The 57,671-nt window shown below is 48.4% G+C and carries 44 protein-coding genes and 4 pseudogenes (1 of these 48 running past the window's edge); 30 read left to right on the plus strand and 18 right to left on the minus strand.

The window, feature by feature from the left end; all coding sequences use genetic code 11:
* Positions 1–300 precede the first annotated feature (300 nt).
* Positions 301–1,341 (minus strand): annotated as a pseudogene (locus QZ323_RS04875) (phage integrase SAM-like domain-containing protein); the annotation flags it as partial.
* 380 nt (positions 1,342–1,721) lie between these two features.
* Here QZ323_RS04875 and QZ323_RS04880 point away from each other — a divergent pair.
* On the plus strand, positions 1,722–1,898 hold the full coding sequence (locus tag QZ323_RS04880) for a DUF4250 domain-containing protein (RefSeq protein ID WP_294633284.1): 177 nt from the start codon (positions 1,722–1,724) through the stop codon (positions 1,896–1,898).
* A gap of 36 nt (positions 1,899–1,934) precedes the next feature.
* Here the strand turns inward: QZ323_RS04880 and QZ323_RS04885 are convergent, their stop codons facing one another.
* A complete protein-coding gene (locus QZ323_RS04885) occupies positions 1,935–3,032 on the minus strand; it encodes a DUF4421 domain-containing protein (RefSeq protein WP_294633285.1) in 1,098 nt (365 codons plus the stop codon).
* Between the two features lie 641 nt (positions 3,033–3,673).
* Between QZ323_RS04885 and QZ323_RS04890 the strand changes: the two genes are divergently transcribed.
* The 4 genes and pseudogenes from QZ323_RS04890 to QZ323_RS04905 form a co-directional block, all read left to right on the plus strand.
* Positions 3,674–4,213 carry a sigma-70 family RNA polymerase sigma factor gene (locus QZ323_RS04890; RefSeq protein ID WP_294633286.1) on the plus strand — a complete coding sequence of 180 codons (540 nt, stop codon included), beginning with the start codon at positions 3,674–3,676 and terminating at the stop codon, positions 4,211–4,213.
* Positions 4,214–4,275: 62 nt separating this feature from the next.
* Entirely contained in the window at positions 4,276–4,653 is a 378-nt protein-coding gene (locus QZ323_RS04895) for a hypothetical protein (protein ID WP_294633287.1), read from the plus strand.
* Positions 4,654–4,720: 67 nt separating this feature from the next.
* Positions 4,721–5,269 carry a hypothetical protein gene (locus tag QZ323_RS04900; RefSeq protein ID WP_294633289.1) on the plus strand — a complete coding sequence of 183 codons (549 nt, stop codon included), beginning with the start codon at positions 4,721–4,723 and terminating at the stop codon, positions 5,267–5,269.
* A gap of 126 nt (positions 5,270–5,395) precedes the next feature.
* Positions 5,396–5,749, plus strand: a pseudogene (locus QZ323_RS04905) (TonB-dependent receptor); the annotation flags it as partial.
* A 17-nt stretch (positions 5,750–5,766) separates the two neighbouring features.
* On the opposite strand, the gene QZ323_RS04910 reads toward QZ323_RS04905, so the two are convergent.
* On the minus strand, positions 5,767–7,134 hold the full coding sequence (locus QZ323_RS04910; protein WP_294633291.1) for a TrpB-like pyridoxal phosphate-dependent enzyme: 1,368 nt from the start codon (positions 7,132–7,134) through the stop codon (positions 5,767–5,769).
* 158 nt (positions 7,135–7,292) lie between these two features.
* Between QZ323_RS04910 and QZ323_RS04915 the strand changes: the two genes are divergently transcribed.
* From QZ323_RS04915 to QZ323_RS04925, 3 genes and pseudogenes are all read left to right on the plus strand, one after another.
* A complete protein-coding gene (locus QZ323_RS04915) occupies positions 7,293–9,119 on the plus strand; it encodes a potassium transporter TrkG (RefSeq protein WP_294633293.1) in 1,827 nt (608 codons plus the stop codon).
* A gap of 87 nt (positions 9,120–9,206) precedes the next feature.
* Positions 9,207–9,893 carry a TrkA family potassium uptake protein gene (locus tag QZ323_RS04920; RefSeq protein WP_294633295.1) on the plus strand — a complete coding sequence of 229 codons (687 nt, stop codon included), beginning with the start codon at positions 9,207–9,209 and terminating at the stop codon, positions 9,891–9,893.
* 59 nt (positions 9,894–9,952) lie between these two features.
* A pseudogene (locus tag QZ323_RS04925) lies at positions 9,953–10,380 on the plus strand (hypothetical protein); the annotation flags it as partial.
* A gap of 44 nt (positions 10,381–10,424) precedes the next feature.
* Here the strand turns inward: QZ323_RS04925 and QZ323_RS04930 are convergent.
* From QZ323_RS04930 to QZ323_RS04975, 10 genes are all read right to left on the minus strand, one after another.
* A complete protein-coding gene (locus QZ323_RS04930; protein WP_294633298.1) occupies positions 10,425–13,553 on the minus strand; it encodes a type I restriction endonuclease subunit R in 3,129 nt (1,042 codons plus the stop codon).
* Positions 13,546–14,103, minus strand: a complete 558-nt coding sequence (locus tag QZ323_RS04935) for a restriction endonuclease subunit S (RefSeq protein ID WP_294633299.1) — start codon at positions 14,101–14,103, stop codon at positions 13,546–13,548. The genes QZ323_RS04930 and QZ323_RS04935 overlap by 8 nt, the downstream gene beginning before the upstream one ends.
* 10 nt (positions 14,104–14,113) lie before the next feature.
* Complete coding sequence (locus tag QZ323_RS04940; RefSeq protein ID WP_294633301.1) at positions 14,114–15,202, minus strand: Fic family protein; 1,089 nt, start codon at positions 15,200–15,202, stop codon at positions 14,114–14,116.
* Between the two features lie 308 nt (positions 15,203–15,510).
* Positions 15,511–16,773, minus strand: coding sequence for a restriction endonuclease subunit S (locus QZ323_RS04945; protein ID WP_294633302.1), 1,263 nt, complete (start codon positions 16,771–16,773; stop codon positions 15,511–15,513).
* A 10-nt stretch (positions 16,774–16,783) separates the two neighbouring features.
* The gene (locus tag QZ323_RS04950; protein WP_294633301.1) at positions 16,784–17,872 is read right to left on the minus strand and encodes a Fic family protein; all 1,089 of its coding nucleotides are present in this window, start codon (positions 17,870–17,872) and stop codon (positions 16,784–16,786) included.
* 308 nt (positions 17,873–18,180) lie between these two features.
* Positions 18,181–19,473: a restriction endonuclease subunit S gene (locus tag QZ323_RS04955; RefSeq protein WP_294633303.1), complete on the minus strand. Its 1,293-nt coding sequence runs from the start codon at positions 19,471–19,473 to the stop codon at positions 18,181–18,183.
* Positions 19,454–20,554 carry a PDDEXK nuclease domain-containing protein gene (locus QZ323_RS04960; protein WP_118404474.1) on the minus strand — a complete coding sequence of 367 codons (1,101 nt, stop codon included), beginning with the start codon at positions 20,552–20,554 and terminating at the stop codon, positions 19,454–19,456. The genes QZ323_RS04955 and QZ323_RS04960 overlap by 20 nt, the downstream gene beginning before the upstream one ends.
* A 15-nt stretch (positions 20,555–20,569) precedes the next feature.
* Complete coding sequence (locus tag QZ323_RS04965) at positions 20,570–21,352, minus strand: restriction endonuclease subunit S (protein ID WP_118404475.1); 783 nt, start codon at positions 21,350–21,352, stop codon at positions 20,570–20,572.
* 1 nt (position 21,353) lies between these two features.
* Positions 21,354–22,346, minus strand: coding sequence for a site-specific tyrosine recombinase/integron integrase (gene xerA, locus QZ323_RS04970; RefSeq protein WP_294633304.1), 993 nt, complete (start codon positions 22,344–22,346; stop codon positions 21,354–21,356).
* Between the two features lie 46 nt (positions 22,347–22,392).
* On the minus strand, positions 22,393–23,934 hold the full coding sequence (locus QZ323_RS04975) for a class I SAM-dependent DNA methyltransferase (RefSeq protein WP_294633306.1): 1,542 nt from the start codon (positions 23,932–23,934) through the stop codon (positions 22,393–22,395).
* A 608-nt stretch (positions 23,935–24,542) separates the two neighbouring features.
* Here QZ323_RS04975 and QZ323_RS04980 point away from each other — a divergent pair.
* The 3 genes from QZ323_RS04980 to QZ323_RS04990 all read left to right on the plus strand — a co-directional run bounded on the left by QZ323_RS04980 (position 24,543) and on the right by QZ323_RS04990 (position 29,619).
* Positions 24,543–26,447 (plus strand): TonB-dependent receptor, encoded by a 1,905-nt coding sequence (locus QZ323_RS04980; RefSeq protein ID WP_294633307.1) that lies wholly within the window; start codon positions 24,543–24,545, stop codon positions 26,445–26,447.
* A 218-nt stretch (positions 26,448–26,665) separates the two neighbouring features.
* A complete protein-coding gene (locus QZ323_RS04985) occupies positions 26,666–28,177 on the plus strand; it encodes a 4Fe-4S binding protein (protein ID WP_294633309.1) in 1,512 nt (503 codons plus the stop codon).
* A 32-nt stretch (positions 28,178–28,209) separates the two neighbouring features.
* Positions 28,210–29,619 carry an aldo/keto reductase gene (locus QZ323_RS04990; protein WP_294633311.1) on the plus strand — a complete coding sequence of 470 codons (1,410 nt, stop codon included), beginning with the start codon at positions 28,210–28,212 and terminating at the stop codon, positions 29,617–29,619.
* Positions 29,620–29,791: 172 nt separating this feature from the next.
* Here the strand turns inward: QZ323_RS04990 and rlmH are convergent, their stop codons facing one another.
* Positions 29,792–30,265, minus strand: coding sequence for a 23S rRNA (pseudouridine(1915)-N(3))-methyltransferase RlmH (gene rlmH, locus QZ323_RS04995; protein WP_294633312.1), 474 nt, complete (start codon positions 30,263–30,265; stop codon positions 29,792–29,794).
* Positions 30,266–30,515: 250 nt separating this feature from the next.
* On the opposite strand from rlmH, the gene QZ323_RS05000 reads away from it, so the two are divergent.
* The 9 genes from QZ323_RS05000 (at position 30,516) to QZ323_RS05040 (ending at position 41,067) form a co-directional block, all read left to right on the plus strand.
* Positions 30,516–30,908, plus strand: coding sequence for a DUF4783 domain-containing protein (locus tag QZ323_RS05000; protein ID WP_294633314.1), 393 nt, complete (start codon positions 30,516–30,518; stop codon positions 30,906–30,908).
* Complete coding sequence (nadC, locus tag QZ323_RS05005; RefSeq protein ID WP_294633316.1) at positions 30,901–31,749, plus strand: carboxylating nicotinate-nucleotide diphosphorylase; 849 nt, start codon at positions 30,901–30,903, stop codon at positions 31,747–31,749. The genes QZ323_RS05000 and nadC overlap by 8 nt, the downstream gene beginning before the upstream one ends.
* A gap of 487 nt (positions 31,750–32,236) precedes the next feature.
* Positions 32,237–32,788 carry a sigma-70 family RNA polymerase sigma factor gene (locus QZ323_RS05010; protein ID WP_294633318.1) on the plus strand — a complete coding sequence of 184 codons (552 nt, stop codon included), beginning with the start codon at positions 32,237–32,239 and terminating at the stop codon, positions 32,786–32,788.
* The gene (locus QZ323_RS05015; RefSeq protein WP_294633320.1) at positions 32,775–34,046 is read left to right on the plus strand and encodes a porin family protein; all 1,272 of its coding nucleotides are present in this window, start codon (positions 32,775–32,777) and stop codon (positions 34,044–34,046) included. The genes QZ323_RS05010 and QZ323_RS05015 overlap by 14 nt, the downstream gene beginning before the upstream one ends.
* Before the next feature lie 241 nt (positions 34,047–34,287).
* Positions 34,288–34,755 carry a DUF4943 family protein gene (locus QZ323_RS05020; RefSeq protein ID WP_294633382.1) on the plus strand — a complete coding sequence of 156 codons (468 nt, stop codon included), beginning with the start codon at positions 34,288–34,290 and terminating at the stop codon, positions 34,753–34,755.
* 132 nt (positions 34,756–34,887) lie between these two features.
* Positions 34,888–35,568 (plus strand): DUF4858 domain-containing protein, encoded by a 681-nt coding sequence (locus QZ323_RS05025; RefSeq protein ID WP_294633321.1) that lies wholly within the window; start codon positions 34,888–34,890, stop codon positions 35,566–35,568.
* Between the two features lie 188 nt (positions 35,569–35,756).
* Positions 35,757–37,367, plus strand: coding sequence for a M23 family metallopeptidase (locus tag QZ323_RS05030; RefSeq protein ID WP_294633383.1), 1,611 nt, complete (start codon positions 35,757–35,759; stop codon positions 37,365–37,367).
* A gap of 108 nt (positions 37,368–37,475) precedes the next feature.
* On the plus strand, positions 37,476–39,119 hold the full coding sequence (locus QZ323_RS05035; RefSeq protein ID WP_294633322.1) for a C69 family dipeptidase: 1,644 nt from the start codon (positions 37,476–37,478) through the stop codon (positions 39,117–39,119).
* A 205-nt stretch (positions 39,120–39,324) separates the two neighbouring features.
* Positions 39,325–41,067, plus strand: coding sequence for a phospho-sugar mutase (locus tag QZ323_RS05040; protein ID WP_294633324.1), 1,743 nt, complete (start codon positions 39,325–39,327; stop codon positions 41,065–41,067).
* A 99-nt stretch (positions 41,068–41,166) separates the two neighbouring features.
* On the opposite strand, the gene nudC is transcribed toward QZ323_RS05040, so the two are convergent.
* Both nudC and QZ323_RS05050 read right to left on the minus strand, forming a co-directional pair.
* Positions 41,167–42,018, minus strand: a complete 852-nt coding sequence (nudC, locus tag QZ323_RS05045; protein ID WP_294633326.1) for an NAD(+) diphosphatase — start codon at positions 42,016–42,018, stop codon at positions 41,167–41,169.
* A gap of 271 nt (positions 42,019–42,289) precedes the next feature.
* On the minus strand, positions 42,290–44,083 hold the full coding sequence (locus tag QZ323_RS05050) for an ABC-F family ATP-binding cassette domain-containing protein (protein WP_294633327.1): 1,794 nt from the start codon (positions 44,081–44,083) through the stop codon (positions 42,290–42,292).
* A gap of 395 nt (positions 44,084–44,478) precedes the next feature.
* Between QZ323_RS05050 and QZ323_RS05055 the strand changes: the two are divergent.
* Positions 44,479–45,851 (plus strand): annotated as a pseudogene (locus tag QZ323_RS05055) (AAA family ATPase).
* Positions 45,852–45,885: 34 nt separating this feature from the next.
* Here the strand turns inward: QZ323_RS05055 and QZ323_RS05060 are convergent.
* A complete protein-coding gene (locus QZ323_RS05060) occupies positions 45,886–46,380 on the minus strand; it encodes a GNAT family N-acetyltransferase (RefSeq protein ID WP_294633329.1) in 495 nt (164 codons plus the stop codon).
* A gap of 25 nt (positions 46,381–46,405) precedes the next feature.
* The gene (locus tag QZ323_RS05065) at positions 46,406–46,885 is read right to left on the minus strand and encodes a cytidine deaminase (RefSeq protein WP_294633330.1); all 480 of its coding nucleotides are present in this window, start codon (positions 46,883–46,885) and stop codon (positions 46,406–46,408) included.
* 102 nt (positions 46,886–46,987) lie between these two features.
* Here QZ323_RS05065 and QZ323_RS05070 point away from each other — a divergent pair, with 102 nt between their 5' ends.
* From QZ323_RS05070 to QZ323_RS05110, 9 genes are all read left to right on the plus strand, one after another.
* The gene (locus QZ323_RS05070) at positions 46,988–47,917 is read left to right on the plus strand and encodes a glucosaminidase domain-containing protein (RefSeq protein WP_294633332.1); all 930 of its coding nucleotides are present in this window, start codon (positions 46,988–46,990) and stop codon (positions 47,915–47,917) included.
* Between the two features lie 343 nt (positions 47,918–48,260).
* Positions 48,261–49,508, plus strand: coding sequence for an HlyD family efflux transporter periplasmic adaptor subunit (locus QZ323_RS05075; protein ID WP_294633334.1), 1,248 nt, complete (start codon positions 48,261–48,263; stop codon positions 49,506–49,508).
* Positions 49,509–49,579: 71 nt separating this feature from the next.
* Positions 49,580–50,902, plus strand: a complete 1,323-nt coding sequence (locus QZ323_RS05080; RefSeq protein ID WP_294633336.1) for an ABC transporter permease — start codon at positions 49,580–49,582, stop codon at positions 50,900–50,902.
* Positions 50,903–50,963: 61 nt separating this feature from the next.
* Positions 50,964–52,268: an ABC transporter permease gene (locus QZ323_RS05085; RefSeq protein ID WP_294633338.1), complete on the plus strand. Its 1,305-nt coding sequence runs from the start codon at positions 50,964–50,966 to the stop codon at positions 52,266–52,268.
* Positions 52,269–52,460: 192 nt separating this feature from the next.
* Positions 52,461–53,126 carry an ABC transporter ATP-binding protein gene (locus QZ323_RS05090; RefSeq protein WP_294633340.1) on the plus strand — a complete coding sequence of 222 codons (666 nt, stop codon included), beginning with the start codon at positions 52,461–52,463 and terminating at the stop codon, positions 53,124–53,126.
* A 107-nt stretch (positions 53,127–53,233) separates the two neighbouring features.
* A complete protein-coding gene (locus QZ323_RS05095) occupies positions 53,234–54,490 on the plus strand; it encodes an ABC transporter permease (RefSeq protein WP_294633341.1) in 1,257 nt (418 codons plus the stop codon).
* Between the two features lie 13 nt (positions 54,491–54,503).
* Positions 54,504–55,766 carry an FtsX-like permease family protein gene (locus tag QZ323_RS05100; protein ID WP_294633343.1) on the plus strand — a complete coding sequence of 421 codons (1,263 nt, stop codon included), beginning with the start codon at positions 54,504–54,506 and terminating at the stop codon, positions 55,764–55,766.
* 25 nt (positions 55,767–55,791) lie between these two features.
* Complete coding sequence (locus QZ323_RS05105) at positions 55,792–57,084, plus strand: ABC transporter permease (protein ID WP_294633345.1); 1,293 nt, start codon at positions 55,792–55,794, stop codon at positions 57,082–57,084.
* 81 nt (positions 57,085–57,165) lie between these two features.
* A protein-coding gene (locus tag QZ323_RS05110; RefSeq protein ID WP_294633347.1) for an FtsX-like permease family protein crosses the window boundary here: on the plus strand, positions 57,166–57,671 show its 5' end (the start). Its footprint extends 736 nt past the window's final position; the window shows 506 of its 1,242 coding nt (coding positions 1–506); the start codon lies at positions 57,166–57,168; its stop codon lies off the right edge, out of view.

Raw genomic sequence — 57,671 nt, forward strand, 5'->3', positions numbered from 1 at the left:
GTCCGACTTATACCCCAAAATTCGATGTTTTCAAATTTTTGTCATGTACTTAAAGCAAATTTTAAAAGTACGGACTTGGATATAGATTTTTACAACCATAGCCAATGATTTATTGATTTTCACTATTTGCAAAGGTTTGTTATTCAAAAAAATGATATTACCTTTGCAGATAAGAAAAGCGTTCTTTTGATTTAATGCAAGATGAGGCGGAATATAGAACTACGCTCGTTTCCAAATCGTTACCTAGCAAGAAATAAATCTTTGCAAACTATTCAATTTCAGCGATAAAGACAATTTAATATGTCTTGAGCAGTGAAAGCTGATTTTCTTGGTGATGCCGCATTCCTTTATCATCTTTCCCATACGCTTGCATATTGACCAATAGTTGAGATTGGGAAATACAAGATTGTTTTCCTGAAAAGCCTTGTAACGCTCGATTATCTGCAAGGGAATATCCAGCAGCTTTACCTGAAACGGTACACCCGTCTTGTGTCGTTTGGAAATAATCCATTTCTCACCGTTTACTTCCACAATCTGGTCGTTGCTTAATTCCTTTATATCCACGAATGAGAGGGCGGTAAAACTGGCGAAAACAAAAATATCACGGAGATAGAAGTTCTTGGGGTCTTTGAACTGAAATTCCATCAATGTTTTCAGCTCATTCTCCGTCAGATATTCACGCTCTTTCGTGTTCGGGCTTATATGGAACTGGGCAAACGGATTTCTCGGTATATGTCCATTGAAGTGTGCCCGCATCACCACACCTTTCAGCCACATGCAGTTTTCCCATATCGAACCGTTGTGCAGTCCGGCTTCGTTGGAAAGGAACACGGCGAACTCCTTGATGAAGTCGGGCGTAAGTTCAGGCATGGAGATGTCGTTCCGCTTGTAATGTGACCTGATGAATGCCGCCACATGGTTTCTTGCCCGTACCCTTGCCATATAGGTAGCCCTGACCCTGTCTTTTCCGACACGCTTCTTGAACACTTCATTTTCCTTGTCGAAAGCACCGAGCAACGTTTCATACTCACCGCCCAATCCCTGATAGGCATTGCGTACCATTTCTGCCGTTACATAGGCTTCACGGTCGGATATACGCTGGTAATGCTTGATGATTTGAGCCTTGATGTTGTCAAGCGCAAGATTGGTTTCCCTCGCTTCCAGACTCTTGCCCTTTGCCTTGTTCCCTTTGGCATCCCAAAGCTCTTTCGGGATAGTCCGCTTGCAGCTGAACTGTGCTACCGTACCATTGATTGTAACCCGTCCCATGATGGGGACAATTCCGTTCTTTTCCTTACTGCCGTTCACGTAGAACAGCACCTTGAATGTGCTTCTTGCCATACTCGTTTCTTTTTGGTTGCAAAACTATAAATCAACGAGTTACCTATTGATAAGCAAAGCTGCGCAGAACGCCGCAAAATGAAACAAGGACTGTCAAATCTGCACTTTCATCGGGTAATGATTAGGAAACCGTTCTTTTGCTTTAATCTGCTTTAAGACGGTTTTCAATTGTCTGCCCAACTTCTGTGTTTTTCTTCTAACTCCCTAATTATCAAATCCTGTTGCGTTAATCTGCTGCAATTCGGCGGATATTCCAGAGATTTTACGTAAGTTTGCGCCCGAAACCAATTTAAGGGCCTGTTTGAATTTTCTTCAAATAGAACTCTCAAACAGCAGACTGAACAGAATTGAAACAGGCTCTAAGTAATTTAGATATAGAAATGGAATTGCCAGAAGATCCGATGATGCTTTTCAGCTTCATCAATATGAAATTGCGCGATTGTTATTCTTCGCTGGACGAGCTTTGTGAGGACATGGATGTCAGTAAGGAAAAGATTGTAGACGTGTTGCGGTCTGCCGGATTTGAGTATAGTGCCGAGCATAATAAGTTCTGGTAGAAGAAAACTTAAAAACAGGCTCTAAATGCCTGGTGGTCATTTCTTTTTCCGGTATTCTTTTTTCAGGCAGAAGTTCAGTCCGGCATATATTTGCAGCGTTCCGAAGCCATTGTTCAGCGAGAAGTTGCTCCGATAGTAGTCGTAGGTTCTGCCCAAGAAAGAGGCTCCTGCGAAGTACTTGCTGTTGTTGTACACCACGCCGACACGCAAAATGAAGTCTATATTGAAGTTTCTGTACCAGTTGTTTTGCTCCTTTTCCGTCTTTTCTATGTGTGAGGTCTTGTAGGCGACCGCCGGATTGAGCGATAGGGAAGCAAGGAAATTCCGTGCGAATACCCAGTTGTAGGCATAACCGAAGTTGAGGCTGATATTCGTGTATTTGATGTGTTCCACCTTCATGTCGGCACTCATCGTTTCTCGAATGACTTCGGGCAGTTTGTTGTAGTCAAAGTTCAGGTTATGGGTAGATACGGAGTAGCCGGCTATCAGTGAGCCTGCGCTGCGGCGCTGATTGGTGGACTGGCTGAAAGCGGCAGGATAGGAGAAACAACGGTGGTTGAAGATATAGTACAGGTTCATACCTTTCATATTCACTTTCAGGCCGTTGAAATCTTCCGAGTAATTGGACTGGATAAGGTCGGAGAAGCCGGTCACATTGTGTATCTTATAATCATTTCCTGTGCGGCGGTAGAATATGTCTACCCCTAATTTGGAGCTATAAAGGCTGAGGTCGAATTCCGTTCCTCTGTTTTCCTTGCTCTTCTTTCCCGCCAGTGCGTCCGTATCGACCGACCATCCCAAGAATATCCACCGCCATCCGAAGTAGGCCCCTATCTTGTTGTGAGGGTTGGGGGTGAAGCGTAGTTGCTGGGGTTCGGGCATGTTGGTTCCCACGGAGTAATACTCGTAGTTCGTGAAGTGGTCCAGCATGAAGGCGTAGTTGTAACGGTTGGGACTTATGTAGGTCGTGTCGAAGTCGCTGAAGTTCAAGAACTTCTTTATGGCTTTTGTGAAGCCTCGCTTTTGTTTGCCGGTCGTGAGAGTGTCGTGCACGATGGAGTCATTCCTCTCATTTTGCGCAAGCAAACTGGGAGATAGCATGATACATAGCAAGAAGATAGCTCCTTTCAACATCAACCTTGTTTTTTGTTAGTTAATACTTTGCCTTTTTTTCTGTTATAAACAAAGCAAAAGGAAAAAGTAATCAATCTCTTTGCGAATTTAACGGTTCTTTTGTATAAATCCAATAATCTTTCAGTTTAGTTTTACCAGAATTTTATCCCGTGTTAATTTTTAACACAACGCCTTTGAATCGTTAACAAGTTTATTAGGTCTATTAAACCATGTTATAAAAACGCTTATTAGAGGCTGAAAATTTGGAGATATGTCCAAAGTCCGTATCTTTGCAACGTGTTTTTCATAGTATTAGATTTAAGGTTAACAAAAAGATTGGCTGTCTGGGATAGATAGCCTTTTTTTTTGCCCTATTGCCTTTTCTTTCCAAGTACTCCTCCCCATAGCCGATAACTTTCATCACGAAGCAACTGTTTTCATCCCGTGGGACAAAAAAATCCGTCCCGCGAGACAAAAGAATTCATCCCGCGAGGCAAGAGAAACCGTCTCGCGAGACAAATAAATTCATCTCGTGAGACGAAATCATTCATCTCATGGAGCAATTGCACAGCTCTTAATAAATGCAAAAAATGAACTCCCCAGATTTAACTTCGTCCTCTTTCCCGTTTCTAACCTAACAAAGCTAAGAAACAAAAGAACTGATGATAAACGAAGATAAGATTCGGCAGGTATATGCTTCCGACCCCAAGAAGGGTTTTAAGATGCTGATGGACAAATTCCAAGAGCCTATATATTACTATATACGGCGTCTGGTCGTGTCGCATGAGGATGCGGAAGATGTGCTTCAGGAAGTTTTCATCCGGGTGTATCGGGGTTGGGAACAGTTTCGTGGCGAAAGCTCATTGAGTACTTGGATCTATAGGATTGCAACCAACGAAAGCTTGCGCTTGCTGAATGCACGGAAGAACGAAGAAGCAATCGCGGCAGAAGAAGTACAGGAGGAACTGATGAATAAACTGAAAGCATCCGATTACATCGATTATGAAAACGAACTGGCGGTCAAGTTTCAGGAAGCCATCCTGAGCCTGCCCGAGAAGCAAAGGCTGGTGTTTAACTTGCGCTATTACGACGAACTTGAGTACGAAGAGATCAGCCGCATCTTGGACAGTAAGGTCGACGCCCTCAAGGTGAATTATCACTATGCGAAAGAAAAAATAAAAGAATATATCCTAAACAGATAAGAACGATCTAAATAGATAAGAACAATCTAAACGGATAAGAACGATCTAAATAGATAAGAACGATGGATAAAGAATTTGATTTTGACAGGATCGGCAAAAAGGTGCCTTATCGCACGCCTGAGCATTTCTTCGAGGAGATGCAGCAGGAAGTTATGCAACGCACGTATGGCGCACAGCCCGTGCAACATCGGCCGAAGATGCACGGTCGGCATCGATTGAAGGTGTTGTTTTCCGCTACGGTTGCGGCAGCGGCGATGCTGGCAGGCATCGTGTTTGCGTTGTCTTATTTCCGCACGGACAATGCGGTAGAAAGCACTTCGGACATGCTGGCAGCGGAAATGGGCGGTAGCGAGGCGATGGATAAATGGATTTATGAATTGTCGGATGAGGAGTTGGAAGAGCTCGTCAACTTCTCTGAAAACGATATATTTCTGAACTAAGAGCCTTTTGAAGAAAGTTTAAACAGGCTCCAAGTATTATGAGTATTAATTAAAAATCAAGAAGCTTATGAAAACAAGATTGATGTATTTGGTATTGGCCGTTTTTCTGATGGGCGGACAAGTTGTTTCTGCACAGAACAAGGATAACAAGGATAATAGGGATAACAAGCAGCGTCCTACTCCCGAACAGGTGATGAAGCGACAGACGAACATGATGGTGAAGACACTGATGCTGGATGACGCTACGGCAGCCAAGTTCGTTCCGGTCTACGAGAATTATCTGAAGGAATTGCGTGAATGCAGAACGATGAACCGCAAAAGTAGAGCAGAGAACGGTGGCAATGCAAAGGGCGGTCAGGCACAGAATGCAGTGCAGACGGATGCGGAGATAGAGAAGCAGATCAAGGACAGGTTTGTGCAGAGCCGCAAGATCCTCGACGTGCGTGAGAAGTATTACAATGAGTTCCGCAAGGTCCTTACCCCCAAGCAGATCCAGAAGATCTACCAGGCGGAGATGAACAATGCGAACAAGTTCAAAAGGGAGTTTGACAGAAGGAACACCCAAAAGTCCGGAGCGGAGAAGAGACCGGCAGGAAAGAACACTCCCAAGAAGTAAAACGATATCTTCGGAAAGGATCTTTTTGACTGGCGCGTATGGACTGTGGCAAATACACATATCTGGCTCTGCGAAGCATACTGTTGTACATGTTTTTATTGTGCATGGATATCTATCACACACAGCACCGGCGACAACCGTACGAAGACCCACAACCTGATAGCCAACGCCTATCTGGAGTGGAAGATGGACTCTGTGACCAATCTGGTGTTTCGTCCGCAATACCGTTACAACGCGAACGCCAGAAGAGGGAGCGGCTATCAGGAGAGTTGGTCGGACGAGACGCTGCTGAACGAGAGAAATTCCTCCAGCCTGTACGACAATGACCTCTATAACCTCACGTTCATGCTGCAAGTGAACCGTAAGTTCAGCCGTAAGGGAAGGAACCTGGCGCTCAAACTGGATTATGGCACCAATGCTTCTTCTTCCGACCGGGAGAGCTTTTCGAACACGCACTATTTCAAGAACGATACCGAGAAGAGCGTCCCATTTTCCACTTATTCTAAGTTTCCAATCTCATCCAGATTCTTCTGAATATCCTGATCGGTCAGTTCGTAGTTCACGAGGTCGCCGGAGAGATACTTGTCGTAGGAAGCCATGTCAATCAGGCCGTGACCGGAGAGGTTGAACAGGATGACTTTCTCTTCGCCGGTCTCTTTGCAGCGGTTGGCTTCGCGGATGGTGGCGGCGATGGCGTGGCACGATTCGGGTGCGGGGATGATACCTTCGGCTTGGGCGAAGAGTATACCGGCATCGAACGATTCCAACTGGTTGATATCAACAGCTTCCATCATCTTGTCCTTCAGCAGTTGGGAGACGATGACGCCTGCACCGTGGTAGCGCAATCCGCCTGCATGGATGTTGGCAGGGGCGAAGTTATGTCCTAAGGTAAACATCGGAAGCAACGGAGTATATCCTGCCTCGTCGCCGAAGTCATACTGGAACTTGCCGCGTGTCAGTTTGGGACAAGAGGTGGGTTCGGCAGCCACGAAACGCGTCAGCTTGCCTTCGAGGATGTTGTGGCGCATGAAGGGGAAGGAGATACCTCCGAAGTTGGAGCCGCCTCCGAAGCAACCGATCACTACATCGGGATATTCGCCTGCCATTGCCATTTGCTTTTCGGCTTCCAGTCCGATGACAGTCTGGTGCAGGGTGACGTGGCTCAGCACAGAACCGAGAGTGTACTTACAGTTGGGCGTGCTACGCGCCAGTTCGATGGCTTCGGATATGGCTGTTCCCAAAGAACCTTGATGGTTGGGATGCGCTGTCAGGATGTCTTTTCCGGCACGGGTGGACATGGAGGGCGACGGAGTGACTTGTGCGCCGAACGTCTGCATGACGCTGCGGCGGTAAGGCTTCTGCTCGTAGCTGATTTTCACCTGATATACTGCGGCTTCCAGCCCGAACAGTCGTGCGGCGTATGCCAAGGATGCACCCCATTGTCCGGCACCGGTTTCGGTCGTGACGTTGGTTACGCCCTCCTGCTTGCAGTAGTATGCCTGCGGGATGGCCGAGTTTAGTTTGTGCGACCCCATCGGGCTGACACTCTCGTTCTTGAAGTAGATGTGCGCCGGGGTGCCGAGTGCTTTCTCCAGTCCGTAGGCGCGTACCAGCGGTGTGCTACGGTAGTACTTGTACATTTCGCGTACTTCCTCAGGTATCTCGATCCAGGCGTCCGTCTGGTTCAGCTCTTGTCGGCACAGCTCTTCGGCGAAGATCGGGAACATGTCTTCCGGTTTCAACGGTTGCTTGGTGGCGGGGTTGAGAGGTGGCATGGGTTTGTTCACCATATCTGCTTGTATGTTGTACCAGTAGTGCGGAATTTCCTCTTCCGGGAGGATGAATCTTTTAGTCTTATTGCTCATAGTGATTATTCGATTTTAGAATTTCGACGTCAAATGTAACCATTATTTTCAAAACATTTTCTTTTTTCTTTTGTTTTTTATCTGTAAGTGTTGTTTTGCTTATGTTGATTTGTTCTTATTTGTTTGTTTGATTTGTTCTTGTTTGTTTGATTTTTCCCATGAAGATCTATCATAAAATATTGCTGTATCAGAACAAGTGGCTCTATCCGTACATCCGGGTACTCCTGACGGGGATGGTTTATGTGGCCTACCTGGCTTCTCTCCTGCTGATTCTGGGCGTGGTGTATGAGCACGGGGTTACGGTTTCTGAGCAGAGCGTCGGGCGATTGCAACATTTGTACGACATCGTTAGGGGTATATTCCTGCTGGAAGTCACGTTATACATACTGCTGGATTATCAGCATACGAAACGTAGATTCAACCGGTTGACGTGGGTACTGGTTGCATTGCTTTATCTCACTTTGGTTCCTCTCTTTTTCCATCCACCGGAAGAAGAAGCTCTCTGGTTGCTTTGGGAATTTTTGGACGGGAAGTTCTATCGGACTTCGCTGCTACTTATATTTTCATTTCTCAACCTATCCAACGGACTGGTCCGGTTGCTGGGGCGGCGGACGAATCCTTCGCTTATTCTGGCAGTCAGTTTCCTGGTCATCATCCTTGTCGGGGCGGGTTTGTTGATGCTTCCCCGATGTACCACGAGCGGTATTTCGTGGGTAGATGCGCTGTTCATTTCGACCAGTGCGGTGTGTGTCACGGGGCTGACTTCGGTGGATGTGGCGTCCACATTCACGGCTTCCGGTTTTGTGGTGATTGTCCTGCTGATACAGATCGGAGGTTTGGGGGTGATGACACTGACCAGTTTCTTTGCCATGTTCTTCATGGGGAACACATCGGTCTACAATCAGTTGGTGGTCCGTGATATGGTCAGTTCCGATTCGTTGAGTTCGTTGCTCCCTACGTTGCTGCATATATTGGGCTTTACGTTGGCCATCGAAGGGGTGGGGATGCTTGCTATCTGGAGCGATATTCATGCCACGATGGGGATGACATTTCAGGAGGAGGCGGCTTTTGCGGCTTTCCATGCCATTTCGGCATTCTGCAATGCGGGATTCTCTACCTTGCCGGGCAATCTGGGGAATCCGTCGGTGATGGCGGGGCATAATCCTTTTTTCATCTACATATCGTTGCTGATCATTCTGGGGGGTATCGGTTTTCCGATATTGGTGAATCTGAAGGGGATTGTGCTCCATCACCTGCGCAAGGCGTGGACGTTTCTGCATACGTGGAAGTGGGACAAGCATCGCTTCTACCATCTGTATAACCTGAATACGAGCATCGTGCTGATTATGACGTTCCTGCTGTTGGTGCTGGGCACGGTGTCTATAGCCTTCTTCGAGTGGAACGGTGCTTTTGCCGGAATGTCCGTGGCTGATAAGTGGACGCAGGCTTTCTTTAATGCGGTTTGCCCGCGTACGGCAGGGTTCAACAGTGTGGACTTGACAACGTTTGGGGTACAGACCGTGCTGATTTACATCTTCCTGATGTGGGTTGGCGGTGCGGCACAGTCCACGGCGGGCGGTATCAAGGTGAATGCGTTTGCGGTGGTGGTGCTGAACTTGGTTGCCGTGTTGCGTGGCACGGAGAGGGTGGAGGTCTTCGGACGTGAATTGTCTTACGATTCAATCCGGCGTTCCAATGCTACGGTGGTGATGTATGCCGGTGTCTTGTCTGCCTGTGTGTTTGTGCTGACGTTGTGGGAGCCTCAGGTGCCTGTCATGGCGCTGTTGTTTGAGTGCGTGTCGGCACTGAGTACGGTAGGAGCTAGTCTGAACCTTACTCCTACGCTGGGCGATGACAGTAAATTACTAGTCATCGTCCAGATGTTTATCGGTCGTGTGGGGATGATCACGCTGATGTTAGGCATTGTCAGGCAGAAGAAACATACGAAGTATCGTTATCCGAGCGGTCAGATCATTATCAATTAACGGATTTCAGGTGTTCCTTTGTAAACTTGTCAACTGAATCCTTGTCAACTAAGAGGTTGAGCTTGTGAAACTTAAAATTATATAGATATGAAGTACATCATTATAGGTTTGGGAAATTACGGTCACATGCTTGCCGAAGAACTTTCGGCGTTGGGGCATGAGGTGATCGGTGCGGATGTCAGTGTGAGCCGCGTAGACAGCATCAAGGAGAAAATAGCCACGGCGTTTGTATTGGATGCCACGGACGACCAGTCGTTGTCCGTCCTTCCGCTGAATGGGGTGGACGTGGTGATAGTGGCTATTGGCGAAAACTTCGGGGCTTCCATCCGTGTGGTGGCTATCCTGAAGCAGATGAAGGTGAAGCATATTTTCGCAAGGGCGATAGACAGTGTCCACCGTTCCGTGCTGGAGGCTTTCGAACTGGAACGGATATTGACGCCTGAGGAAGATGCTGCCCGAGGGCTGGTGCATCTTTTGGAATTCGGTTCCGATATGGAGACGTTCAGGGTGGGATTGGATTACTATGTGGTGAAGTTTGCCGTACCGGAGAAGATGGTGGGCTATTACACCAACGAATTGAACCTCTACGACGAATTTGGCTTGCGGTTGTTGGCGTTGAAGCGTGCCAGGCAGGCGAAGAATTGCTTGGGCATCTCGTTCACAGAACATCTTATGATGGACAAACCGGAGGAGAAGGACCAGATTCAGGCTGGCGATGAATTGATTTGCTATGGACGTTATAAAGACTTTCAGAAATTCTGGAGGGCGATGTAAATAAATCGTTGTCCAACAAGTTGAATGGAGTCACGACACTCGTATTGCATTTGCCGATGAATGACAGGCAGGCTTCGGAAAAGATGTAGCAAAGGCACGGCTTTATATCTGGAGTATGGCAAGCAATCCGTCCGAACAAGGTGATAAACACAACAAGATGATTATGGAGCAAAGTCCCCGATGGCTGGCACAAGACCCCTTACGCATGGGCTGGTATCGGTTGTACACTCGTTTCTTTTTTCTGTTTACCGTCAGTTGGGCACAATGGCATGAATACCGGGAAGAAAACAGGCAGTTAAGAACAGTTGCAGACAAACATCAGGTGACTACGGTCATGCTTAACGAATTGTGCCCGGAACTGGCCGTGACCGTAGGGGCTTACGAAAAACAGGTGGATGTTGTCGACGTGGATTCCACACTGGTCATATTCAACCGACAGGCCAGGTCTGTAACAGAAGACAGGTGTAATAGTCAAGACTTGTTATGACTGTCATTTTTCAATCAAAGCAAATCTTGACCATGATTATTTGGCTAATCCTCATTATCCGAATCTGCATATAGCTCGCATTGACGGATAACAGTTTCGAGGGCTGCTTCTTGTTCTTCGGGTGGGTACTTGTATTTTTTGAGCAATCGTTTTACCATAGAGCGCATTTTGGCACGAGCTGACTCTTTCTGTCGCCAGTCAATCGTTTTGCTGCTGCGTAAGGCTTCGGTCAGTTCCTTTGCCATAGCAACAAGTTGGTCGTTTTCGTAGAAATCTTTTACGGCTTGCGGCTTTGTCAAGGCATCGTAAAATGCTTGCTCTTCCTCTGTCAGCCCCAATTCTGACGCTTGCTCAGCATTCGCTTTCAGCTCCTGCGCCATTTTCAGCAACTCTTTTATCACTTCTTCATTGGAAATCAAGCCACGCAAGTATTCGGCAAGCCGAGCATCAAGCATTTCGCTGAATTTCTCAGCTTCTACCATTCTCTTTTTAGCATGTTTCCTTATATGTTCTTCAAGCAAGCGTTTGAGCAATTCGAGTGCAAAGTTTTTCTCTTTCATTTCGGCAATCTCTTTCAAGAAATTCTCGTCAAAAAGAGAAAATTCAGTCCCCTTGGTGCTGAGTATTTCCACCACGCCGTCAGCCTTGATAGCCACTTTGAGCAACTGCGTAATGCGCTCGTCTATGATTTTTCGGGTAATCTTCTTGTTTCCCGTTAGGCGTAAAAGCAACGTCCTCACTGCTTCAAAGTATGCTTCTTCATAACGTTCCGCAGGGGTTAGTAAACTTCGACAAAGCGATGCGGATTGCGCCAGACGTTTGCTTTCTTCCATAAAAACCTTTTGCGCTTCAGCAGGAACAGCATCCACTAAAGTAATGATGCCGTTTTCATCTGTCTGGGTGGTAGGTTGAGAAGAAACAAGATTGTTTTTGTCAAGCAATACGTTCACCCCGCCTCTTATAAGATTGGCTCGTTGCAAGTTGGAACAGTCGGCAAAAGCGGAATAGTCGTAGTCATCCATACATTCACGGCAACGCTTTAGTGCAACGACAAATTGCTGATATGCAGTAGTCTTGATATTCGGGTCACCAAAGCGTTTCTTGTCACGTCCTGTATAGTCGTGCATGGCTTTTTTAAGAGCTTTGGCTATGCCTATATAATCCACCACCAAACCACCGCTCTTTTCCGGGAAAACACGGTTTACCCGGGCAATAGCCTGCATCAGGTTATGCCCCTTCATAGGTTTATAAACGTACATCGTGGCAAGCGAGGGTACATCAAAACCTGTGAGCCACATATCCACGACAATAGCGATTTTCAGCGGTGAATTGTTATCCTTGAACTGACGAGCCAGTTCCTCTTTTCGTGCGCCAGACCCAATAATATCATTCCATTCTACTGGATCTTGGTTTCCTTGTGTCATGACTACACAAATAATGTCTTTCCACTGAGGACGAAGTTCTATCAGCTTTTTGTAAATATCAATTCCTGTAGCACGGTCAATCACCACAATCATAGCCTTGCCCGTAAGCAAGTCGGCACGGTTGTTCTCGTAATGGTCTATGATGTCCTTACATAGAGAGTCTATGGTTTGCGGAGCTGAGAGCAAGGCGTGAAGACGTGCATTTTCATCCTTTGAGCGTTTGATGTCCTGTTCTTCCGCTCCTTCTTCCGCAAGTTTCTCATACTCGTTATCCAGCAATTTAAGCGTGTCGGCATCCAAATCCAATTTCAACAAGCGGCTTTCGTAATATACAGGGACTGTAGCACCGTCTTCCACGGCTTGGGTCATGTCGTAGATGTCGATATAGTTGCCGAAGACCTCTCTTGTATCGTTGTCGTCTTGCTCAATAGGTGTACCAGTGAAGCCGATGAACGCAGCATGAGGCAATAGTTTACGTACAATAGCCGCAAAGCCGAGTTTTAACTCACCTGTTTCTGTATCTACCTTTGTTCTGGTGTTTGACTGTGTGCGGTGGGCTTCATCGCTAATCACAATCACATCGGCACGGTTGGTGATTAGTTTGTCACGGTCTTTGAATTTTTGGATATTGGCAAAAATAATACCATGACTTTTACGCTTTTCCAGCAGTTCATACAAGTGTTCGCCGTCAGTAGCCTTTATAGGCGTTTGGCGCAAGTAATCGCTACAAGCCGCAAAAGTGTTATGAAGTTGGTCGTTCAAATCGAGGCGGTCTGTCAGAACAAGCAAGGTCGCACTCAACAGATTCTTCAAAAGCTGATGGGCATAGAATACCATTGAAAGACTTTTACCAGAACCTTGCGTGTGCCAGAATACACCAATTTTACCGTCATTGCGTTGTAAGGCTTGCTTTGTGCAGTCAAGAGCTTTCTTTACGGCAAAATACTGATGATAACCAGCAAGGATGCGGAGTTTTTTATCCACACCCATAGTGAGGGTGAAGTCTGCAATAATATCAATGAAGCGATGTTTGGTGAAGATACCATTAAAGAAAGTCTCAAAGTCGGCAAATACTGTACTTTCATAACTCCCGTCTGTGGTTTTCCACTCCATATACCGGTCAAGCGGTGCCGTAATCGTACCTACACGAGTGTCTGCCATGTCGCTTATCACAAGCATTTGGCAAGCGGTAAAGAGTTGCGGAACAATACGCATATAGTTCTGCAACTGCTGATGGGCTTCCTCCGAATTGGTAACTTCACGGGAAGGAGACTTCAACTCAATGACAGAGACAGGCAGGCCATTAACAAACACCACAATATCGGCACGTTTGGTGGAATTACCGTTTACGATCGTCCATTGATTGGCAACAACAAATGAGTTGTTGTCTATATTAACGGGGTCTATTATTTTAATATGGTCACTGCGCAGTGTTCCTTGGTCAGTTTTGAACGTAACGTCCAAGCCATTTTGTAGCCAATCGGTAAGGGTCACGTTTGCACTAACCAAAGGCTGGCTGAATAATTCACGTATTTGTCGGATAGCTTCGTCAACGGCTCCAACTTTGTCTGTTCCATTGATAAGCAACATCGCCTTACGCAATGCTCCCGGTATGGTGGCATCAGTGAGTTCTCGGCAGGTGTCGGTTTCAAGTTCCGGGCCATAATGATATTCATAGCCCATTTCCTTGAACAAAGAGATTATCGACTGCTCGTATGAATCTTCTGTAAAATGGAACGTATTAGGCATAATAGGTTGGAATTAAATTATCATTTATCCGGCGGTTTAGTTCGATTTTGGAGTCGAGGGATGAAAGAACAGATACAATATCACTCATTGTATTTTCATTAGGAACAGGTATGTCTAAATTCCTTAATGCTCCCAATGAAATATATGGTTGTGATGAGCCACTTCGTAATTTAGAAAGCTGCTGCTTTCCATGCGGTGAGGTTAAATAATAATATAACCATTTACATTTAAGTTCATTGCCTACTTTAAGAAGTCCTACATTTTTAATAGCATAATCTGTTTGTTTGGAAGACTCAATACAACAAAAACCACAATAAGCACCAATCATACTTATAATAATATCCCATTGATCAACTTTACTCCGAGTAATAATCTTATTATAATCATCTTCTGATATTTTATAAGCACTTTCAAAATCAATGCGATTATCCTTAATATGTTTTGATGTAATAAGATATTTTCCAAACTCTGTTTGCTTGGGGCTATCATGCGTACCATCTGTCACATTATAGCAATAATCATATGCTTTTATAATATTCCACTGTTCCATAAATGAGAATTTAGCTGTTTAAATTATTCGTTTTAATCTCCCAAAAACCGTTTCTTTTGCCGTTTTTGCGCTCGATGATGCCTTTTTCGGTCAAATTTACGGTAATGGTCTTGACTGTTCTCTCAGATTTGCCTATATGCGCAGCGATTTCTTTTTGCGTAGCTTTAGGCTGTTCTCGCAAGAAGTTGAGCACGGCAACTTCTTCCAAAGTGCAACTCAAAGTGCAAATATTACACTTTGAAGCAACGTCATTGGATGTACTTGCACTTTGAATGTTTTGCGAAGAAGATTCCTGCACAAGCATTGTCCGATTCTTTAGCTCGTTATGCTCATGTAGAATCAAGTTCCGGAAGAATGCTTCAATATATTCGGTAGTAGCATAAATGCCTTTGCTCAAATTGTTGTAGTTGGCACGAACCAAGGCATTACGGAAATACCATGAATGATTGGCAAACGCTTCGTTGCTGATGTCGAAACCAAATGTGCGCAGGTATTTGATTGTGAACACTGCCGTGGTACGGGTGTTCCCCTCACCAAAAGCGTGAATTTGCCAAACTCCGGATATAAACTTGGCGATATGCGTGATAGCGTCGCTAATGTTCAAATCCTTATAGCTGAAATTCTTCTCCTGCATAAAATCATAATCAAGAGTTTCTCGTATGCTGTCGGCACTGGCATAAAGTACGGTCTCACCTTTCAGCACCCACTCCTTTTTGGTGATATTGTAATCCCTGACCTTTCCTGCGAATTTATAGATACCTTGGAAAAGTCGGCGATGAATGGTGATATATTCAACAGGCGAGAATGTGAACGTCTTCTCCGACAATATCTCTGCGATACGTGCCGACACCTTATCGGCTTCTTCCGTTCTGTCTTCTATGTCAGCTCGGACAGTCTTAGACTGATAGTAACTATCAATAAGTTGTTTGGCTTCTTCGATAGTTATATCTCCCTCGATATGTTGACGAGCCGTTTGTATCAGATATTCAGACGGTTTCAAATCGTCCACCGCCTGCAATCCGATAGCAGTCTGCCAAGCATAGCCTTTTTCTCTTTTCTGAGGCTCACCCTGTCTTATATATTCTTCAAAGTCATTCATAATATAAATATAGCAATTTGACCACAAATAATCGTAGCCTATTGTACTTCGTTTACGTAGTTTTCAATTTCACGATTCCACTTTATTGTAACTACACCGTTCCTTATCTCTGGATAGAAATAGATTGAATCTTTCTGAGAAGAAAGGTGTTGTGCATCTATTGAATAAATGCGTGTCCTTTTACCATCATTGACATTCATAATCAAAACATCAAAATCAGAACTACTTCCGTATTTTATCCTACATTTCTGACTTTTCCCTATATTTCTATTTATAATCTTTTCAATCATATTGCATTGTGTAAATGATTAATAATCAAAACTCATATTCCCAGACATTAGCTTAGGCAGGAGTGTATCACGGAGAGAAGCCAAACGAGAAATTTCTATTCCATTAGCTTGCTTTTTTGAAAGTAAGAGCGAAACAACAAGATTAAACCTTGATATTATTTCTTTGGGTGGAATAACAAATAATTCTCTCTCTAGCAAACTATTGATATTTAAATTCTTTAGTCCATTAGAACCATTTTCATATATAAACATCACTTTTTTGTCGTAAAGATATTGCCACAAAAGGTAAAAGAATAAAGAAAAACTTTCTTTAATCTCCAACGATTTGCAGAAGTTTGTACATATCAGCGCATTATCGCAATCTGCAATAAAAGTTTTATCAATTAGTACAATACGACCTGTCGATTGAGTTGGCGAACCACCGGAAATTTCTACAACAACATTTCCATCACAAAGAGTTTTCTCCCTAAAATTCTTTTCCAAGATATAGCGAATAGGCATTTTGCCTTTGCTTCCTTCTTTAATATCAGGAAAATCTGCACCTCTCATACAAAATGTCCTCATCGTGTGGTTTCCCATCTGTTCATCCTTACCCCAATCCCCGGATTTAACTTTTTCAACGAGGTATTTCAATGGCTTTACATTCCATCCATATGGTCTTCTCCCAAAGTCATCATCCACAAATTCGCCATCCTTAAACGGCTCGAAATCCACGAACCAAGCCTTGAACAACGCCTGCGCCTGCTGCTCTAAATTATCATTTATACGGCGGTTCAACTCGATTTTGTCATCAAAAGATGACAGAATAGACGAAATGCGTTTTTGTTCATTTATACTTGGTGCCATAAATGAATAATTCCTCATTGTTTCCAATGATACATTCTTAATTGTTGTGCCTGTAGCTAAATGTGTTATTGTATCTTTAAATTGTTGCGAGGCAATAACATAATATATAAAATTCAGGTCGAAATTATCTGCCACATTAAAGTAACAAGCACTTTTACCTAAAATGCATGCTTCTCCCTTATATTTTGCAACATTGCCGATTGTACCATTAATAGAAACCAATATAGTTCGCGGGGTTAGATTTTTTCTATACTTATTAGCTTCATATTCTGAAACACGCTTTGTTGAATCCTTTATCTCAATTTTTCCATCAACAAGATTATTCCCATTGATAAAAAACACAGTTCCATTTTCGTCATATTTTGGAGTTCCATGTAAACCATCACCCAAAATGGTAGTTACATCCTTTAATTGGTATTCTTTCCACTCTTCCATAAATGAGAATTTAGCTGTTTAAATTATTCGTTTTAATCTCCCAAAAACCGTTTCTTTTGCCGTTTTTGCGCTCGATGATGCCTTTTTCGGTCAAATTTACGGTAATGGTCTTGACTGTTCTCTCAGATTTGCCTATATGCGCAGCGATTTCTTTTTGCGTAGCTTTAGGCTGTTCTCGCAAGAAGTTGAGCACGGCAACTTCTTCCAAAGTGCAACTCAAAGTGCAAATATTACACTTTGAAGCAACGTCATTGGATGTACTTGCACTTTGAATGTTTTGCGAAGAAGATTCCTGCACAAGCATTGTCCGATTCTTTAGCTCGTTATGCTCATGTAGAATCAAGTTCCGGAAGAATGCTTCAATATATTCGGTAGTAGCATAAATGCCTTTGCTCAAATTGTTGTAGTTGGCACGAACCAAGGCATTACGGAAATACCATGAATGATTGGCAAACGCTTCGTTGCTGATGTCGAAACCAAATGTGCGCAGGTATTTGATTGTGAACACTGCCGTGGTACGGGTGTTCCCCTCACCAAAAGCGTGAATTTGCCAAACTCCGGATATAAACTTGGCGATATGCGTGATAGCGTCGCTAATGTTCAAATCCTTATAGCTGAAATTCTTCTCCTGCATAAAATCATAATCAAGAGTTTCTCGTATGCTGTCGGCACTGGCATAAAGTACGGTCTCACCTTTCAGCACCCACTCCTTTTTGGTGATATTGTAATCCCTGACCTTTCCTGCGAATTTATAGATACCTTGGAAAAGTCGGCGATGAATGGTGATATATTCAACAGGCGAGAATGTGAACGTCTTCTCCGACAATATCTCTGCGATACGTGCCGACACCTTATCGGCTTCTTCCGTTCTGTCTTCTATGTCAGCTCGGACAGTCTTAGACTGATAGTAACTATCAATAAGTTGTTTGGCTTCTTCGATAGTTATATCTCCCTCGATATGTTGACGAGCCGTTTGTATCAGATATTCAGACGGTTTCAAATCGTCCACCGCCTGCAATCCGATAGCAGTCTGCCAAGCATAGCCTTTTTCTCTTTTCTGAGGCTCACCCTGTCTTATATATTCTTCAAAGTCATTCATAATATAAATATAGCAATTTGACCACAAATAATCGTAGCCTATTGTACTTCGTTTACGTAGTTTTCAATTTCACGATTCCACTTTATTGTAACTACACCGTTCCTTATCTCTGGATAGAAATAGATTGAATCTTTCTGAGAAGAAAGGTGTTGTGCATCTATTGAATAAATGCGTGTCCTTTTACCATCATTGACATTCATAATCAAAACATCAAAATCAGAACTACTTCCGTATTTTATCCTACATTTCTGACTTTTCCCTATATTTCTATTTATAATCTTTTCAATCATATTGCATTGTGTAAATGATTAATAATCAAAACTCATATTCCCAGACATTAGCTTAGGCAGGAGTGTATCACGGAGAGAAGCCAAACGAGAAATTTCTATTCCATTAGCTTGCTTTTTTGAAAGTAAGAGCGAAACAACAAGATTAAACCTTGATATTATTTCTTTGGGTGGAATAACAAATAATTCTCTCTCTAGCAAACTATTGATATTTAAATTCTTTAGTCCATTAGAACCATTTTCATATATAAACATCACTTTTTTGTCGTAAAGATATTGCCACAAAAGGTAAAAGAATAAAGAAAAACTTTCTTTAATCTCCAACGATTTGCAGAAGTTTGTACATATCAGCGCATTATCGCAATCTGCAATAAAAGTTTTATCAATTAGTACAATACGACCTGTCGATTGAGTTGGCGAACCACCGGAAATTTCTACAACAACATTTCCATCACAAAGAGTTTTCTCCCTAAAATTCTTTTCCAAGATATAGCGAATAGGCATTTTGCCTTTGCTTCCTTCTTTAATATCAGGAAAATCTGCACCTCTCATACAAAATGTCCTCATCGTGTGGTTTCCCATCTGTTCATCCTTACCCCAATCCCCGGATTTAACTTTTTCAACGAGGTATTTCAATGGCTTTACATTCCATCCATATGGTCTTCTCCCAAAGTCATCATCCACAAATTCGCCATCCTTAAACGGCTCGAAATCCACGAACCAAGCCTTGAACAACGCCTGCGCCTGCTGCTCTAAATTATCATTTATACGGCGGTTCAACTCGATTTTGTCATCAAAAGATGACAGAATAGACGAAATGCGTTTTTGTTCATTTATACTTGGTGCCATAAATGAATAATTCCTCATTGTTTCCAATGATACATTCTTAATTGTTGTGCCTGTAGCTAAATGTGTTATTGTATCTTTAAATTGTTGCGAGGCAATAACATAATATATAAAATTCAGGTCGAAATTATCTGCCACATTAAAGTAACAAGCACTTTTACCTAAAATGCATGCTTCTCCCTTATATTTTGCAACATTGCCGATTGTACCATTAATAGAAACCAATATAGTTCGCGGGGTTAGATTTTTTCTATACTTATTAGCTTCATATTCTGAAACACGCTTTGTTGAATCCTTTATCTCAATTTTTCCATCAACAAGATTATTCCCATTGATAAAAAACACAGTTCCATTTTCGTCATATTTTGGAGTTCCATGTAAACCATCACCCAAAATGGTAGTTACATCCTTTAATTGGTATTCTTTCCACTCTTCCATAAATGAGAATTTAGCTGTTTGTTTGACCATCTAATGTGGCTTCTATCTCTTTGATTGATGGCATTGTTCCTTCAACCTTTTCAGGATAGAGTTTTTCAAGCTCATATTCGGATATTCCGAGAGGCTGACTACTTGATTCTAACGCATATTGAGCCAACGTATTGCTTTTCTGCTTGCAAATGAGTAATCCTATTGTCGGATTATCGCGCCCCTCCTTGCGAAGAAGATGATTGCAAGCAACAACATAACCGCCTAATTGACCGGCATCAGCAAAGTCAAACTCTCCGATTTTTACCTCTACTACCACATAGCAAGACAATTTAAGATTGTAGAAAAGCAAGTCTATAAACTTCTCTTTCTCTGCTATTTGCAAGCGATATTCTTTGCCTACATAGGCGAAACCTGTGCCAAGCTCCAACAGAAAGTTTGTGATATTGGTGAGCAATGTATCTTTTAGTAGTCGTTCATTATATTTTCCTCGTAATCCCGTGAATGAGAAATCGTAGGGGTCGCGTGTTAGTTCCTGCGCCAAATCGCTATCCACATCAGGGAGCGTACTCTTGAAATTTGTGAGAGCCTTTCCGCTGCGCTCATACAGATTTGTGCCTAATACATTGAGTAATATATCCCTGCTCCATCCATTCTCTAATGTTTGGCGGACATAGAACAAAGCCTTGTCTGAATCAGTCGAACATTTGTCTATGATATAACGATGATGTCCCCAAGGAATAGAGAATAAATCAGAATATAATCTTTCCACAAGCTGTGGAAGATTTTCTTTCTCAGATTCTTCCACAATTTGTGGAAGAATCGCAATCTGTTGTTTATAAAGAGTATAGAAACGTTTTGCGTAACGGATTGATGTTTCAGATAATCCTTCCACATCAGGCATTTCATGGCGCAAGTCACGGCTTAATGTAGCGTAAAACTTACTGCCATACTTGTTATCTGCTTGCTTTTCTTCAATATCTTTACCAAGTTCCCAATAATAGCGAAGCAATTCTCTATTCACTTTTATAGCCGCCTTGATTTGGCTGCCACGATAACGCTTTACAAGCTCTTTAACCCATAAAGTGTAATCCTTATCTAATATGCCGATAGATTTAACCATTTTATTTCTCCGTTTTTATTCACTAATTTTTAGTTCACCAGACATTAGCTGTGGGAGAAGCGTGTCACGCATCTTTGCCAACCTTGCATTTTCAAGACTGTTAGAAAGTATCGTTTTGATAAAAGGAAGAACTATGTCTCCATACCTTTTTACATACGGACTTTCATTTGAGTATATTGGAAGACACTCAATATCTTTTGTATTTATACCGGGGATTGCAGCCTTTCCTCCAATTGAATTTAATTGGTTCATAATGTATGGTGTACGCATATAAAAATATGCAAACGCATTATAAGCGTTATCCATTAAGTCCAAGATGAAGACATGCTCATTGATATACATTTCGTTGAAAGGAAATCCTTCTCCAAAGATAGAGAAATTTGGAATAAAATATCCCGGTTTGCCTCCGTCTTTGTAAATCAATAGCTCATATCCATTTATCTTTCCCTTTTTTATAGTTTGAGCATATTCTTTTGGAATGTACTTTGTCTTAGAATAGTCATAATACCCCAATCCTTTGATATTTTCCGCCCCAATGCTTGGAACGCCTTCAAAGGTTGCACCACCTTTGGGTCTTTTTCCACTTTCTATATTGTGAGGTATATCTTCGATGTAAACTATTGGTAACTCTTTGGGGGTACTACCGAGAGCTGAATCTACAAATTCACCGCCTCTGAATGGCTCGAAGTCTACGAACCACGACTTGAACAACGCCTGCGCCTGCTGCTCTAAATTATCATTTCCTTGTCTGTTTTTCAGGAAAGATGAGCCACTGTTATGTGTCAAACAATACCACATGCTAATTTATGAATTTACGGTGTGAGAGTTTGACATTGTTTTGATTCACCATTGCATAGTGCATGGTAGTATCAATCTTGACATGACCAAGTAAGCGTTGCACTTGTTCCACAGGCATACCTTTGTCGATAGCCATTGTTGCCAATGTACGGCGAAACTTGTGAGGATGAACACGCACGATCTTTGCAGAGCGGCCAATTTTGCGCAGACGAGTTTCTACCCCCGAAATCTCCAAGCGTTTATGCGGTTTAGCTAAAGAGACAAAAAGAGCCTTATTTCTGTCTTTGCGAGAAGCTAAGTATTGTTGTAGATGAATCTTTGCACGGGCATTGAAGTAAACGATGCGTTCCTTGTTACCCTTGCCAAATACGATACATTCACGCTCTGTGAAGTTGATGTCTTCTCGATTGAGTTTTACCAATTCGCCTACACGCATACCAGTTGAAGCTAGTAAGTCGATAATGGCAAGATCGCGGATTTTAGTACAATTGTCACGGAGCTGTTCGATATTCTCATCACTCAATACCTCTTTTACCTGTGTACCTGTTTTTACTTTGTGTATTCTGCGGACGGGACTTTTGATAATGTAGTCCTCTTCTTCGAGCCAAGAAAAAAATGAGGAAAATATCCGACGGATATTGTCAATAGTCACTTTACTTGATTTGTTTTTTCGCTGGAATACGGCAAGGTAGGCTCTAATGTCCTCGGTCGTGTAGTCAGTCACCTTTTTAGGCATCTTCTTGAATAGCTGTCGAATGGTAGAGCCATAGTATTTGATTGTCGGGGTAGTGCAACCCTCCACTTGTTTTGCAGACAGAAATATGTCAAGCAGGCGGTCGTTAGACGCTGCATTTTCGTGCAGTGTCTCGCCGTCTTCGGTAATAGTGTATTGGCTTACAATTTGAAGCAATACGCTATTAAGGTGAGTTACTTGTTCAAAACTTAACACTTCTGTCATTGCGGTGCTGATTTCCTGAATTAATTTTTCTTTCATATTCTTCGTTATTATATGGTGAACCTAACGAAGAGTAGAAGCTATATCACTTGACGGTGAAGCCGATTTTTGCCAATTGCTTGCGGATTTCGTCTTCGAGCGTGTGCGACTGGGCGAATAAATCAGACAGTTCGGAAGTGAGGCGTTCCATTTTTTCTTGAAATGGTTCGCCGTCTTCCTCCACTTCGGCTATGCCGACATAACGTCCGGGGGTGAGGATAAAATCTTGCTTCTCTATATCCTTGATTGTTGCAATGGCTGAAAATCCCTTTTCGGTTTCAAGCGTTCCAGCACGGAACTGCTCAAAAGTATCTGCGATACGTGCGATGTCATTGCCATGCTCCTCCGTTTCTTCTCCACAAGAGAGTTCACGGTGTGTGCGGTCTTTCATATAGCCCATGTTACGAGCATCTATGAAAAGCGTTTTGCCCGGTTGTGCTTTCTTTTTTGTCAAAAACCACAAGCAACAAGGTATCTGCACATTGTAGAACAGTTGGGATGGCATGGCGATAATACCTTCCACCAAATCGGCTTTGACAATGTTTTCACGAATATCTCCCTCTGTTCCCTGTTGTGAGGATAGCGAGCCATTGGCAAGAACCAAGCCGATGCGTCCATTGTCTGCCAAGTGATACAACATGTGTTGCATCCATGCAAAGTTGGCATTTCCCTCCGGTGGTATACCGTATTGCCAACGTGGGTCGTCACGTAACTGGTCACCACCCCATTTGGAAATATTAAACGGTGGATTTGCCATTACGAAATCCGCTTTCAAGAATGGATGTTTGTCATCGTGAAAGGAATCCCCGAAACTATCGCCAAAATTGGCTTCAATTCCACAAATGGCAAGGTTCATTTGCGCTAATTTCCACGTATTGCTGTTAAGCTCCTGGCCATAAACGGATATTTTATTGATATTACCCTGATGGCGTTCAATAAACTTACTACTCTGCACAAACATACCGCCCGAACCACAAGCAGGGTCAAAGATTTTTCCCTTATAAGGCTGAATAACTTCAACTATGGTACGGACTACACATGAAGGGGTGTAGAACTCACCACCTTTCTTGCCTTCTTCACGGGCAAATTCTCCAAGAAAATATTCATATACGCGTCCAAGCACATCACGAGCTTCCGAACCTGTAAAGTGGAGGTTGTTTTCAAAAATATCAATTACGTTACCCAAGCGGCGTTTATCTAGTTCTGGACGAGCATAGTTCTTGGGAAGAATGCCTTTGAGCTGCTTGTTTTCTTTCTCCAATGCTTCCATTGCCGCATCAACGACAGCTCCGATTTCGGCAGTAAGTGAGGCATTGACAACTTTCTCCCAACGAGCATCGACAGGAACAAAGAATATGTTATCGCCAATATATTCGTCTGGGTCTTCCTCAAAGCCTTCACCTTCAGCAACAAGTTCGTCATGCTTAACTTTGAAGCAGTCGTTGATATATTTTAGGAACACAAGTCCAAGTACCACACTTTTATACTCGGCTGCATCAAGATTGCCACGTAATTCGTTTGCCGAATCCCACAATGTTTGCTCGATGGTTTTCTTTACTACGTCCTTTGTTTTTGTCTTTTTTGCCATTGTCGTATATAAAAGCGGAAAACTCCGCCGCTATCCCTGCGAGGCTGACCAAAGCCCATAAGACAGCGAAGGAGTTTCATATGTTGCTTTATCGTTTTTATTCTTCAGGTCATTAGCGCAGTTGAATTTTGATTGCAAAGTTAACACCTTTTTCCCGATTTTCCTTGCGTAATTCAAGAAAATGTGTACATGCATGTGAAAAATACGAAGGTTTTGTGTGCTATAAATACAAAGACAAAATAGTGATACTAAAATGGTACTAAATTGCAAACTTTTGCTTCGATTTCGTTTATAAAAGAATGAATATCAATTTGTTGTAAAAATGTGTGTTTTGTTGCCCAGTGTATGTGGCGTTTGCTTCTCTTCCCTATTTATTTCCGTTTTTCTGTTTTTGTATCTTTCTTTGTCTTATGTTTCAATAATTTTTCTTTTCTTTGCAAAGGAGCAGTTTGGGAAGTGGAGAGGGAGCTCTCAATTCTCTACTTACTAATAGTGTGATCTGTAATTTTGGTATACATAACAGTAATTTGTTTATAAGAAATAAGGGATACAATTCCTATTTTTGTGACCTAAATTAATAGTATTAGGTAAGAACGTTTTCAGTAAAGATGAGAAAAGAAAGAATGATACTGTGTGCTTGCTGTCTGTTGGGGGCAGTAAGCATGCATGCACAGACAAATAGAGACAGCCTGCAGATAGCCGGCAGTTATGCAATCAATGAAGTAGTAGTGACAGGAGCACGCAGCGAGACGGACGTGCGCCATTTGCCTATGACCGTCTCGGTAGTGGGGCGCCCGCAACTCGAAGCCGGCAAACAAAGCTCCGTACTTCCGGTGCTGAATGCACAGGTTCCCGGATTCTTTTCCACTTCGCGTGGTGTATTGGGCTATGGAGTATCCACCGGAGCATCAGGTCAGATGTCACTGCGCGGAATCGGAGGTCCTGCCCAAGCCGGACTGCCTACTACCGGATTGCTGGTCCTGATCGACGGACATCCCCAGTACATGGGCTTGATGGGGCATCCCATTGCCGATGCCTGCCAGTCGATGATGGCTGAGCGTGTGGAGGTGCTTCGAGGTCCGGCATCGGTGCTCTATGGCTCCAATGCGATGGGAGGTGTCATCAACATCGTTACACGTAAGATGCAGGGAGACGGGGTGAACACAAATATCCACCTCGGTGCCGGTTCGTACGGAACCATACAGACCGAAGCGACCAACCGCGTCCGGAAAGGACGCTTCAGTAGTGCGGTGACCGCCTCCTATAACCGCACGGACGGGCATCGCGCCAATATGGCTTTTGAACAGTACGGCGGATATCTCAAGCTGGGATATGACTTCACGGACAACTGGAAACTGTGGGGAGACGTCAACATCACCCGCTTCAATGCCACCAATCCGGGAACAGTAGATCGCCCATACCTCGACAACGACCAGCGTATCACCCGCGGAATGACATCCTTCGCCTTAGAGAACCATTACAAACGGACGTCGGGAGCGCTGACCTTCTTCTACAATTGGGGTGACCATTGGATAAACGATGGATATCAGCCCGGCAGCAATCCGCTGGACTATCGCTTCAACTCCAATGACCAGATGCTCGGTCTGTCGTGGCATCAGAGTGTGCAACTTTTCCAAGGAAACCGCGTGACCGTAGGTGTCGATTATTTTCATTTTGGCGGCGAAGCATGGAACCGGTTCTCCGACGGGCACCGCGAGACTTCGGCAGATAAGTCGCTGGACGAAGTAGCGGGTTACGTAGATTTCCGGCAAGACCTTGCCTCCTGGCTCACGTTCGATGCCGGCGCACGTGTGGACCATCATTCGCAGACGGGAACGGAGTTTGTACCGCAGGTAGGATTGGCTTTCCACCTCCCGCAGGACGCCGAAGTCAAGGCTATGGCAAGCAAAGGATTCCGTAATCCTACCATTCGCGAGATGTATATGTTTCCCCCGCAAAATCCGGACTTGAAGCCCGAGAAACTGTGGAACTATGAGCTTTCCTTCTCGCAACATCTCATGGAACACCGTCTGTCGTATGGTGTAAACCTCTTCTACATCAATGGAGACAACCTCATTCTGCGCCTTCCCAATCCGGCAGGCAGCGGAATGCTCAATCAGAACTCAGGCAAGATAGAGAACTGGGGAGCGGAAGCGAACATCGGATACCGCCTCAATCCGATGTGGAGCCTCACGGCAAACTACAGCTGGCTCCACATGGAGCATCCGGTGCTGGCTTCTCCCGAACATAAACTCTACGGAGGCGTGAACTTTAAGAGAGGGCGTTGGAGCGCATCTACCGGTATCCAGTACGTGAAAGGGCTTTACACCGAACTGGATTCGGACGTCAAAGAGGACTTCGTACTGTGGGACGTACAGGCGGACTTCAAGGCAAGCCGCCTCCTGTCGTTCTATGTGCGCGGCGAGAACCTGCTGGCACAACGTTACGAGATCATAGCCGGCTATCCGATGCCGAAAGCCACATTCATGGGGGGAATAAACATAAGTTTTTAAGCAAGTATTTGGTTTATATAGTCAAACGGAATTGAACGGTGAAAAGAGGAGTTATCGGAGTAAACGGGAGTTCTCGACCGATAGATACCTTTATAAGTTGATACCTTTGTAAGTATGTGATTTGATAAATATATGATTTGATAAGTTTGTGAGTTGATGAACTACATATATAGATTGTTTGTGAAACTTAAATAAATAATATTCATAAGAAAAGAAGTATGTTACGAAAAATCAGACTAACGTTTGCCATCTTCTTCTTCGTGCTGATCACGCTTCTGTTCCTCGATTTTACGGGGACGTTGCACGGTTGGTTCGGTTGGATGGCTAAGATTCAGTTCCTGCCTGCGGTGTTGGCACTGAATGTAGGGGTTGTGATCGCCCTGATTGTATTGACGCTGCTCTTGGGACGTGTGTATTGTTCGGTGATATGCCCCTTGGGTGTCTTTCAGGACGTGGCGGCATGGCTGGGTAAAAAACAGAAGAAGAACCGCTACTCCTATTCGCCTGCGCTCAATTGGTTGCGCTACGGGGTGTTGGCTGTGTTTGCATTGGCTTTGGTAGGGGGCGTAGGCTCTTTGGCTGCGCTGCTTGCGCCATACAGTGCGTACGGACGCATCGCCTCCAATCTTTTCGTCCCTCTCTATCAGTGGGGAAACAATCTGCTTGCCTATCTGGCAGAACGTGCGGACAGCTATATGTTCTATTCCGTAGATGTATGGGTGAAGTCTGTGGGAACATTTGTTGTAGCTGCCTTGACGTTCGTCATCCTTGCCGTGTTGGCTTGGCGCAACGGACGTACCTACTGCAACACCATCTGTCCGGTGGGCACGGTGCTGGGATTCTTGTCGCGCTTCTCTTTGTTGAAACCGGTGATCGATACGAGCAAGTGTAACAGCTGCGGTTTGTGTGCACGCAACTGCAAGGCATCCTGCATCGACTCGGCAAACCACAAGATAGATTATAGCCGCTGCGTAGCCTGTATGGACTGCCTCGGAAAGTGTAAGAAAGGAGCCATCCGCTATGAACGTCCGCGCAAGCAAGTGCAACCCTCCTCCGCGGCTGCCGGAAAAGCGGACAGCGGTCAGGCAACGGAGAAAGTGGATAATGCACGTCGCGCCTTTTTCTCTGCCGGAACTATGTTTGCTGCCACTACCTTGCTGAAAGCGCAGGAGAAGAAAGTGGACGGTGGTCTGGCTGTCATCGAAGACAAGAAGATTCCCGAACGTGCGACACCTATCTATCCCGCAGGCTCGTTGGGGGCACGCCATTTCACCCAACACTGCACTGCATGCCAGCTCTGCGTGTCGGTATGTCCCAATCAGGTTTTGCGTCCGTCCGGCAATCTGCTGACGCTGATGCAGCCGGAGATGTCGTACGAACGCGGCTATTGCCGTCCCGAATGTACCAAGTGCTCCGAAGTATGTCCCGCGGGTGCCATCCGCCCCATCAGCCTTGCCGATAAGTCATCTACCCAGATAGGCCATGCCGTATGGATCAAGAAGAACTGCGTGCCGCTGACGGATGGGGTAGAGTGTGGCAATTGTGCCCGCCATTGTCCGTCCGGTGCCATCACGATGGTGCTTTCCGATGCCGAAGATGACAAGTCGCCGAAGATTCCGGTTGTCAATGTAGAGCGTTGCATCGGTTGCGGTGCCTGCGAGAATCTTTGTCCGGCACGTCCGTTCAGTGCCATCTATGTCGAGGGGCATGAACGCCATCGGGTGATTTAATAATAGTAATGTGATAAATGTTAGAAACATATATGGAAGAACATAATAAAAACATCAGCCGCAGAGATTTCCTGAAAATCGTAGGTATCAGCGCAGCCGCCACTACGGCAACTGCCACTCTCGTCGGCTGCAAGCAAAAAGACGGGGTGACTGCCGGAGGTAGTGCTTCCACTCCTGTGCCTATCGACAAGATGACCTATCGTACCTCTACCACGCAGAAAGACCGTGTCTCCCTGCTCGGCTATGGCTGTATGCGCTGGCCGACCATCCCTTCGACGGACGGAAAAGGAGACATCATCGACCAGGATGCCGTGAACGAATTAGTGGACTACGCCATTGCCCACGGAGTGAATTATTTCGATACGTCTCCGGTTTATGTGCAGGGATGGTCGGAGAAGTCGACGGGCATTGCACTGAAACGTCATCCTCGCGAGAAGCTTTTCATTGCTACCAAGCTCTCCAATTTCAGCAATTACAGCCGTGAAAACTCCATTGCCATGTACCGCAAGTCCTTCGAAGACCTACAGACGGACTATATCGATTATTATCTGCTCCATTCCATTGGCGGCGGCGGAACGGAAGCTTTCAAGGCGCGCTATATAAATAATGGTATGATCGAGTTCCTGCTGAAAGAGCGGGAGGCAGGGCGCATCCGCAATCTGGGTTTCTCCTTCCACGGTTCGGTAGATACGTTCGATTATGCGCTTTCCCTTCACGACGAAGTGAAGTGGGATTTTGTGCAGATACAACTCAACTACGTCGACTGGAAACATGCTTCGAAACGTAATGTGAATGCGGAGTACTTGTATGCAGAACTGGTGAAGCGTAACATTCCGGCAATCATCATGGAACCGTTGCTGGGAGGCCGCCTTTCCAACGTACCTACCCACATCATGACACGTCTGAAACAACGTCGTCCCGAAGACAGTGTGGCATCATGGGCATTCCGTTTTGCCGGTTCTCCGGAGATGGTATTGACCGTGTTGAGCGGCATGACGTATATGGAGCATTTGCAGGACAACATCCGTACCTACTCTCCGTTGGTTCCTCTGACCGAGGACGATAAGGAGTTCCTGGAAGAGACGGCACAACTGATACTGAAATATCCCACGGTGCCCTGCAATGACTGTAAATACTGTATGCCCTGTCCCTATGGCATCGACATTCCGGCGATACTTATACATTATAATAAATGCGTGAACGAAGGCAACGTGCCCAAGAGCCGTCAGGACGAAAACTATAGGCAGGCACGCCGTGCTTTCCTCATCGGATACGACCGGAGTGTGCCTCGTCTGCGTCAGGCAAGCCATTGTATCGGTTGTAACCAATGTTCGTCCCACTGTCCGCAGAATATCAATATCCCCAAGGAGTTGCAACGCATTGATACCTTTGTGGAACAGCTGAAACAGGACGGGGAGTTGGAAAACTCTTCCCGTAAATAGGGCTTCGCGCTTACTTCTGTAACAAAAGCCGCTGATATCGTTGCCGGATGAGAGGCAAAGGTGTTAGCGGCTTTTCTATTCCTAAGGGCCGATGATTGGAAAACCAGGCCGTTTTTTTTGGGGGGGTAGGGGCGGAGGATATCAATGTAGACGCACTGTCACCGCTGCGGGTTTACTCGTGATGATAAGGTCCTCCGCTGAGTATGTTCATTGCCCGATACAATTGCTCCACAAAGATAAGCCGCACCATCTGGTGCGAGAAGGTCATCTTGGAGAGGGAGATCTTCTCGTGTGCCGCTTGATACACCTTGGGCGAGAAGCCATAGGGGCCTCCGATGACGAACACAAGCCGCTTGTTTACGGTATTCATTTTGCGTTTCATATAGTCGGCAAACTCGATGGAACGCATCTCCTTTCCCCCTTCGTCCAGCAACACGATGACGTCGCCCGGCTGGAAGGCTTTACATATCAGTTCGCCTTCTTTCTCTTTCTGCACCTCCATCGAGAGACTTTTGGTATTTTTCAGTTCCGTTATGACTTCCATCTCAAAAGTCAGGTAGCGTTTCGTGCGTTGCACATAGTCGTTGATGGCAGTGATAAAATGCTGTTCTACGGTTCTTCCTACTACGAGTAAGGTTGTTTTCATGCTGTTTTGGTTATGATTTGCGCACAAAATTAGTACTTTATTGTTGTATTTTATAATAAATGCTTACCTTTGCGTATATATTTAGTTAACAAGAGGAAGATTTGGCAGGCAGAAGAGCGGCTTTTTGTTCCTGTATGAAAAGGGAAAACTCCTATATAAATAAGGAAAAGCGCCTGCTCCGAAAAGGAGAAAACTCCGTCCGTACGCCATATATCCGACTTCTTGCTAACTCAAACAAATACTTGTGATTATGAAAAAACGAGTAGTTTTATTGTTTGCCAGTCTCGTCTTGGGCATATCCTCGCTTTGGGCACAGGATACGCCTGTAGGGGTGATTGTGGCTTTCAAGAAAGGAAACTCTCAGGAGTTGAACAGGTATCTGGCGGACAAGGTGGATCTGATCATACAGAATCGTCCCACCAATGCCGACAAACAGACAGCTGAAAGAACGATGTCGTCCTTCTTTGCGGACAACAAGGTCAGCTGTTTTGACGTGAACCATCAGGGAAAACGTGATGAATCCAGTTTCATCATCGGTACATTGGGGACCAAGAACGGAAACTTTCGGGTGAATTGTTTCTTTAGAAAAGTGCAGAACAAATATGTCATACATCAAATAAGAATAGAAAAGACAAATGAATAAAGAAAAAGAACTGATTGACAGTTTGATCGATTTGGCATTCGCCGAAGACATTGGCGATGGCGACCATACCACCCTGTCGTGCATTCCCGCCACGGCGATGGGGAAATCCAGACTTCTGATTAAGGAAGCGGGCATACTGGCAGGCATCGAAGTGGCAAAGGAAGTCTTCCGCCGTTTCGACCCCGACATGAAAGTGGAAGTGTTCATCAACGACGGCGCCGAAGTGAAGCCGGGCGATGTGGCTATGGTGGTGGAAGGCAAGGTGCAGTCTCTGTTGCAGACGGAACGCCTGATGCTGAACATCATGCAGCGCATGAGCGGCATTGCCACCATGACGCACAAGTATGCCGAACGCCTGAAAGGCACGAATACCCGTGTGCTCGACACCCGCAAGACCACTCCGGGCATGCGTATGCTCGAAAAGATGGCAGTGAAGATAGGCGGCGGCGTGAACCACCGTATCGGACTCTTCGACATGATCCTGCTGAAAGACAACCACGTCGACTTTGCCGGAGGCATCGACAAAGCCATCAACCGTGCCAAGGAGTATTGCAAGGAGAAAGGCAAGGACCTGAAGATCGAAATCGAAGTGCGTAACTTCGACGAATTGCAGCAAGTGCTCGATTTGGGCGGTGTGGACCGTATCATGTTCGACAACTTCACGCCTGAGATGACGAAGAAGGCCGTCGAGATGGTAGGCGGACGCTACGAGACCGAATCTTCCGGCGGCATCACCTTCGACACGTTGCGCGACTATGCCGAGTGTGGTGTGGACTTCATCTCGGTGGGCGCCCTCACTCACTCCGTGAAAGGATTGGACATGAGTTTCAAGGCATGCTAAAGGAAAGGGCATAATCCGGAAAAATGAGGGCATGTTATAATGCCCGAATTGTGAACTATTTATCCCTGCTACAGTTGTCTGTGGTAGGGATATTTTTCATGAAAAGAGCGTTTTGATACACTCCTTTCTTTTGTATGCGCCCTCATTCTTTCGTACGCCCGACTTCTTTTTTTCACCTCTTCGTGAACCGGAAAAAAACGTCCTGTTGTGAACCGAATCATTTTGTTCCGTGAATTGAATCATTTTTGTCCCGTGAGCCGAATCATTTCATCTCATGAGCCGAAAAAAATGGTTTCACGAGCCGAAAAAATCTATCTCGTGGGACGAATAAATCCGTCTCGTGAGCCGAAAAAATCCGTCTCGTAGGACGAAAACGTTATTCTTTAACTTCTTTTTAGAAATAATCTTGCAGCATTCTCCGTGAAACTGCGTCTAACAGACAGATGACGCGAAGCGGCGTCCGTTTTTTAAAAAAAAAGCACTGACATTGGAAAATGAGATAGAACTGGTAGAGGGTTGCCGGGCAGGGAAAGATTCCGCCCGTAAGGAATTGTACACCCTTTACGCCAAGCAGATGCTTGCGGTATGCTACCGCTATACGGGCGATATCGACGCGGCACACGACGTATTGCACGATGGGTTTATCAAGCTCTTCACCCATTTCACGTTCCGTGGCGAATGCGCACTTGCCACATGGGTGACGCGAGTGATGGTGACGCAGGCGATAGACTACCTGAGGAGGCAGAAGCGCATCAGCCAGTTGGTGACCAACGAAGCGCAACTGCCCGACCTCCCCGACGAAGCAAGCACTGTCGAGGCGGGAAGCTGCCTCTCCGAGGAGCAGTTGATGGCATTCGTTGCCGAGTTGCCCGATGGTTGCCGCACCGTTTTCAACTTGTACGTCTTCGAGGAGAAATCGCACAAGGAGATCGCGGAAATGCTTGGAATCAAGGAACATTCGTCCACCTCGCAGCTGCATCGTGCCAAGAACCTGTTAGCAAAAAGAATTAAAGAATATACAGCGTATGAAAGGAAATGATGAAATAACGGCTCAAGCCGAAATAACCGGTTTGTTCCGCAGCCGCCTCTCGGGTGTAGAGATGACGGTGCGGGACGGATTCTGGGAAGAGCTGCAAGCCGGACTTCCGAAAGCCGGAACCGATCGCTCCACTCCCGCTGCCGTGTCCGGAGCGATCGACAGTTCGTTCGGGACTACCGACTGCCTGTCCGAGACTGCTGACTGTCTGTCCGAGACTGCCGACTGTCTGTCCGGAGCTGCTGACGGCTTGTCCGGACAAAGGCGAAAAGGCATTCTGCTCGTTCCACGGTTCCACCGTGTGGCGGCAGCCGCTTCCGTCATCATGGTGCTGGGAGCCGCTTCTGCCGCATTCTGGTATTTCTCTCCGAAGGATGAGATACAAGAGGCGTTTACGAAGGTAGCTACCTTGACACCGGAAGGCAACATGAACGGAGATGTGGTGCAGGAGAATTTCCCTTCGATTCATAACACCGTTCCGGCGGTGCCTGATCCCGGACAGAAACACCCCGGACCGGCATCGTCCGCCGTGGCGTTTGCTCAAGATGAAGAAGAGAACGAATCCCTGTCCGTCACCGTTTCCATCACCATCCGTCAGCACCTCTACGGCAATCATCCGCAACGGGGAAACGGCATGTATGGGCAGAACGCCTCAAGTCGTGAAGGAAACGGATATTATGCAGCAGCGGATACGGAGAATACGACCGGCACTACAGCCTCCAACTCCTGCTCTTCGCATGCGGAGAAAACAGCCGTGTCCGGTGCTGATGCGGTAGGCAGAAGGCGGAACTGGGCTTTCAAGGCAGGAGTAGGCACTTCGTTGCCGAAATCCGGTTTCGGAATGCCCCTCACGGCAAACCTCTCGGCAGAACGCCGCCTGAACCGGCATTTCTCTCTTGAGGCAGGATTGCAGTACAACCGTCTGGAGGGTGAAGGAGAGCGCGTCTTGCACACACTGGCGGTTCCCGTCAAACTGAATGCGATGCTGGCAAGCGCATCCAAAGTCGATCTCTATGCCACGCTGGGCGGAGCAGTCGAGAAGTGCCTGTCCGGAGCCGAAGACAACTGTTTCGGAGCGGAACCCCTACAGTTGTCCGCTATGGCAGGCTTGGGCGTCCGCTATAAGCTGAACGACCGGATAGCCCTGTTTGCCGAGCCTTCGGTATCCCATCATTTTGATACGGACTCCCGGACAAGGACATTGCGCACGGAACGTCCGACGAACTTGAATCTGCTTTGCGGTGTCCGCATGGTCTATTAACCTTAGAAACGATACAGAAATGAAATCTCTATCTCTTCATTGTATATTATTTAATCGTACTATATTAGATTCCGGCATGCGAATCAAGTTCGACTTATGCCGATATCGTTCATGTCGTTCATATCATTCATGTCGTTCATATCATTCGTGCAGTTCATATCATTCACGTTGTTCACGCCATTCATGTTGTGCTGTTGTGCTGGCATTGCTGCTCAGCCTGTGCTTCTCCTTGGTGTCCTGCATGGACGAGACGTTCGACCCCAATAATCCGGATGTCGACCTGTTTGTAAAACAGCTGAAGGAAGGCACCTATTCGCCGGAAAATGCAGACGGGCTGAACACTGTGCCCCATTTTACCGTTAATGACATAGAAGGCTTGCTGAAGTATGCCGAAGACCTGACGGTGATTCCCTCTTTTCCGTTGGCTCCGGTCTCTTATTCGGCAGGAGGCAAGCTCCGCTTGGGAGAGTGTATCTTGTGGACGGTGGAAACCGTCCGTCTGGGGCAGAATGCCTCGATGGGATGCAAGATGGTGCATGTCGATGCGGAAAACTACGAAGGTATCTATTTCCTGTCCGATGACGAAGTGCAGGATGCCGCCGCCCGTTACCGCCGTTGGTGGGAGAACCGAAAGTATCCCCGCACGATGTGGACCATAGACCCCTGTTACGATGAACCGCTTTGCGGAAGCGGATATATGTGGTGGTAAGACAGTGAGACTGTAAATCCGTAAAACTGTAAAACTGTAAAACTGTAGATCCGTAAGACTGTAAATTCATGAGACAGTAAATCCGTAAGACGGTAAGTCGATAAGTCAACAAGAGAGTAAGAAAACAAGTTAATGAGAACATACAGCACTATAATCGGACTGCTTTTTGCAGCAGTCCTTCCTCTTTGCGCCCAAGACTGGACCCCTCAGGACTCTTTGCGGCTACGTCGCCTGCTGGACGGAGAGGGGGAACTGAAACTGAACCCGAAGGCGCTGAAAGAGCTGGAGCAGGAACCGTATATGGGCAAACTGCGGATGTCGGAGGAGAAGCAGTGGATGGACTTCAACACGACGCTGCCCGAAATACCCGAAGTGCCGAAGAAGAAAGTCGTCCTGACGCTGCGCCCCTATAACGCGCGTACGAAGTATAACTGGGACCCGGTGTATCAGAAGAAAATCAATATAGATAAGAATACGTGGCGTGGCAATCCTTTCCATGAACTGGTCACACGCAAGACCTATACCAACTGGGCAAAGCGCCCTCTGGATAAAGGAATGCGCAAGAGCCTGGAGGAAATAGAAGCTACCGGTTTGCGCTATCGCGTGACGGAGCGGGCGAATAATATGGCGGTAGGCAGTTGGCAGAGCGCCGGCGGTGGAGCCGGCATAGGTGGTCTGGACCTGATGACGCCTTTCACCAAAGAGTTTTGGGACTTCAAGGGACGCAAACGCAGGGCGCGTACGCTCGAAGTGCTGCGGGAGTATGGCGACTCCATTACAGTACAGATGCAGAGAACATCCCAAGGCGAATGATGCTTTTTATCAGGAAAGAGTTTCTCTCTTTCCCTCCTCCCCATGAAAAAGCCATGCCTTCGGCATAAAAAAGGAACAAGTTCATTTTATTCTGCTCGCGGTTTATGCTATCTTTGCCTGCGTTAAAACAAAGATTACACCTGATGAACAGATATCTTAAGCCAGCTATATATTTACTTTTCTCGTTCATGTCGGGCGGGGTTGCCTGTGCACAGGAGGCGACGTTCTCTCCGCCTTTCGACTTTCCGATGATTTTCTCCGGTAATTTCGGTGAGATACGCGCCAACCATTTTCATGGAGGCCTCGACTTCAAGACCGGTGGCACGATAGGCAAGCCCGTGCGGGCATTGGCGGAGGGCTACATATCCCGCATCCGCGTCACGCACGGTTCGGGCTATGTGCTCGATGTGATCTACGCCAATGGATACAAGACGATCAACCGCCATCTCAGTGCCTTTGTCGGCGACGTGGCACGCAGGGTGGAAGACTTGCAGTATGAAAAGGAGACATGGGAAGTGGAGATTGTTCCCGAACCGGGCGAGTATGCTGTAAAGGCAGGGCAGGTCATCGCCCTGAGCGGCAACACCGGATATTCGTTCGGCCCGCATCTGCATCTGGACGTATTCGAGGCGGAGACGGACGATTACGTCGATCCGATGGCTTTCTTCAAGAAGCAGGTGAAGGACAATGTCGCCCCGCGTGCCGAAGGTATCATGCTGTTTCCGCAACCCGGCAGGGGAGTGGTGGACGGAACGTCGGAACGCCGCGCCTTTCCCCTCCATCCCAAGCAGCCGATTACTGCTTGGGGAATGGTCGGAGCGGGCATCCGTGCATACGACTATATGGATGGGGCGAGCAATCGCTACGGTGTGCACACAGTGGTGCTGGAGGTGGACAGCGTAGAGGTGTTCCGGAGCGTGGTGGACCGCTTCTCGGAAGAAGAGAACCGCATGATCAACTCGTGGACCTACGGGCAATATATGAAGTCGTTCATCGAACCGGGCAATACGCTGCGGATGCTGCATGCCTCCAACGGCAACCGGGGACTGATAGACATCAATGAGGAACGTCCTTACGATTTCTCCTATACCCTGAAGGATGCTTTCGGAAACACGTCGAAAGTCTCGTTTACCGTGCAAGGCAAGCGGATGGAGATTCCTCCCGTAGAGTATCGCGAGAAGTACGTCTTCCGCTGGAACAAGGTGAACTACGTGCAGGAGCCTGGGCTTTCGCTGGTGGTTCCGCGCGGGATGCTCTATGACGATGCCTATCTGAACTATGCCGTGCGTGCAGACAGTGGGGATGTGGCTTTCACTTATCAGCTGAACGACACGCGCATTCCTCTTCACGGCCGTTGCGAACTGCGTATCGGCTTGCGCCACTGTCCGGTGGAGGACATGACGAAGTATTATGTGGCAGGAGTGGATGCACGCGGCAGGAAGTATAGCGTAGGCGGCAAGTACGAAGACGGTTTCATGAAGACCACCATCCGCGAGCTGGGCACGTACACCGTCGGCATAGATACCGTGCCTCCTACCGTCACTCCGCTCAATCCGAAGCAGTGGGGCGCTACGAAGCGCATCGTGTTCAAGGCGAAAGATGAAGAGACAGGCATCAGCACCTACCGCGGTACCATCGACGGAAAGTATGTCCTGTTCGGCAAACCCAACTCCATCAGTGGGAACCTGGTTTACGAGATTGACCCTAAACGCGTAGAGCGGGGCAGGCATGTCGTGGAAATCACAGTGACCGATGGCTGTGGCAACCGCACCACGAAGCGTGTTCCGTTCGTGTGGTGAGGATATCTTTGTCATCTGACCGAGTAGTTAAAGAACTCCTAAAATATAATTTGTATAAGAACAATAACCAATATAAGAACAATAACCAATTTATAAACATAACAAAGTATGAAAAGCAAAAGACTGACCCTTTCCGTCTTGTTGGTAGCGGTGGCAGTGGTGAATGCACTGGCATGTACCAATCTTATTGTAGGTAAGAATGTCTCCACGGACGGTTCTACCATTGTTTCTTATTCTGCCGACTCCTACGGCTTGTTCGGCGAGTTGTATCATTATCCTGCCGGCATGCACAAGAAAGGCACACTGATTGACATACACGAGTGGGACACCGGCAAGTATCTGGGCAAGATAGAACAGGCACGCCAGACGTACAACGTCATCGGCAACATCAATGAGTTTCAGCTGACCATTGCCGAAACCACTTTCGGCGGTCGTCCCGAACTGGTGGACACCACCGGAGTCATTGATTACGGAAGCCTGATCTATCTGGGTTTGCAACGCTCCCGCACCGCCCGTGAGGCAATCAAGGTGATGACCGACCTCGTGCAAGAGTACGGCTACTACAGCAGCGGCGAATCTTTCACCATTGCCGACCCGAACGAAATCTGGATCATGGAGATGATAGGCAAAGGTCCCGGCGTGCGTGGTGCCGTATGGGTGGCCGTGCGCATCCCCGACGACTGCATCTCGGCACATGCCAATCAGGCACGCATCCACCAGTTCGACATGAACGACAAGAATAACTGCATGTATTCCTCCGATGTCATCTCTTTTGCCCGCGAGAAAGGCTACTTCAATGGGGTGAACAAGGATTTCAGCTTTGCCGACGCTTATGCACCTCTGGATTTCGGTGCACGCCGCTACTGCGAGGCACGTGTATGGAGCTACTTCAATATGTTCACCGACCGTGGCGAAGAATTCCTTCCCTACATCGAAGGTAAGACCGACCGCCCCATGCCCCTCTATCTGAAACCTAACCGGAAGATATCCGTGCAAGATGTGCAGAACGCCATGCGCGACCATTACGAAGGCACTCCGCTGGACATCAGTAAGGACTTCGGTGCCGGTCCGTACCACACTCCTTACCGCCTTTCTCCGCTCTCCTTCAAGGTGGGCGACAAGAGTTACTTCAACGAACGCCCCATCTCCACGCAGCAGACCGGTTTCGTGTTTGTGTCCCAGATGCGCTCTTCCATGCCCGATGCCATTGGCGGTGTGCTGTGGTTCGGTACGGACGATGCCAACCTGACGGTCTTCACTCCCGTATATTGCTGCACGAATAAGGTGCCCGTATGCTACTCCCGTGTGGACGGAGCCGACTATATCACTTTCTCTTGGAACTCTGCTTTCTGGATTTTCAACTGGGTGGCAAACATGGTCTATCCCCGTTACGACCTGATGGTGGGCGACGTGCGTGCCGCTCAAGCCGAACTGGAAATTACCTTCCGCGAAGCACAAGAGGGCATCGAGGCTACCGCATCCAAACTCTACGCCAAAGATCCTGCACAAGCAAAGGAATTCCTTTCCAACTATACCGATTTGGTTGCACAAAGCACACTCGACACCTGGAAGCGTCTTGGCGAGTTCCTTATCGTGAAGTACAATGACGGTGTAGTCCGCCGCATGAAAGACGGCAAGTTCGAACGCAATGCCATCGGCCAGCCGGCAGGTGTGGTTCGTCCCGGATATCCGAAAGAGTTCCTGGAAGAATACGTGAAACAGACGGGAGAACGGTATCGCATACCGGAATAACCGGTGCATTCCTGCAAAAACTGCACAGGATAGTGTAAATCTTTAGTGAAAAAAGTAGGATATTTAAACTTATTCGCCTACATTTGTAACTTACAAGCCGATAAATGTGCGTGACTGGTTTCATTCGTCGATGAGCCGCATGAGGCAGTTACGCATGACTTATCAGGCAGAAAAATAGATATTAACCTCTAAAATAGATAATTATATGGAAAATCAAGAACTGATCAAGTTGGTGACTGAGAAAGCCCAGATGTGGCTTACCCCGGCTTACGACGCCGAAACTCAGGCAGAAGTGAAACGTATGTTGGAGAACGAAGATAAGACAGAGTTGATCGATTGTTTTTATAAAGACCTGGAATTCGGTACGGGCGGTCTGCGCGGCATAATGGGCGTAGGAACCAACCGAATGAATATCTATACGGTAGGTGCCGCTACGCAGGGCCTTTCCAACTACCTGAACAAATGTTTCAAGGACGAAGAGCAGATTTCCGTAGTTGTGGGCTATGACTGCCGTAACGACAGCGACAAGTTTGCCAAAATCTCCGCCGACATCTTCTCTGCAAACGGCATCAAGGTTTATCTTTTCGACGACCTGCGTCCTACGCCGGAAGTTTCGTTTGCCATCCGCCATTTCGGTTGCCAGAGCGGTATCAATATCACTGCCAGCCACAACCCGAGAGAATACAACGGCTACAAGGCCTATTGGAACGACGGTGCACAGGTGCTTGCTCCGCACGACACTGCCATCATCGACGAGGTGAACAAGGTGACCGTTGCCGACATCAAGTTCGACGGCAATAAGGAGCTGATCCAGATTATCGGTGAAGACGTAGACAAGGTGTACTTGGAGAAGGTACATTCCATTTCCATCGACCCGGAAGTGATCAAGCGTCAGAAGGATCTGAACATTGTCTATACTCCGCTGCACGGTGCAGGACGCACATTGATTCCTGCCTCACTGAAAGTATGGGGATTTGAGAATGTCAACTGTGTGCCCGAGCAGATGGTGAAGGACGGTAACTTCCCCACAGTGGTATCTCCCAATCCCGAAAATGCCGAAGCCCTCTCCATGTCCATTGCATTGGCGAAGAAGATCGATGCCGACATCGTGATGGCAAGTGATCCGGATGCCGACCGCGTAGGTATGGCTTGCAAGGACGACAAGGGCGAATGGGTGCTTATCAACGGTAACCAGACCGCTTTGATCTTCTTGTACTACATCATCAAGAACCGTATCGCTACGGGCAAGATGAACCCCAACGATTTCATCGTGAAGACCATTGTGACTACCGAGCTGATTAAGGCAGTAGCAGACAAGAACAAGATTGAAATGCGCGACTGCTACACCGGTTTCAAGTGGATTGCACGTGAGATCCGTCTGAGCGAAGGCAAACAGCAATACATCGGTGGTGGCGAAGAGAGCTACGGCTTCCTTGCCGAAGACTTTGTCCGTGACAAAGACGCCGTTTCTGCATGTTCCCTGCTTGCCGAGATCTGTGCATGGGCAAAAGACCAGGGCAAGACGCTGTATGACGTATTGATGGATATCTACGTAGAGTACGGTTACTCCAAGGAAACCACAGTCAACGTTGTGAAGCCGGGTAAGAGTGGTGCCGATGAAATCAAGGCTATGATGGACAACTTCCGTGCCAATCCGCCGAAAGAGATCGGAGGTTCTCCCGTTGCGCTGATCAAAGACTACAAGAGCCTGAAAGCTACCGATGCCCAAGGCAACGTACAAGACCTGGATATGCCTGAGACGTCTAATGTGCTTCAATACTTCACGGAAGACGGTTCGAAGATCTCCGTTCGTCCGTCGGGTACGGAACCGAAGATCAAGTTCTATATCGAAGTGAAGGGCGAGATGGGTTGCTCGAAGTGCTATGCCGGTGCCAATGCCGCTGCCGAAGAAAAGGTAGAGGCTGTCCGCAAGTCGCTCGGCATCTGATGATATTTGCAAGTCCTGATGTGAAGCACATCAGGACTTGCTTCTATAGAATGTTCCCCCGTTACAAGAGTATTTCTGTAGCGGGGGAACGTTCGTTTTTTATTTTCTCCACCAGTCTATCATTCTTCTGGCTATGCTCAGTTTCCGTGGGAGTTCGGGAAGGTTGTCTTTGGAGTAGAAGGCTCCGGCACTAAGTTCCTCCTGTTGCAGTTTGATTTCTCCGCTTTCGTAGTCGGCGATGAATCCCACCATCAGTCCGCTGGGGTAGGGCCAGGGTTGATTATCGAAATAGGTGATGTTCTTTACTTTCAGTCCGGTCTCCTCCAGCACCTCCCTTTGCACGCATTGTTCCAGTGTTTCGCCGGGTTCGAGGAAGCCTGCTACCAGTCCGTAGAACGTGCCGCGGAAGTTGCGCGCATGCACCAGCAGGATCTCTTCTCCGCGGCGCACCAGCACGATGATGGCGGTAGAGATGGGTGGATATATCTCGTGGGCACACGCAGGGCACTTCTTCATGATGTTAGTCAGCTGTTCGGTAGGTGAGCCGCATACGGGGCAGAAACGGCTGTGCTGGTCCCAGTATAGAATCTGGTAAGCTTTTCCGGCAGCTCTGTATGCTTCCGGAGTGATGTATTCGTAGGAACTCCGCAGGTTGACCATGAACCACTCTTCCGTCTCCTCTATGGGCTGGCTGATGGCTAATGCGCGCACAGTTTCGCCAGTGGGCAGGCATACTTCATGAATCGTGCTGCCTCCATGCGACGTATCGTCTTTATGCGTCGTGCCGTCTTCATGAATCGTGCTGTCCGCATGAGCAGGCAGGGGAGGCTGTGTTCCGCATGGCACGCTGTATACGATTCCTCCTTCTCCGTTATCTTCTTTTCTTAGCAGCAGTTGGTCCTTGAAGAAGACGAACCACTGTGTGATATCTTGTTTCTCTACATTCTCCATTGTTCATACATTTTTTTGATCAATCAATCCTGCTTATCTCTAAGGCGTTCGTGAGACTCCGTTGAGTGCGCTTCAGATGGGATGATTAATGTCTGAAGTCTTAAATATAGAACGGCCTATGCAGATAAGATGTGGTTTTGATGTGCGCAAAGATAGCGTATTTATTTGTATTGTGACACTATTGTTTTTACGGTAGATGTGTTGGTGATGTGGATTTATGCTCTTTATCACATGAATCTCAAAATTATTTTGGCTAAAAGCAGCACAAATCTCAAATTGTATGAGTGACAAGCGTGCCAATCTCCCTCAGAAACTCCTTGTCGTGCGATACGGCGACCACTGTTCCGGTATAGTTCCGTATGGTTTCCGTGATGATTCCGATGCTTTCGATGTCCAGATTGTTGGTTGGTTCGTCCAGAATGAAGACATCGGGGGCATTATCCGCAATCATCAGGCAGCAGAAGGAGAGGCGCATCTTCTCTCCGCCGCTGAGTTGCGAACAGGGCTTGCGCCAGACGGTTGCCGGAAAGAGATAACGGTTCAGTATGGTTTTCAGCTCATGCTCCGGAAGCAGGCGGCGGTTGAACAATTCTGCTTGCTCCAGGATACTGAGGTGGTTGCGGATCAGGGAATACTCCTGGTCCAGGTAGACAAAGCTGAAGTCGGCACGCTCCAGGTTGCCGGTCAGGACGGGAAGCGTGGAGGATACTTCGGTTGCAGAAGATACTTCAGTTACGGAAGATGCCTCTGTTACGGAAAATATCTCTGTTACGGAAGATATCTCTGTTACGGAAAATATCTCGGTTACGGAAGATGCCTCTGTTACAGAAGATGTGCTATCGGCTGCGAAAGGAGTACGATTAGTTGCGGAAAGCATACGGTGCTCCGTCGGCGACATTCCGCAAATCAGCTTCAGCAGGGTGGTCTTGCCGCTGCCGTTGTTCCCTTCGATGCAGATGCGGTCGCCGCTTCTCAGTTGGAAGTTGAGCGGGCGTTCCCAAAGGAAATGCCCGGCGTCCGGATAGCGGAAATTGAGTTCCGTTGCCGTGACCAGCGTCTTGCCTTCGTGCAGGGTGGGGGCGCTGAAATCGGTTTTCAGCTTCTCGGCAAGCGGAAGGGCGTTCCGGATGCTTTGCATCTCCTGCTGCAACTTGCCTGCTTTCTCGTCCTGTGCGCTTTTCAGCCGGCTGGTGCTGGACTCCGCTTTGTCTTTCAGGACGCCCATCATGATGCGCGGTACGCCATTTTTGATGGACGCTTTCTCGCCGCGTACGTTTTGCTTCGCTTTCTGTTCGGCGATGTCGCGGGCGGCTTTCCGGGCAAGGCGGAGGGCTTTCTGTTTCTCCTCCAGTTGTTCTTGCAGGGCGTTGAGGCGGATGCTCTTCTGCTCTTTGAAAAAGTCATAGTTTCCGCCGTAAAGGGTCAGCCCGTTGGCGGACAGTTCGCCGATGGCGGGCAGGAGATTCAGCAGTGCGCGGTCGTGGCTGACGACGAGGAGGGCGGCGGAAGTACGCTTCACAAACTCGTACAGCCGTTCCCTGCCCCTCGCGTCCAAGTGGTTCGTAGGCTCGTCCAGCAAGATGGCATCGGGAGCGTGCAGCTCCATGCCTGCCAGAAACAGGCGGGTCTTTTCTCCGCCGCTGAGGCCGTTCAACGGGCGTGTGAGGGGAGTGCCATCCATTCCCCATGCCGTCAGGGCAGCGTGTACGCGCTCTTCGAGGGTCCAGTCGTCGGCAAGTGTGGCGAAATGTGCTTCGGAGGCATCTCCGTTCAGGATGCTGTACAAGGCTTCCAGTTTGCGGTCTATCCCTAAGGCCTGTGCCACGGTCATGTCGTCGTACTGGCCGAAATGCTGGGGCACGTAGTAAAGATGTTCGGGACGGTGGATCGTGCCGCCCAAAGGAGACAGCTCTCCGGCGACAATCCGCATCAGGGTAGACTTGCCGCAACCGTTGTTTCCGGTCAGTGCGATTTTCTCTCCGCGGTTGATGGTCAGGTTGAGGTGGCGGAAGAGGATTTCCTTGTCGGGATGTGCATAGCTAAGGTCTCTGATAATGATACTCATGATAAAAAGAAAATAGTGTGTGTTAATCTATTGGTCTCGTGGGACGGATAAATTCGTCCCACGGGACAAAAAAAATCATCTCGTGAGGTGAATATTTTCAGCTTACGGGACGAACTGAACCGTCTCGCGAGGCGAAAAAGATATTCGTAGGATTTTATTGAGAAGTTTACCGGATAGGTATTGTCTTTACTTGGAAATTCTCATTGGAGTAATGGTTTGTTATCGGTGGCAAAGGTAAGCATTTCTTTTGAAAGAGGCAATAGGGAGACGATGGGATATCGTGAAGAAAGCCGTGCATGAATCCTGCAAATTAGTGGCATACCGTTTGGAAAAGCAACAAAAAGGCTTTACCTTTGTTTCTGATTAGAAGTAACTTCTTAAAAGGCGTGGAAATTATGAAGGGATATGTAGTACCGAACAGAAAACGTTTGCCATACGGCATGATGAATTTCGCGGATATTCGTTGCGAAAACTATTATTACGTGGATAAGACACACTTCATTCCTATGATAGAGGAGGCGGATCGCTTCTTCTTTTTCATCCGTCCCCGCCGTTTCGGTAAGAGTCTGACGTTGAATATCCTGCAACACTATTATGACATTCGTACACGTGACCAGTTTGACAAACTGTTCGGTGACCTCTATATCGGGCAGCACCCTACGCCGAGCCGTAACAGTTACCTTGTGCTCTATCTCAATTTTTCGGGTATTGTGGGCGAACTGAATGACTACCGAAAGGGGCTGGATGCGCATTGCCAGACGATGTTCGACTATTTCTGTGATATTTATGCCGACTATCTTCCTCAAGGCATCAGGGAACAGTTGGACCGAAAGGACGGAGCGGTCGAACAATTTGAATTTCTATACACGGAATGTGCGAAAGCAGGTCAAAAGATATATCTCTTCATCGACGAATACGACCACTTCACCAATTCCATCCTTTCCAATCCCGAAAGCCTGTACCGTTACACTAACGAGACACATGGCGAAGGTTATCTGCGTGCCTTCTTCAACAAGATTAAGGCAGGCACTTATTCAAGCATAGGACGTTGTTTCATCACCGGTGTCAGTCCCGTGACGATGGACGACCTGACGAGTGGCTTCAACATCGGCACCAATTACTCCCTCTCACCCGAATTTAACGAACTGATGGGCTTCACCGAAGAGGAGGTGCGCGAGATGCTGACCTATTATTCCACGAACAGCCCTTTCAAGCACAGTGTGGACGAATTGATAGAGCTGATGAAACCTTGGTACGACAACTACTGCTTTGCCGAAGAATGCTACGGTAAAACCACCATGTATAACTCCAACATGGTGCTCTATTTCGTCAAGAACTATATACAATGGGGTACCTCTCCGCGCAACATGGTGGAGGACAATATCCGTATGGACTACGAAAAGCTGCGTATGCTCATCCGCAAGGACAAGGAGTTCGCCCACGACGCTTCCATCATACAGACCTTAGTAAAGCAGGGGTACATCACCGGCGAATTGAAACGGGGATTCCCCGCCTCAGGCATGACCAATCCCGACAACTTCGTGAGCCTGCTCTTTTACTTCGGCATGCTTTCCATCGGTGGTCTGTACAAGGGAAAGACCAAACTTATCATCCCCAACCTGGTTGTGCAAGAACAGCTCTATACCTATCTGTTGAGTACGTATGACGAAGCACCGAAACGGTGAAGAAAGCCATAGGCGATACGCAACTGCACAAGGTTGTGGTGGTGTATAAGGGAATGGAGATGGTAGTTTGCGAGGAGGTCTGACTCCTTAATTCTGCTGTTTAATTCCGTTGCTGTCTTATCCCCTTTGATACGCAATCCTTTCCGTCCCGTTTGCCACACGTATGGTCCCGCACCGCTTGAATCCGTTTCGGGCAAGCAGGCGTTGCATGATAAGGTTGTCTTGATGGGTGTCGGCACGCAGGTTGCCGCACTGCTTGGCGCACCACGCTATGCAGGTGTCGCCGATGCCTTTGCAGGTTCCGTCGGAGGCGATGCGATGGATGACGTAGTAGGGGGCATCGTTCAGCCAGTTGCCGTCTTCGATGACCGAGTAGTTGGGGTCGGGACTGGGGACAAAGCAAAAAGTGCCGACTATGTTCTCGTGCTCGTCCCGGCACACGTAGCAATGCCCGTCGGCTATTTCGCGGGCAATCAGTTCGCTCGAAGGATAGCCGTTGATCCATTGGTTGCCGTTGCCGACGGAGGCCATGAAGCGGCGTGCATGGTCGAATATCTCCATCAGACGGTTCAGGTCCGAAGGACGGGCAGGGCAGATTTCTATCTTACTCATGAGGTTGCTGCAAATTTGGAATACCTCACTTCATCGATGCGGCATCGAACGACAACGGCAATAAGTCGCTTGCCCGTTCTATTTCATAAACCCCTTTCTTGCCGTAGAGAAGAAGGCGCATAGGCTGCTGGAAGCGTTTCTCCGTTTCGAGCATCACCTGCCGACAGGCACCGCAGGGCGGAATCGGGTCGTCGAGAAAGCCTTCTTCGTTGCGTGCGGCAATGGCAAGTGTCGTCACCGGCTGGTCGGGATATTGCGAGTTGGCATAGAACAACGTGGTGCGTTCGGCACACAGACCCGACGGATATGCGGCATTCTCCTGATTCGTACCTGTGACGATCGTGCCGTCTGCCAGTCGTGCGGCGGCACCCACCGAGAAGTGCGAATAGGGGGCATAACTGCGTCCGGTGGCCTCGCAGGCGGCATCCAGCAGCCAACGGTCCGCCTCGCTCAATTCGTCGTATGCATAGAGCTTGAAGCTGATGTGTAAATTCAAATCTCTCATAAGGCAATCCTTGTTTCTAGATAATTAATGTTACAAAGTTAGGAAAGAGATTGGTAAATCCAATTCTTTTTAGGATTTTTGTGCACTCAATCCCTACCGATTATGAACAGAACGAACGATTTCAGATTCACCCTCGTCCTCCTGACGTTCCTTGCGTGTGCCGTTGCCGCACAGGCGCAGCGTCGGAATGCCCGTTACGTGGAATACATCGAAAAATATGCCCCGCTTGCCGTGCAGCAGATGAAGGAACACAAGATACCTGCCAGCATCACCCTGGCGCAAGGGCTACTGGAGAGCGGCGCCGGACAGAGTACACTGGCACGCAAAAGCAACAACCACTTCGGCATCAAGTGCGGCAGCAACTGGCGCGGACGCACCGTGAGGCACGACGATGATGCACGCAATGAGTGCTTCCGTGCCTACAGCCATCCCCGCCACTCCTACGAAGACCATTCCGCCTTCCTGAAACAGGGTGCCCGATACGCCTTCCTGTTCCGGCTGAAGACGACGGACTATAAAGGCTGGGCGCGTGGACTGAAAAAGGCCGGTTATGCCACAGACCCCTCATACGCCAACCGCCTGATTACGATCATCGAAGATTATCACCTCTACAAGTACGACAGCCGCGGCATGAGCAAGCGCGAGATGCGACGCTGGGAGGCGGAGATGAAGAAGAAGCCTTGGCTTGCCCATCCGCATCAGGTGTATATTGCGAACGACATCGCATACGTCGTGGCGCGCGATGGCGATACGTTCCGTTTCCTGGGCAAGGAGTTCGGCATCAGTTGGACGAAGCTGGCGAAGTATAATGACCTCCAAAAAGACTATACGCTGGAGAACGGCGATATCATCTATCTGAAGAGTAAAAAGACGAAAGCCTCCAAACTGCACGTTGTCTATGTGGTGAAAGACGGAGATTCCATGCACTCCATCTCCCAGAAATACGGCATACGCCTGAAGAACCTCTATAAGATGAACCGGAAAGACGCCGAGTATGTCCCCGAAGTAGGAGATCGGTTGAGGCTGAGATAAAAAAGAAGACCAGTTGAGGTTGAGATAAGAACAGGAGAAAGTCATGAAAGACCTATCCGAAAATGTACAGGGTGTTCGATATCGGACACCCTTCTTTTTTGTCTATCCGCTTGTAATCAGTTGCTTACGGTTTTGGCACGCATTTGGCATATCATATGGCGTGTGAATCGACAGCCTGTCCGCTTCCGAAAAAGGGCAATGCCGAATGAATCCCCTTCCGGACAAAAGTCATATCGGGATGAATCCCATGTCGGAACAAAGGGCATATCAGGATGAACCCCCTTCCGGACAAAGACAGGTCGAAACAGGAAAACGATAAATAACAAATTACCAAATAGTAGACATGGACAGAGAAATACCTAAAGCAGTGCGCGACAAAGAGCGCAACAAGAGAATTATCCGTTACGGCAGTATCGGCGTGGCAGGCATCATCGTTATCAGTGTGCTCATCTCCCTGATGCGTGCCGGAGTGAATGCAAAAGACCTGGTGCTTTCCACAGTGGACAAAGGCACGATTGAAGTCAGCGTGAGTGCATCGGGCAAGGTGGTTCCGGCGTTTGAAGAGATCATCAACTCGCCCATCAGCACCCGTATCGTCGAGATATATAAGAAAGGTGGCGACAGCGTAGACGTAGGCACACCGATTCTGAAACTCGATCTGCAAAGCGTGGAGACCGACTACAAGAAGCTGCTGGACGAAGAGCAGATGCGCAGCTACAAGCTGGAGCAGCTCCGCGTGAACAATCAGACCAAGCTGAACGACCTCGCCATGAAGATCAAAGTCTCCGCCATGCAGCTGAACCGCAAGAAGGTGGAACTGCGCAACGAACAGTATCTCGACAGCTTGGGTTCGGGAACTACCGACAAGGTGCGCCAGGCGGAACTGAGCTATAACGTGGCACAACTGGAGTACGAGCAGCTGCAACAGCAATATGACAACGAGAAGGAAGTGCTTGCCGCCGAATATAAAGTGCAGGAACTGGATTTCAGCATCTTCCGCAAGGGACTTGCCGAGATGAAGCGTACGCTGGACGATGCGCAGGTGCGTTCGCCACGTAAGGCGATCCTGACCTACATCAACAACCAGATAGGCGAACAAGTCTCCCAAGGCAGCCGTCTTGCCGTGATTTCCGACCTGAGCCACTTCAAGGTGGAGGGCGAGATAGCCGATACGTATGGAGACCGCGTGGCAGCCGGTGGCAAGGCAGTCGTGAAGATAGGCAGCGAGAAACTGGAAGGCGCGGTAAGCAGTGTGACCCCGTTGTCGAAGAACGGTGTGATCTCCTTCACCGTCCAGCTGAACGAAGACAACAACCGTCGTTTGCGTTCAGGTCTGAAGACGGATGTCTATGTGATGAACGCCGTGAAGGAGGACGTGATGCGCATAGCCAATGCCTCCTACTACGTGGGTCGTGGCGAATATGAACTCTTCGTCCGCACCTCCGACAAGGAGATCGTGAAGCGCAAAGTGCAGCTGGGCGATTCGAACTTCGAATTCGTGGAGGTCATCAGCGGACTCCAGCCCGGCGATCAGGTGGTTGTGAGTGACATGAGCCAGTATAAAAACAAGAATAAACTCAAGGTAAATTAGTCTGAATGTCGGGAATAACTCCCGATAATTCCTGATAACTCCTGACAACTCCTTAAAAGAAGATACATCCAATGATTAGAATCTATTTGAAACAAGCCTGGGAACTGCTGAAGCAGAACAAACTGTTCAGTACGCTCTACATTGCAGGTACCGGGCTGGCTATTGCCATGACCATGATTATGGCGATGATATACTACGTGAAGCTGGCACCGGTCTATCCGGAGGTGAACCGGCAGAATACGCTCTATCTGACCGGTTCCCGTTTCGAGAAAGGGCCAGAGGGCAATCATCAGGTTGTACGGTGGGCAGTCTCCTACAAGGCGTTGCAAGAGTGGTTCTATCCGATGAAGAACGCCCTTGCGGTGTCGGCGAAGCTTGCTAATGGCGATTGGTCCGAAAACAGCTATATACAACCTGCCGACCAGAGCGGCGACTTCCATGTCAATGTACGGCTGACCGATCCGGCTTTCTTCCGCATCTACGCCTTCCGCTTTCTGGAAGGGAAACCCTTCACCGATGCCGACCTGTCCAGCGGCATCTGCACGGCAGTCATCACCGACGAATTGGCACGCCGCCTGTTCGGCACGACCGAAGGGGTGGTGGGACAGACGTTCTGCCTGAACTATACCGACTTCCGGGTGTGTGGCGTGGTACGTTCCGCCAGCTACCTTACTTCCAAGTCTTATGCGCAGCTTTATGTCCCTTATAGCGTAGTTTCCGACTATCGCGAACCGAAATACGGCGCTCCTTTCCTGGGTGCTTTCAGTGTGACGTTCTTGGTGGAAAACGGAGAGCAGGGAGTCGCCTTGCGGAATGAACTGAAAGACATCGTGCGCCGTGAGAATCTGGCGAATCCCGACGATTGGCAGGTCTCTTTCTGGGAGCAGCCTACCACCCATCTGGTGAGCATCTTTCAGGAGTATGTCAGTGAGGAACTGGATGTATGGGCAACAGTGCGGCAGTTCCTGCTGGTGTTGTTGGTACTGCTGCTGGTGCCTGCCCTGAACCTGAGCGGCATGATAGCCAGCCGCATGGAGGGGCGCTTGCCGGAGATGGGCGTGCGCAAGTCCTTCGGCGCAGGGCGCGGGGCGCTGCTCTCGCAGGTGATGTGGGAGAACCTGCTGCTTACCCTGTTAGGAGGCGTGTTGGGTCTGCTTTTGGCTTGGGTGGTGCTCTACGCCGGACGCGAATGGGTGTTTACGGTGCTGGACGATTGGGCGGATGCCGTACCCGAAGGCGTGGAAGTGCGCGTGGCAGGCGAGATGCTTTTCGCGCCGTTGGTCTTCCTTGCCGCCCTGCTGTTGTGCGTGTTGCTAAACCTGCTCTCGGCATTGCTCCCGGCATGGAACTCGCTCCGCAAACCCATTGTGAGTTCACTGAATGAGAAAAGGTGACAAGCTGACGAGGAACCTCTTTTCTCCCAAGAAAGTAACAAACTAAAAAAAACGAAAGAAAATGTTGAAACTGATATTGAAGAATCTATGGGCTCGCCGTCGCCGCAACGGATGGCTGCTTGCTGAGTTGGTCTTGGTGAGCATCATCAGTTGGGTGGTGCTGGATCCTGTGATTGTGGTGACACACGACCGGAACATCCCGTTGGGCTACGATGCCGACCGCCTCTGTCTGGTTTCTTTGGGAGCATTGCAGCCCAATGCACAAGGTTACGATCCGGCAGCGCAGGACTCGGCGGTACTGCTCGACAGCTATTTCAATCTGGTGCGCCATGCCGCCGACTTTGAGGGGGTGGAGGCGACGGCTCCGGTGCTGGGCTTCTGCTATCCCAATTCGCCGCAGGGAAACTCCAACACCCAGCTGATAGCTGAAGGCGATTCCGTCAAGGTGACGATTATGCAGATGTACTTCATGCCCCATACGCGCTTCTTCGAGGCATACGGCTTCAAGGAGGGCGAGGGCAGAACGCTCCGGCAACTCTCCGATCTCAACTACGGTCCCAATGACATTGTGCTGACGGAGAATGCGGCCGAAAGGCTTTTCCATACTGGGAATGCCGTGGGAAGACGTTGTCACACAAGTGGAAGGGGCAGCGACACGACTTTCTATCAGGTAGCGGGCACCATCGGCACCATCAAGGCTTACAGCTTCTGGCGACCTGTTCCGGTAGTATTCCGTCCTATATCTTCGCCGAGGGAATACCTGCCCGATGACGCACGAATCCTGATACGCTTGAAGGAAGGAGTCAGTATGCAGCGTTTCCTGCATGAGTTCCGTCCGTGGATGGTGAAGGAGCTGAGGCGCGGCAACCTGTTTGCCCGTACGGTTCTCTCGTATGAGAAGTTGATAGAAGAGCATGAGAACTATGAGTCTACACCCATCTATCGCCGCAACCTTGCTATGGCACTCTTCTTCCTGATCAATCTTTGTCTGGGAGTGGCAGGTACATTCTGGTTGCAGACACGCACCCGCCGCGAAGAGATAGGGGTGATGCTTTCTTTCGGAGCTACGCCCGGCCACATCGTCCGTCTGCTGATGGGCGAAGGGGCGGTGCTGACGTTCATCGCTTCGCTTACCGGATTCCTGATCTACCTGCAATATGCCCTGAAGGAGGGGTTGAGCATGAGCATGAGCTTGTGCTGGATGGAGAATACGGACAATTACTGGGTGTCGGACTTTACGCTGCACTTCCTCATTGTGTCGTGCATCATTCTCCTGATACTGCTGCTCGTGGTGCTGGCAGGCATCTACATCCCGGCACGCAGTATCAGCCGGATACCGCCGACAGAGGCGTTGAGGGATGAATGATAAATGATGAGTGAATGATAAGTGATAAATGATGAGTGATAAATGATGAGTGATAAATGATAAGTGAGTAAGAACTTCTCTAACTTCTCGAAAGGAACTCCCCCAAAAGAACTCCTCAAAAAGACTCCTTATTAAAACAACTTCTTAAAAGAAACAAACAATAACAATATAAACAATTAAATATTTACCATTATGATTAAACTGACAGAGATAAACAAGATTTATCGTACAAATGAGATTGAGACTGTAGCATTGGAAAACGTGAACCTTGAAGTAGCGAAGGGCGAGTTTCTCAGTATTATGGGGCCTTCCGGTTGCGGAAAATCCACTTTGCTGAACATCATCGGACTGCTGGATGCGCCGACAAGCGGCACGATTGAGATTGACGGCGTGCGCACGGACGGCATGAAGGACAAGGAACTGGCCGCTTTCCGTAACAAGAAACTGGGCTTCGTCTTCCAGTCCTTCCACCTGATCAATTCGTTGAACGTGCTCGACAATGTGGAACTGCCGCTGCTCTACAGAAAAGTATCTGCCAAAGAGCGCCGCCTCCTGGCGGAAGAGGTGCTGGCAAAGGTCGGCCTGAGCCACCGCATGCGCCACATGCCGACGCAGCTCTCCGGCGGTCAGTGCCAGCGTGTCGCCATAGCCCGTGCCATCATTGGCAATCCGGACCTGATCCTCGCCGATGAGCCGACCGGTAACCTGGACTCTAAGATGGGTGCCGAAGTCATGGAACTGCTGCACCGCCTGAACAAGGAAGACGGACGAACCATCGTGATGGTGACCCACAACGAAGAGCAGGCCAAACAAACCTCAAGAACCGTACGCTTCTTCGACGGAAGACAGATAGGATGATGTAGAAAATGGAAAATGGAAAATGGAAAATTGAAAATGGAAAATGAGGAATGGGGGATCTTCATTTTCACCTTTCCATTTTCTATTTTCACCTTAATTTAACAAGTATGATTCGTCAGACAATTATGAATTTACGGCAGAACCCGTTTCTGAGCGCGATATCCATTGCGGGAACGGCATTTGCCATTACGATGATCATGGCCATCGTCATTACCTGGCAGACGAAGTATGCAGACTTCACGCCGGAGGTGAACCGTAGCCGCAGCCTCTATGTGATGGCCATGCGTATCTATAATCAGGACAACCAGGACGAGCAGTCGTACGGCTTCACTTCGCCGGCGTTCCTGAAAGAGTGTGTCCTTCCGCTGAAGGGGATAGAGGCAGCAACGGCGTTCGGTGGGATTTCGGGGGCGCTGGTGTCGCTGACCGATGGCAGCAACCGACTGAAGGTGGACAAGAGGATCACCGATGCCAGCTTCTGGAAAGTGTTCAAACCGCACTTCCTAACAGGCCGCGGCTTCAGCGAAGAAGAGGTGCAGAGTGTCGTCGTCTGTGCCTCCGTGGCGCGGAAACTGTTCGGTACGACCGAAGTGGTCGGACAGCAGTTGCTCTATAACCGCGAGACCATGCGCATTGCAGGCGTGGTGGAGGACATCTCCGTGGCAGCCAAGGATGCATACGCGCAGATATGGGTGCCCTACACACCTGGCATGTTGCAGGCAAACGGAGTATGGAGCTATTCCGGCGGCATGCAGATCGCGATAGTGGCAAAGAGTGCCGACGACTTCCCCGCCATCCGCGAAGAACTCTCCAAGCGGGTGGAGGCGGTCAATGCCGGACTGGGAAACCGCAAGATAGACATCATGGAACAGCCGGACAACATCGTGGCACACGTCAACCATGTGTGGTGCAACATCGGTCCCGACCTGCCGATGCTCTACCTGCAATATGCCGTTGCCCTGCTCATCATCCTGCTGGTGCCGTCGCTCAACCTGTGCGGGCTTAGCAGCAGCCGTATGCAGCAACGCATGGCAGAGCTGGGTGTGCGCAAGGCATTCGGAGGAACCCGATGGGTACTGGTTCGCCAGATTCTGAACGAGAACCTGATGCTGACGCTGCTGGGCGGAGTGGCAGGGCTGTTGCTCAGCTACTTGTCCGTCTACCTGATGCGCGAATGGCTGTTTACGGGCAGTGGCAATGTGGGCACGTCCGGCGAGTTCAGTCTCAGCATGGACGTACTGTTCAGCCCGTGGATATTCCTGCTGGCTTTCGCCTTCTGTGTGGTTATCAACCTGATGAGTGCGGCGCTTCCGGCATGGCTGGCGGCAAAGCGTTCCATTGTAGAATCTTTGAACGATAAATGAAAGGAGGAATCTTATGAAATTTGCCATACACAACTTACGCATGATACGGGCACGCCTTCGCCAGAACGGCTGGGTGCTTGCCGAATTTTTCTTGGTGTTCATCGTGATGTGGTTCCTCTGCGATTCGCTGGGGTGCATGAAGTACACCTTCTACCGCCCGTTGGGGGTCGACATCGAGCATGTCTACCTGCTGGAGTTAGTGAAGGGAGGCGAGAGCCGCGACTCTTCGCTGACGGACGCCGACAAGTATTGGAGCGTTCTGGAAAAGCTGCAACAAGAGCCTACGGTGGAAGTCGCCGCGCTCTGCTACTGGAGCCTGCCGATGAGTGGCAGCAACAGTTATAACTCGCTGTCGGCGCAGGATTCCGTCTGGGTGAATGCACGTCTCATCAACACCACAGGCGGTTACATCGACGTCTTCCGCATGAAGGACGATGCGCGCTGCCCCTTCAGTGAGATGCCTGCGGACAGGAATCACGTGATGCTGAGCCAGGCGACGGTGAACCGCTTCAAGAGGCGGATACCGGAGTTCTCGCAAGATACCCCGTTGGGACATCCGTACGATACGACGTTGACGGTCACGCAGAGCGGTACGATAGAGGCTTTCCGTACCTATCGCTACGGTGACGATGCGCCCTGTTACTTCTATCGCTTGGACGAGAATAGTGTGAAGAAAAGATATGCCGACGAGAATGCCAATATCGTCTTCCGTGTGAAGGCGGCTGCCGACGGTGACGACTATCGTGCACGGTTCGTCCGCGAGATAGCCGCCCGGCTGGACACGGACAACCTTTTCGTGGCGGACGCGGTGCCCTACACGCAACAGCAACATCAATTCGAGGTGATGAACGGCGATACGGACAAGGTGAACAGCCAGGCCATCGTCGTGCTCTTCCTCCTGGTGAACGTCTTCCTGGGGCTGATCGGTACCTTCTGGTTCCGCACGCGCCGCCGCCGTAGCGAGATAGCCTTGCGGCTGGCTATGGGCAGCACGAAGAGCCAAGTGTTCCGTCTGCTGACGGGCGAAGGGCTGTTGCTGCTGACGATAGTGGCGCTGCCAGCCATGCTGGTGTGCTACAACATCGGCATGGCAGAGCTTACCATCGGACGTACGGAGCTGATCTCTACGTGGCCGGTGAAGTGGGGCGTGCTGCGCTTCCTGCTCGGTTCGTTGGGCGCATGGCTGCTGATCGCGCTGATGGTGATGATGGGAATCTTCTTCCCGGCACGCCAGGCGATGCGGATAGAGCCGGCAGAAGCGCTGCATGAGGAATGATTTTATTATTAAATAGATAACGTATATGATCAGACAATATTTCAATCAAGCTTGGGCACAGTTGCGGCAACAATCGCTGATCAGTGCCGTAGGCATAGCCGGTACGGCACTCGCCATCTTTCTTATCATGCTGGTGGTGATGATGCAGCAGGTGAAAGTGGCGCCGTTTGCTCCGGAGAGCAACCGCGACCGTTTCCTGCACGTACACTACATGAGTATCACCAATGCGGCCTGGGGCGACGGAAGCAGCAACGGCCCGATGAGTGTGACGACCGCACGCGAATGCTTCCAGACGCTGACGACGCCGGAAGCTGTCACCATCTACTCTTCGATCGTCGTTTCCACACCGGTTAACCTCTCCGGCCAGCCCGCCATGGGCATCGACCTGATGCAGACGGACGATGTCTTCTGGCGCGTGTTCGACTTCTCGTTCATCGCGGGAAAGCCCTACGACAAGGCATCGTTCGATGCCGGACTGCCGGTGGCGGTCGTCACGGAGAGCGTGGCGAAGAAACTCTTCCAGCGGACCGACGTCGAAGGGCGCGAGTTTCTGCTGAACCATGCACCCTACAAGGTGGCGGGCGTCGTGAAGGACGTCTCCACGCTGGCCACGACGGCCTACGGGCAGGTATGGGTGCCCTACACGTCGACGGAGCTTACGAAGACCACGTGGTGTAACGACCACATGGGCATGATGAGCTGCACCATTCTGGCACGCGACCGCAAGGACTTCGATGCCATCCGCAGCGAGGTGGAGCGTCGCAAACAGGAGTACAATGCACTGGTCGGGAGCAACGGATATGAGTTCATCTACCGCAACCGCCCCTACGACCAGGAGAAGAACGCAATCGCCTTCTCCGCCAATCAGGAGCCGGATGTGGAACAGGCACGCCGCCAGCGGCTGATTATCTTTGTGATCCTGCTCGTCGTGCCCGCCATCAACCTGAGCAGCATGACGCAGAGCCGCCTGCGCCAGCGTGTGTCGGAGATCGGTGTGCGCCGCGCCTTCGGCAGCACGCGCTTGGAACTGATGGGGCAGATCATTGCCGAGAATCTGGTTGTTACCCTGATGGCGGGTCTGCTGGGACTGCTGCTCAGTGTGGCATTCGCCTACTTGGGCAACTCCATCCTGTTTGCGCAGGAGTATAGCCAGACGCTCAATCCTCCCGCTGTAGATGCCGACATCCTGCTGCATGCCTCTACCTTCGGCTGGGCACTGCTGTTCTGCTTTTTGCTCAACCTGCTCAGCTCCGGCATTCCGGCATGGCATGCTTCACGCACAAGCATTGTCAACGCCTTGGGAGGGAAGATGCATTGATTTAAAGAAGGGGGATATTTGAGAAGAAGTTAAACTTCTTCCCAAAATCCTTCCTCTTAAAAACGTTAATTACTAAAGAAAATGACAAAGAAACTCTTTATACAGATCAAGAACGAATGGCGCTCGAACCTGTGGCTTGCCTTGGAGCTGCTGCTGGTGAGCGTAGTGATGTGGTATGTGGTGGACTATCTCTATACCCGTGCCGCCACTTATCTGGAGCCTCGAGGTTTCGATATCGAGCACTGTTACCTCATTGAGTTGGGCGAACTGACGTCGAAAAGTCCCGATTACGTGCCCGACAAGACCCAGGAAGAGACCCATGCGGACATCTCCGAACTGCTGGAGCGCCTGCGCCGGCGTCCGGAAGTGGAGGCGGTCAGCCTTTCGCAAAATTCCTATCCTTATAATGGAAGCAGCTCCACGGGAGACGTGCGTTACGATACGCTCCGGTCGCCCGAATGGACTATCCGCCGTATGGTTACTCCCGACTTTGTGCGTGTGTTCCGCTATCAGGGCACGCGCGGGGAGACGCCCGAACAGCTGGCGGAGATGCTGGATCGCAACGAGTTCCTTGCTTCCGACAACCT

Origin of the sequence: uncultured Bacteroides sp. (assembly GCF_910585845.1) — a bacterium.
Taxonomy (GTDB): domain Bacteria; phylum Bacteroidota; class Bacteroidia; order Bacteroidales; family Bacteroidaceae; genus Bacteroides.

Bases quoted from the DNA above. Each gene is read 5' to 3' on its own strand.
- QZ323_RS04940 (WP_294633301.1), bottom strand. From the start codon at position 15,202: ATGAATGACTTTGAAGAATATATAAGACAGGGTGAGCCTCAGAAAAGA.
- QZ323_RS05050 (WP_294633327.1), bottom strand. From the start codon at position 44,083: ATGAGTATCATTATCAGAGACCTTAGCTATGCACATCCCGACAAGGAA.
- nadC (WP_294633316.1), top strand. From the start codon at position 30,901: ATGAATAAAGAAAAAGAACTGATTGACAGTTTGATCGATTTGGCATTC.
- QZ323_RS04890 (WP_294633286.1), top strand. From the start codon at position 3,674: ATGATAAACGAAGATAAGATTCGGCAGGTATATGCTTCCGACCCCAAG.
- QZ323_RS04915 (WP_294633293.1), top strand. From the start codon at position 7,293: ATGAAGATCTATCATAAAATATTGCTGTATCAGAACAAGTGGCTCTAT.
- QZ323_RS05075 (WP_294633334.1), top strand. From the start codon at position 48,261: ATGGACAGAGAAATACCTAAAGCAGTGCGCGACAAAGAGCGCAACAAG.
- nudC (WP_294633326.1), bottom strand. From the start codon at position 42,018: ATGGAGAATGTAGAGAAACAAGATATCACACAGTGGTTCGTCTTCTTC.
- QZ323_RS05015 (WP_294633320.1), top strand. From the start codon at position 32,775: ATGAAAGGAAATGATGAAATAACGGCTCAAGCCGAAATAACCGGTTTG.
- QZ323_RS05020 (WP_294633382.1), top strand. From the start codon at position 34,288: ATGGACGAGACGTTCGACCCCAATAATCCGGATGTCGACCTGTTTGTA.
- QZ323_RS04985 (WP_294633309.1), top strand. From the start codon at position 26,666: ATGTTACGAAAAATCAGACTAACGTTTGCCATCTTCTTCTTCGTGCTG.
- QZ323_RS05030 (WP_294633383.1), top strand. From the start codon at position 35,757: ATGTCGGGCGGGGTTGCCTGTGCACAGGAGGCGACGTTCTCTCCGCCT.
- QZ323_RS04960 (WP_118404474.1), bottom strand. From the start codon at position 20,554: ATGGTTAAATCTATCGGCATATTAGATAAGGATTACACTTTATGGGTT.
- QZ323_RS04950 (WP_294633301.1), bottom strand. From the start codon at position 17,872: ATGAATGACTTTGAAGAATATATAAGACAGGGTGAGCCTCAGAAAAGA.
- xerA (WP_294633304.1), bottom strand. From the start codon at position 22,346: ATGAAAGAAAAATTAATTCAGGAAATCAGCACCGCAATGACAGAAGTG.
- QZ323_RS04955 (WP_294633303.1), bottom strand. From the start codon at position 19,473: ATGGTCAAACAAACAGCTAAATTCTCATTTATGGAAGAGTGGAAAGAA.
- QZ323_RS04910 (WP_294633291.1), bottom strand. From the start codon at position 7,134: ATGAGCAATAAGACTAAAAGATTCATCCTCCCGGAAGAGGAAATTCCG.
- QZ323_RS05100 (WP_294633343.1), top strand. From the start codon at position 54,504: ATGAAATTTGCCATACACAACTTACGCATGATACGGGCACGCCTTCGC.
- QZ323_RS04895 (WP_294633287.1), top strand. From the start codon at position 4,276: ATGGATAAAGAATTTGATTTTGACAGGATCGGCAAAAAGGTGCCTTAT.
- QZ323_RS05025 (WP_294633321.1), top strand. From the start codon at position 34,888: ATGAGAACATACAGCACTATAATCGGACTGCTTTTTGCAGCAGTCCTT.
- QZ323_RS05060 (WP_294633329.1), bottom strand. From the start codon at position 46,380: ATGAGTAAGATAGAAATCTGCCCTGCCCGTCCTTCGGACCTGAACCGT.
- QZ323_RS04885 (WP_294633285.1), bottom strand. From the start codon at position 3,032: ATGTTGAAAGGAGCTATCTTCTTGCTATGTATCATGCTATCTCCCAGT.
- QZ323_RS05040 (WP_294633324.1), top strand. From the start codon at position 39,325: ATGGAAAATCAAGAACTGATCAAGTTGGTGACTGAGAAAGCCCAGATG.
- QZ323_RS04975 (WP_294633306.1), bottom strand. From the start codon at position 23,934: ATGGCAAAAAAGACAAAAACAAAGGACGTAGTAAAGAAAACCATCGAG.
- QZ323_RS04935 (WP_294633299.1), bottom strand. From the start codon at position 14,103: ATGGAACAGTGGAATATTATAAAAGCATATGATTATTGCTATAATGTG.
- QZ323_RS05090 (WP_294633340.1), top strand. From the start codon at position 52,461: ATGATTAAACTGACAGAGATAAACAAGATTTATCGTACAAATGAGATT.
- rlmH (WP_294633312.1), bottom strand. From the start codon at position 30,265: ATGAAAACAACCTTACTCGTAGTAGGAAGAACCGTAGAACAGCATTTT.
- QZ323_RS05080 (WP_294633336.1), top strand. From the start codon at position 49,580: ATGATTAGAATCTATTTGAAACAAGCCTGGGAACTGCTGAAGCAGAAC.
- QZ323_RS04965 (WP_118404475.1), bottom strand. From the start codon at position 21,352: ATGTGGTATTGTTTGACACATAACAGTGGCTCATCTTTCCTGAAAAAC.
- QZ323_RS04990 (WP_294633311.1), top strand. From the start codon at position 28,210: ATGGAAGAACATAATAAAAACATCAGCCGCAGAGATTTCCTGAAAATC.
- QZ323_RS05105 (WP_294633345.1), top strand. From the start codon at position 55,792: ATGATCAGACAATATTTCAATCAAGCTTGGGCACAGTTGCGGCAACAA.
- QZ323_RS04980 (WP_294633307.1), top strand. From the start codon at position 24,543: ATGAGAAAAGAAAGAATGATACTGTGTGCTTGCTGTCTGTTGGGGGCA.
- QZ323_RS04920 (WP_294633295.1), top strand. From the start codon at position 9,207: ATGAAGTACATCATTATAGGTTTGGGAAATTACGGTCACATGCTTGCC.
- QZ323_RS05070 (WP_294633332.1), top strand. From the start codon at position 46,988: ATGAACAGAACGAACGATTTCAGATTCACCCTCGTCCTCCTGACGTTC.
- QZ323_RS05095 (WP_294633341.1), top strand. From the start codon at position 53,234: ATGATTCGTCAGACAATTATGAATTTACGGCAGAACCCGTTTCTGAGC.
- QZ323_RS04930 (WP_294633298.1), bottom strand. From the start codon at position 13,553: ATGCCTAATACGTTCCATTTTACAGAAGATTCATACGAGCAGTCGATA.
- QZ323_RS05085 (WP_294633338.1), top strand. From the start codon at position 50,964: ATGTTGAAACTGATATTGAAGAATCTATGGGCTCGCCGTCGCCGCAAC.
- QZ323_RS04945 (WP_294633302.1), bottom strand. From the start codon at position 16,773: ATGGAAGAGTGGAAAGAATACCAATTAAAGGATGTAACTACCATTTTG.
- QZ323_RS05035 (WP_294633322.1), top strand. From the start codon at position 37,476: ATGAAAAGCAAAAGACTGACCCTTTCCGTCTTGTTGGTAGCGGTGGCA.
- QZ323_RS05065 (WP_294633330.1), bottom strand. From the start codon at position 46,885: ATGAGAGATTTGAATTTACACATCAGCTTCAAGCTCTATGCATACGAC.
- QZ323_RS04900 (WP_294633289.1), top strand. From the start codon at position 4,721: ATGAAAACAAGATTGATGTATTTGGTATTGGCCGTTTTTCTGATGGGC.
- QZ323_RS05000 (WP_294633314.1), top strand. From the start codon at position 30,516: ATGAAAAAACGAGTAGTTTTATTGTTTGCCAGTCTCGTCTTGGGCATA.
- QZ323_RS04880 (WP_294633284.1), top strand. From the start codon at position 1,722: ATGGAATTGCCAGAAGATCCGATGATGCTTTTCAGCTTCATCAATATG.